Source organism: Caballeronia sp. LZ065 (genome assembly GCF_031450975.1).
Lineage (GTDB): Bacteria > Pseudomonadota > Gammaproteobacteria > Burkholderiales > Burkholderiaceae > Caballeronia.
The window spans coordinates 1932975-1974187 of the sequence record NZ_JARUXV010000001.1 but is presented as its reverse complement, the minus strand read 5'-3'; the positions used below and the strand labels follow the sequence as shown (position 1 = coordinate 1974187).

Sequence of the window (41213 nt, the reverse complement as noted above, 5' to 3'; positions counted from 1 at the left end):
GCTGGCGGTGCATCAGCAGATGGGCTGGGATCAGTCGAAGATCAATGTGAACGGCGGGGCGATCGCGATCGGGCATCCGATCGGCGCATCGGGCTGCCGGATTCTGGTCACGCTGTTGCACGAGATGCAGAAGCGCGATGCGAAGAAGGGTCTGGCGTCGCTGTGCATCGGCGGCGGCATGGGCGTGGCGCTGGCGCTGGAGCGTCCGTAAGCGGGACGCGCAGCAACGCGGCACGCAGGGCAGGACTGGGAAGGATTGGCGGGCGGCATGGAGATCGTCGTCCGCATAACGAAAATGGAGTGAGGAATGACGAAGCGCATAGCGTATGTAACCGGCGGCATGGGCGGCATCGGCACCAGCATCTGCCAGCGTCTGCTCAAGGATGGCTTCACGGTGGTTGCGGGCTGCGGCCCGAACTCGCCGCGCCGGGTGAAATGGCTGGAAGACCAGAAGGCGCTCGGCTTCGACTTCATTGCCTCGGAAGGCAACGTCGGCGACTGGGAATCGACCAAGAACGCGTTCGACAAGGTCAAGTCCGAAGTCGGCGAAGTCGACGTGCTGGTCAACAATGCGGGCATCACGCGCGACGTCGTGTTCCGCAAGATGACCCACGAAGACTGGACGGCGGTCATCGACACCAACCTGACGAGCCTGTTCAACGTGACCAAGCAGGTCATCGACGGGATGGTGGAGCGGGGTTTCGGCCGCATCATCAACATTTCGTCGGTGAACGGGCAGAAGGGGCAGTTCGGCCAGACCAACTACTCGACCGCCAAGGCCGGCATTCACGGCTTCACGATGGCGCTGGCGCAGGAAGTGGCGACCAAGGGCGTGACGGTCAACACGGTGTCGCCGGGTTACATCGGCACGGACATGGTGAAGTCCATCCGGCCGGAAGTGCTGGAGAAGATCGTCGCGACCATTCCGGTCCGGCGTCTCGGCACGCCCGACGAGATCGGCTCGATCTGCGCGTGGCTGGCCTCCGATGAATCGGGCTTCTCGACCGGCGCGGACTTCTCGCTGAACGGCGGCTTGCATATGGGCTGACGGGCGGAGGCTCGTCCGGGTGCCGCGTGTGTTGCGTGTACCCGGGCGAGTTGCCACTCGCCGGATTTTTCAACGATGCGGCGAAACATGCAGCAGCGCTTTTTTGCGACGACGCAAGACCTGCTTGCTGCCATCGCAGTAAAGTTTTGCGTTTAAAGGCGTTCAATGACCACTACTACTACTACAAAGAAATCCGCCGAGCGACTGATCAAGAAGTATCCGAACCGTCGGCTGTATGACACGGAGACGAGCACCTACATCACGTTGTCGGATGTGAAGCAACTCGTGCTCGATCAGGAAGAATTCAAGGTGCTCGACGCGAAGTCCAACGACGACCTCACGCGCAGCATCCTGCTGCAGATCATCCTGGAGGAAGAGAGCGGCGGCCTGCCGATGTTCTCCTCGGTGATGCTGTCGCAGATCATCCGTTTCTACGGCCATGCGATGCAGGGCATGATGGGCACGTACCTGGAGAAGAACATCCAGGCGTTCATCGACATCCAGCAGAAGCTGTCCGAGCAGAGCAAGGGCATCTACGACGGCAATGCGCTGAATCCGGAGGTCTGGTCGCAATTCATGAACATGCAGGCGCCGATGATGCAGGGCATGATGACGAGCTACATCGAGCAGTCGAAGAACATGTTCGTGCAGATGCAGGAGCAGATGCAGTCGCAGGCGAAGACGATGTTCAATACATTTCCGTTTCCGACGCCCACAGGGCCGACGCCGGAGAAGAAGTAGGGGGTGTTTCCGGCAGGCTTTGCGGATCGTGTGCATCGCCGGCCTGGGATCAGATTCGGCGGCGGAAAATCGGGCAAGAATTTCACAGAAATGCGGTCGCGCTTTCGTTGACGTTCGATGTGGCGCTCCCTAAGCTATACCTACGTTTCAGGCAATGCCTGAAACGCTCGTCGAACGGGGAAACCTGGCGACAAATACGGCCACAGGCCGCCAAACAGCCGCTTCGAGCGGCTGTTTTCATATCCGCGGACGCAAGACTGTGACGTGCATCTGCTATATCGACGAGGCTGGAAACAGCGCATCGTTGCTTTCCTGAAGGACCGACAAGCAGCCGCTGTTCGGCATTGCAACGAGGATATGGAGCAAGCCGATGGACATTCATCCGATCCGCACCGAAGCGGACTATATTCGCGCGCTCGTCGCCGCTGCGGCGCTGGTCGATGCAGACCCCGCTTGCGGAACACCTGAAGCCGAAACCCTCGACATTCTGTCGATCCTGATCGAGCGCTACGAGGCGGATCACTTTCCACTCCCGGCGCCAAGTCCGATCGAAGCAATCAAATTTCGCATGGAGCAGGCCGGGCTGACGGTGCCGGATATGCACCCTTACATCGGCAATGCGAATCGCGTGTACGAGGTGCTGGCGGGCAAGCGTGCGCTGCGTCTCGCCATGATCCGCCGGCTCCATGAAGGTCTTCGGATCCCCGCCGAAGTGCTGATCGGCGCCGCCTGACCCCGAACCCGCACAACCCACCACGCCTCCAAACCGCCTTCCCACCGCTCCGGGGTAAAATAGTGGATTCGCCCGACGCCTTCGGCCGAGCCCCACAATATCGTATCTCCCCGTGAAAAACTCTTTGGAATCAACTGCCCAGAACCCAGCTCCCAAGATCGGCATGGTCTCCCTCGGCTGCCCGAAAGCCCTCGTCGACTCCGAGCAGATCATCACCCAGCTGCGCGCCGAGGGTTACCAGATCTCCGGCACCTATGACGGCGCGGACCTCGTCGTGGTCAACACCTGCGGCTTCATCGACGAAGCCGTTCAGGAAAGCCTCGACGCCATCGGCGAGGCGCTGTCGGAGAACGGCAAGGTCATCGTGACCGGCTGCCTCGGCGCGAAAAAGAGCGCGAGCGGCGGCGGCCTGATCGAGGAAGTGCATCCGAAGGTGCTCGCGGTCACCGGCCCTCACGCCACCAACGAAGTGATGAACGCGGTGCACACGTATCTGCCCAGGCCGCACGATCCGTTCACCGATCTCGTTCCGCCCGCCGGCATCAAGCTCACGCCGCGCCACTACGCCTACCTGAAAATTTCCGAAGGCTGCAATCATCGCTGCACCTTCTGCATCATCCCGTCGATGCGCGGCGATCTCGTCTCGCGTCCCGTCGCCGAAGTCATGCTCGAAGCCGAGAATCTGTTCAAGTCCGGCGTGAAGGAGCTGCTCGTGATTTCGCAGGACACGAGCGCGTACGGCGTCGACGTCAAGTACCGCACCGGCTTCTGGAACGGCAAGCCGCTCAAGACGCGCATGACCGACCTGGTCGGCGCGCTCGGCGAACTCGCCGCCCAATACGGCGCGTGGGTGCGCCTGCACTATGTCTACCCGTATCCGAGCGTCGACGACGTCATCCCGATGATGGCCGAAGGCCCGTTCAAGGGCCACGTGCTGCCGTATCTCGACGTGCCGTTCCAGCACGCGCATCCCGAGGTGCTCAAGCGCATGAAGCGCCCGGCCAACGCCGAGAAAGTGCTCGAGCGCGTCAGGACGTGGCGCGAAATCTGTCCCGACCTGACCATTCGCAGCACCTTCATCGCAGGCTTTCCGGGCGAAACGGAAGAGCAGTTCCAGACCCTGCTCGACTTCATCACGGAAGCGGACCTGGACCGCGTCGGCTGCTTTGCGTATTCGCCGGTCGAAGGCGCGAGCGCCAACGAACTCGACGGCGCCTTGCCCGACGAAGTCCGCGAAGAACGCCGCGCGCGCTTCATGGAACTTGCCGAGGAACTGTCGGCGAAGCGCATGAAGAAGAAGGTGGGCAAGACGCTCAAGGTGCTCGTCGATGAAATCGGCACGGACGGCGGCATCGGGCGCACCGCGGCGGATGCGCCGGAAATCGACGGCGTCGTGTACATCGCGCCGGCCACCAAGGCATCGAAGCGCTACAAGGCCGGCGATTTCGTCTCCGTGAAAATCACCGGCGCCGACGGCCACGATCTCTGGGGCGAGGTCTGACATCATGCCGCACGCTCCGCAGGTACTCGCCCTTGGCGAGGCGATGATCGAGTTCAACCAGTCGCAGCGCGGCCAGCCGGGCTATCTGCAAGGCTTCGGCGGCGACGTGTCGAACTTCCTGATCGCGGCGTCGCGGCAGGGCGCCTCGACCGGCTTCGTCTCCGCCGTCGGCAACGATCACTTCGGCCAGTTGCTGCTTGACCTGTGGCGTGCGGAGAACGTCGATACCGCCACGGTGCGCGTCGATCAGGACGCGCCCACGGGCGTGTATTTCGTGTCGCACGGCGAGCAGGGGCATCGCTTCGACTATTTGCGCGCGGGCTCGGCGGCGAGCCGCTACGCGCCTTCCCACCTGCCGCTCGACGCCATCGCGGCCGCCCGCGTCGTGCATCTGTCGGGCATCAGCCTGGCGATCGGCGTGTCCGCGTGCGATGCCGCGCTCGCCGCTATCGACCACGCGCGCACGCACGGCGTCACGGTCAGTTTCGACACCAATCTGCGTCTCAAGCTGTGGCCGCTCGCGCGCGCCCGCGCGGTGATGCTCGACGCCATCCGCTCGGCCGACATCTGCCTGCCGAGCTGGGACGACGTCACGCTGCTCACGGGCCACGAAGACAAGGACGCGATCGTCGACGCCTTGCTCGCGCTCGGTCCGAAGGTCGTCGCGCTGAAGCTCGGCCGCGAGGGCGCGTACATTGCCACGCCCGCCGAGCGGCGCGTGGTGCCCGGCCGCGTGGTGCAGGCGGTCGATGCCACCGGCGCCGGCGACTGCTTCGGTGGCGCGTTCATTGCGCGCATCGTCGCCGGCGACGATCCTTTCGCGGCGGCGCGCTATGCGAACGCCGCGGCGGCCTTGTCGACGCAAGGCTTTGGCGCGGTCGCGCCGATTCCTGATCAGGCAGCGGTGGAGCGCGCGCTGAAAGCCTGAGCGTCAGTCCAGCAACAACAACCCGACAGCGGAGACGACATGCAACGTGAAGTGGTGGTGGTGAGCGGTGTGCGCACGGCAATCGGCGATTTCGGCGGCGCGCTGAAGGATTTCACGCCGACCGATCTCGGCGCGCGCGTCGTGCGCGAGGCCTTGTCGCGTGCGAACGTGCAGGGCGATGAGGTCGGCCACGTGGTGTTCGGCAACGTGATCCAGACCGAGCCGCGCGACATGTATCTCGCCCGCGTCGCCGCGCTCGACGGCGGCGTCACGCAGCACGCGCCCGCGCTCACGGTGAATCGCCTGTGCGGTTCGGGCCTGCAGGCGATCGTATCGGCGTCGCAGAGCATCCTGCTGGGCGATGCGGATGTCGCCGTCGGCGGCGGCGCAGAAAGCATGAGCCGCGCGCCCTACATCATGCCGGCCGCGCGGTTCGGCCAGCGCATGGGCGACGCGCGCATCGTCGACATGATGGTCGGTGCGCTGAACGATCCGTTCAACAAGATCCACATGGGCGTGACCGCCGAGAACGTCGCGCGGCAGTTCGGCATCACGCGCGAGATGCAGGACGCGCTCGCGCTCGAATCACACCAGCGCGCGGCGCGTGCCATCGAGGCCGGCTTCTTCAAGGAGCAGATCCTGCCGATCACGCTCGCGTCGAAGAAAGGCGACATCGTATTCGAGCGTGACGAACACGTGCGCATGCAGGCCACCGCCGAGGACTTCGCGAAGCTGAAGCCGGTGTTCGCGAAAGAAAACGGCACGGTGACGGCGGGCAATGCATCGGGCATCAACGACGCCGCGGCGGCCGTCGTGCTGATGGAGCGCAGCGTCGCCGAAAAGCGCGGCGCGAAGCCGCTGGCAAGGCTGGTCGCCTCGCGCATGCGGGCGTCGATCCGAAGATCATGGGCATCGGCCCGGTGCCCGCCACGCAGAAGGTGCTGGAGCGCGCGGGCTTGTCCGTCGCGGATCTCGACGTGATCGAGGCCAACGAGGCGTTCGCCGCGCAGGCCTGCGCCGTGTCGCAGGAACTGAAGCTGGATCCCGCCAAGGTCAATCCGAACGGCTCGGGCATTTCGCTCGGCCATCCGATCGGCGCAACCGGCGCGCTGATCACCGTGAAGGCGCTCTACGAGTTGCAGCGCATCGGCGGCCGCTATGCGCTCGTGACGATGTGCATCGGCGGCGGACAGGGCATCGCGGCGATCTTCGAGCGCATCTGAGTCAGCCGATGCCCGATCGAATCACGGACACCATGAAGGACTCGAGGATGACCCACAGCATGCACGCTTCGCGCCTCGTTGCGGCGCTGGCCATCACGGTGGCGCTGGCCGCCTGCAACTCGCCGATGCCCGCAGGCGGCTCCGGCGTCTTGCCGCCGGACCAGCGCGCGCCGGCCGGCGCGGATGCGCATGGCGCGCAAGCGGCCATCGCCGAACTGGCGCTGCCGCCGCAGAAACCGCTGACGCCCAATCCGGAGTACGCGCGCTTTCCGCGCTATGTCGGCACGCTGGGCACGCGGCAGATCGAGATGAAGCTCGGCGCGAAGACCGACGATCCCTCCGGCGTCCACGGCGAATACCGTTTTGCCGGCAGCCCGAACGTGATTCTCGTCGCGGGCGATCGCGACAGCGACACGCTCGAGATCGAGGAATCGAACGACGGCACGCACATCACCGGCAACTGGGTCGGCAAGTTCGCGCCGGACGGCAGCGTGTCCGGCGAACGCATGAATCCCGACGATTCCAACGGCCAGCCCTTCGAGCTTCGGCCCGCCGTTGCGGGCGCGGGTCTGCCGCCGCTGCCGGATGGAAATGCCGGAAATGCCGCGAAAGCGCCGGCCGCGCCGTCGCTGGAACCCGCACCGCCCGCGCCGCCGAAGAACAGCGTCGGCGGCACGAGCAACGTCATCATCGGCGAATAGCCTGCCTTGTTTTTCTCATGCCGCCGGCGCGCGCCGGCGGCATCTTCCTTGACCCGTTTCAACGCCACGCCATGACCGATTCCCACGACAACGCCCCCGACCGCGATCTGCAAACCCGCATCGTGCAGCCGGAGGACCGCATCACGCCCGGTTTCGAGTCGTTCTCGGTGCCGGTGGCGCGGGCGTCGACGGTCGTGTTTCCCGATCTCGCGACGATGCGCTCGCTCGTCTGGAGCGACGATTCCAAATGGCGCTACGGCCTGCACGGGACGCCGACGACCATCGCGCTCGCGCAACGCATCGCGGCGATCGAGGGCGGCGACTACGCGCTGTTGCAGCCTTCGGGACTCGCGGCGATTTCGAATGTCTATTTCGGTCTGGTCCGGACAGGCGACCACGTGCTCGTGCCCGACAACGCCTACGGCCCGAACCGCGATCACGCGGACTGGCTCGCCGAGGATTTCGGCATCGAGGTGACGTACTACGACCCGATGATCGGCGCGGGCATCGACACCTTGCTGCGCGCCAATACGAAGCTGGTCTGGCTCGAAGCGCCCGGTTCCGTGACGATGGAAGTGCAGGACGTGCCCGCCATCGCCGCCGCCGCGCGGGCGAAGGGCGTCGTGACGGCCATCGACAATACGTTCTCGGCGGGCCTTGCTTTCAAGCCGTTCGAGCATGGCGTCGATATTTCGGTGCAGGCGCTGACGAAGTACCAATCCGGCGGCAGCGACGTGCTGATGGGCGCGACCATCACGCGCAATGCCGACTTGCACAGCAAGCTGAAGCGTGCGCGCATGCGGCTGGGTGTCGGGGTATCGGCGGACGATGCCTCGCTCGTACTGCGCAGTCTGCCTTCGATGAAGACGCGTTACGAGGCCCACGACCGCACGGCTTTAGCGCTTGCCGCCTGGCTGAAGACGCGCCCCGAAGTGGCCGCCGTGCTGCATCCAGCGCTGTCGGACTGTCCGGGTCACGCGTTCTTCGAGCGCGATTTCAAGGGCGGCGCGGGCGGCCTGTTCTCCATCGTCTTCGACAAGCAGTACAGCGCGGCCCAAGTCGATGCGTTCGTCGAGGCGCTCGAACTGTTTTCGATCGGCTGGAGTTGGGGCGGCTCGCACAGCCTCGCGATGCCTTACACGGTCCGCACGATGCGCACGGCATCAGAATGGCCGCATGAAGGCGTGCTGGTGCGCTTTTACATCGGACTGGAGGCGGAAGCGGACTTGCGCGCCGATCTCGAAGCGGCGCTCGTCAAAGCATTCGGCTAAAGCAGAACGGCGCCTTGTTCACTCAAGCGCCGTTCTTCAAAAAGCACACAAGCCGCAGCGTTCAGAACAACCGCAGCAAGCCGTCGAGGCCGACGAAGTTGAACGCGAGGCTCGCCGACTCGCGCACGACCGGCTTCGCGCGAAACGCCACCGACAAGCCCGCTTCGGCCATCATCTTCAGATCGTTCGAACCGTCGCCCATGGCGATCGCGCGCTTCGGATCGATGCCCAGTTGCGCGCAGGTGTCGAGCAGCGTGCGCGCCTTCACGTCCGCGTTGACGATTTCGCCGACCACCTTGCCCGTCAGCTTGCCATCGACGATTTCGAGCGTGTTCGCCCGCGTGTAATCGAGGCCGAGACGCGCCTTCAGCCGCTCGGTGAAGAACGTAAAACCGCCCGACACGAGCAGCGTCTTCAGACCCGCCGCGCGCGCGCCGGCGAGCATGCGCTCCGCGCCCGGCGACAGCTTCAGGCGTTCCTCATAAACCCGTTCGAGCGCGCTTGCGTCGAGTCCCTTCAGCAGCGCGACGCGGCGCGTGAGGCTTTCGTTGAAGTCCTTGATCTCGCCGCGCATCGACGCTTCGGTGATCGCCGCGACCTCCGCCTTCAGCCCGCAGAAATCCGCGATTTCATCGATGCATTCGATCGTGATGAGCGTCGAGTCCATGTCCATCGCGACGAGGCCGAAGCCGGCGAGCGTCGCATCCGGCGCGATAAAGGCGTAGTCGAGGCCGTGCGTGCCGCAATAGGCGTCGATGTCGGGACGTTGCAGCGGATCGGCGCCGGCAAGACGCAGCAACGTGTCATCGACGCGCTGCGGAACCTGCGAGCGGGCCAGCGCCGCGAGCGGGCGCAGATGCGAATCGGAGATCGGGGCGAGGCTTTGAATGACGAGGTTCATCGAAGGCGAGGGCGAAGGAACAGTGGACGCGCGAAAGCGCCATTGTACCGGCCGGCCCGGACGCGCTAACGCTGCACGCTCGCGGGATCGACGTCCCAGTAGGGCGGCTCGCCGAACTGCCCGGCGAGGAAGTCGATGAAGGCCAGCGTCTTCGGCGGCACGAACGCACGGCTCGGATACACGGCCCAGATCGCCACGGTCTGCGCGGGCGGGTAGTCGTCGAGCAGCGTGACGAGTTCGCCGCTCGCGATCAGCGGCGCGACGCTCCACGTCGATTTCAGCCCGATGCCGATGCCCGCCGCCAGTGCATCGCGGATCACCTCGCCGTTGTCGGTCACGAGCCGTCCGGACACGCGGACATCGATCACGCCGGTCGGCGTCACGAACCCCCAGTCGCGCTGATCGGCGAGGATCACGCACTCGTGGCGCACGAGATCGGCGGGATGACGCGGCGTGCCGTGCCGCGCGAGATAAGCGGGCGACGCGCACAGTACGCGCCGGTTGCTTGCGAGCTTCTTCGCCACCAGCGTCGAGTCCTTCAGCGCGCCGATGCGGATCGCGAGGTCGATGCCCTCGTCCACGAGATCGACGATCTGGTCGGTCATGCGCAGGTCGACGCTCACACCCGGGTACTGGCGCAGGAACGCGGGCATCAGCGGCGAGATGTGCTGACGGCCCAGCGACGAGGGCATGGTCACGCGCAAGCGCCCGTGCGGATGTTCGCGCGCCTGTCCGACCGACGCACGCGCCGCGTCGGCGGCGTCGAGCAGGCCGCGCGCGTGATCGGCGAAAATCTCGCCTTCCTGGGTGAGCGAGACGCGCCGGGTCGTGCGATGCAACAGCCGTGCGCCGAGCATGCGCTCCAGCGCCGCGATGCGCGCGCTCGCCACTGCGGGCGAGAGCCCAAACTCGCGCGCGGCCGCGGACAGATTCGCCAACGCCGCCGCACGCACGAAGAGTCCGATATCGAGGAGATCGAGACGCTCGCGCGGCGCGGCGTCCGCGAGGAGATCGCTCGTCATTTGATGGATTTCACGAAAAATGTTTCAGTGATTATGACGGTTTTCCGGATGCTGCATGCGCCTTACCATGGCTGGCAGTTCACTTATTTAAACGGAGCACCCCATGAAAGCCATCGGCCTGACGCGCTACCTTCCGATTTCCGACCCGCAAGCGCTGATCGACATCGAACTCGATCAACCCACGCCCACCGGGCGCGACCTGCTTGTAAAGATCGAGGCGATCGCCGTCAATCCCGTCGATACCAAGGTACGCGCGCCCAAGGACAAGGTCGAATCAGCTCCGCGCGTGCTGGGCTGGGACGCGGCGGGCGTGGTGGCCGCCGTCGGACCGGAGGCGACGCTGTTCAAGGTCGGCGATCCGGTCTACTACGCCGGCGACATCACCCGGCCCGGCGCGAACAGCGAATTCCATCTGATCGACGAACGCATCGTCGGCACGAAGCCGGCCTCGCTCGATTTCAGCAGCGCCGCCGCGCTGCCGCTGACCACCATCACCGCGTGGGAAGCGCTGTTCGACCGCCTGGGCGTGTCGGCGGAGGGCAAGGATGCGGGCAAGTCGGTGCTGATCGTCGGCGGGGCGGGCGGCGTCGGGTCGATCGGCATCCAGCTTGCCAGCCGCGTTGCCAAGCTCAAGGTGATCGCCACGGCGTCGCGGCCCGAATCGGCCAAGTGGGCGCAGGAGCTTGGCGCGGATCACATCGTCGATCACTTCGGTGACATCCCGGCACAGATGAAGCAGATCGGGTTTCCGCAGGTCGACTACGTGCTGATCTTCAACGACACCGACAAGCACTTCACGGCCGCCGCCGAAGTCATCAAGCCGCAAGGCGGCATCTGCACGATCGTCGAGAACGCGCGGCCGTTGCCGATCGAACTGCTGAAGCCGAAGAGCGCGGCGTTCCACTGGGAGCTCATGTTCACGCGCGCGATGTTCAACACGCCCGACATGATCGAGCAGCACAAGCTGCTGTCGGAAGTGGCGCGGCTGATCGACGCAGGCACGCTGCGCACGACCATCGGCCGCGACCTCGGACCGATCAATGCAACGAACCTGCGCGAGGCGCATCGGCTGCTGGAAGAAGGGCGCACGGTCGGCAAGCTGGTGCTGACGGGCTTTTGAGGCGTCTCTGACAGCTTTTTGACCAGGCGCAAGCCGCCCTCCACGCACTCGGGTTATCCATGACGATGACCCGTCAAGCGTGGCGCTAGACTGAATCCGGTCCGCTGCACGCACACCGCGTCCCGGTGCGCCAGCCGCGCCGGATTCACTCACAGCGCCTGTTACGGAGGTGGCGGCATGAATCGTACTTCGATCGTTCGTCGCATGGTTTCCGTCGCCGCGCTCACGATGGTCGCTGCGACCGCCCAGGCCACGCCGGGCATCAAGGTGCTTTCCGAGGCGGCCAATGACGGCCCCATCAAGTACACGGTCAAGATGACCTCGAAATCCTTCGGCAACGAGCAGGAAACCCGCACGATCCGCTCCGGACAGACCGACGACTTCACCTGGCAAGGCAACGCGGCCGGCGGCGCGCAGGCCGTGCCGGACGGCTGCCCGCAGGCGGCCTCGGTGCCGAAGAGCGCGGACGGCGCGGCGGTGCGGCAGGTGCAGATCCGCTTCGCGCCGATGGTCGGCGACAACGGCACGGCCAACGTGCAGATCAGTTTCCGGGCGTATGCGCCGAAGGGCACCTCGCGCGTCACGGTGGGCGGCAAGAGCCTGCAGTGTCCGGTGGACAACCGCTTTAGTCAGATCGTGCGCTTCTCCATGCCGACCTCCACGGGGTCCAGGAAGACCGTCACGCTCGACGACGGCACGCAACTCAGCGTGACCGCCAACCGCAAGTAGCTTTTTAGGCGGCGAGAGCAGTAAGGCTTACAGATCGCCTGCCCGGTGCAGGCACGCACCGCCGGCCGCCGCGTGCCCCGGCGCGCCCGGCCGCCTTGGCATGTTTCCTGCGATTCCCTCCGATACCGTGCCGCGCCCGCGCACGGAGAACGCCTCGACGCCCGCCCGGCGCGAGGCGCGCTCATCGACTCTTCCCGACCGCCAAGGTGCCGCGATGCCGCACATGATCTGGAAAGGCGCGATCAGCTTCGGACTGGTCCACGTGCCCGTGCAACTCTATCCCGCGACGCAGTCGGAGAAGGTCGGCTTCAACCTGCTCGACAAACGCTCGATGGACCCGATCGGCTACAAGCAGATCAACAAGAACACGGGCAAGGAAGTCACGCGGGACAACATCGTGCGCGGCTTCGAGTATGAGAAGGGCAAGTATGTCGTGATGACCGACGCCGAGATTCGCGCGGCCAATCCGGAGTCGACGCAGACGGTCGACATTCTCGCCTTCGTCGATGCCCCCGAGATCTCGTTCCTGTCGCTCGATACGCCTTACTATCTCGCGCCCGACCGCAAGGGCGAGAAGGTCTATGCGCTGCTGCGCGATGCGTTGAAGGACACGGGCAAGGTCGGCATTGCGAGCGTCGTGCTGCACAACAAGCAGCATCTCGCGGCGCTGATTCCGGTGGGCCCGGCGCTGGCGCTCAACACACTGCGCTGGGGCGACGAAGTCCGCGACTTCGGCGAGTTCAAGTTTCCCGACGAAGATACCAAGAAGGCCGGCGTGACGCCGAAGGAACTGGAGATGGCCAAGCGGCTCATCGACGACATGAGCGACAGCTGGGATCCGACGAAGTATCACGACACCTTCAAGGACGACATCCTGGCGCTCGTCGACAAGAAGGTGAAGCAAGGCAAGGTGGCCGAGGTGATGAAGGTGGAGGAGGGCGGCGAGACGAAGTCGTCGGCCGACATCCTCGATTTGTCCGAACTGCTCAAGCGCAGTCTCAAGAAAGGCGGCGCGCCGGCGAAACGCGGCAAGGCAGCGGCCACGGACAAGGCTGACGAAGAGGACGACTCGGGCGAGGAAGCCGCGCGTCCGGCGCGCAAGACCGCGCGGCGCAAGCGTGCTTGAAGCGCGTCTGTATCGCACCTGACACTGCGGACCCACGACGATGGCCGGCAAACTCGATACCTATCAACGCATGCGCGCGTTCGACAAGACGCCGGAGCCATCCGGCGCCGCGAAGCGCGCCGCGCGGGCCCGCAAGACGGCCAAACCACCCGCAAAGTCCAGCCTGTCCTTCGTCATCCAGGAACACGACGCACGCCGTCTGCACTATGACTTTCGCCTCGAGCTCGACGGCACGCTCAAGTCCTGGGCCGTGCCGAAGGGACCGAGCCTCGATCCTTCGGTGAAGCGGCTGGCGGTGCATGTCGAGGATCATCCGCTCGACTATGGTTCGTTCGAAGGCGAGATTCCCGAGGGCAATTACGGCGCGGGCAGCGTGATTGTGTGGGATCGCGGTACGTGGGCGCCGCAGTCGGGCAGCGTCGCGGATGCGCAGCGCGAATACGAAAAGGGCAAGCTCAAGTTCACGCTCGACGGCGAGAAGCTGCAGGGCGGCTGGACGCTCGTAAAGAGCCACATGCGCGGCAGCGGCGACAAGGAGCAATGGCTGCTGATCAAGGAGCGCGACGACACGGCGCGCCCGGAGAGCGAGTACGACGTGCTTCTGAAAAGGCCGGGCAGCGTGATGTCGGATGCGCCCGGCGCGCGCGGCAAGAATGGTGCAGTGCTCGAACGCTCGGAGCGCAAGACGGCGGCGAAAGCAGCCGCAAAGACGCCCGCGCGCAAGAAACCTTCCGCTGCGAAGGCGAACGGCCACGACCATCCCGACATCGTCGCGACCCGCAGCGCGGCATCGTTGCGTACCTTGTCGCATGAACCCGCCATCGAGGGCGCGGTCAAGGCGAAGCTGCCCGCCACGTTCAAGCCGCAGCTCGCGACGCTCGTCGATGCCGCGCCGTCCGGCGACGACTGGGCCTACGAGATCAAGTTCGACGGCTATCGGGTGCTGGCGCGCATCGACACGGTGAAGGGCAAACGCCGCATCGCGATCTTCACGCGCAACGGCAATGACTGGACCGCGAAATTCCCGAAGCAGGTTCAGGCGCTGGAACAGCTGGAGATCGAAAGCGGCTGGCTCGATGGCGAAGCCGTGGTGCTCGACGCGCGCGGTCTGCCCGACTTCCAGGCCCTGCAGAACGCGTTCGATGCGGGCCGGCCGCAGGACATCGTCGTGTACTTCTTCGACGTGCCCTGGCTCAACGGCTATGACCTGTGCAACGTGCCGCTCGTGCAGCGCCGCGCGCTGCTGAAGGCGCTCGTGGAACCGGCGGACGACCCGGTATTGCGCTATTCGGAGGACTTCGCGTTCCAGGCCGACGATCTGCTGAAGAGCGCATGCGACATGGCGCTCGAAGGCATCATCGGCAAGCGTATGGACAGCGGCTATGTGTCGGGCCGCGGCAACGCGTGGATCAAGCTCAAGTGCCGGCGGCGGCAGGAGTTCGTGATCGGCGGTTATTCGGAACCGGCGGGCAGCCGCGGCCAGTTCGGCGCGCTGCTGCTCGGCGTGTACGACGCGCACGGCAAGCTGCAGTACGCGGGCCGCGTGGGCACCGGTTTCGATCACGCGATGCTCGTCGCGGTGAAGAAGGAGCTCGATAAGCGCGAGACTAAGCGCATGCCTTTCGCGAGCGAGCCGCAGGAGCGCAGCCGGACGCCCGTGCACTGGGTGAAGCCCGAACTCGTGGCCGAATGCAATTTCGCGGAATGGACCAAGGAGCGCATCGTGCGACAAGCATCGTTCGTCAGTCTGCGTGACGACAAACCCGCGCGGCAGATCGTCAAGGAAGAGCCGGCGGCGGCCAGGACCGCAACGAAGAAGACCGCAGCGACCAAAAAGACCACCGCCGCGAAGAAGACCAAATCCGCTTCGGCCGAAGTCGAAGGCGTGAAGATCAGCCATCCGGATCGCGTGATCGACAAGTCCGGCGGCTCGCGCAAGATCGACGTGGTCGAGTACTACGCCAGTGTCGCGCAATGGATGCTGCCGCATCTGAAGGACCGTCCGGTGTCACTCGTGCGCGCGCCCGAGGACATCGGCGGCGAGCTGTTCTTCCAGAAGCACAGCGCAAAGCTCGCCATTCCCCATATCAAGCAACATCCCGACATCGATCCCGGTCATCCGCCGCTGCTCACCATCGAGTCGGCGGGCGCGCTCGCCGGCTGTGCGCAGATGGGCACCATCGAATTGCATACCTGGAACGCGCTTGCATCGAACCTCGAAAAGCCGGACCGCATGGTGTTCGATCTCGACCCGGGCGAAGGCGTCGGCTGGGAACGGATGATCGAGGCCGCGCGCCTCACCAGGGAGCTGCTTGCCGAGCTGGGCCTCGAATCGTTCTGCAAGACGAGCGGCGGCAAGGGCTTCCATGTGATCGTGCCGCTCGTGAAGCAGGCCGGCTGGGACGACGTCAAGGACTTCTCGCAAGGCGTCGCGCAGCACATGGCGAGCACGCTCCCCAAGCTCTTCTCCGCGAAGATGGGCATGCAGAACCGCAAGGGCAAGATCTTCATCGACTATCTGCGCAACAACCGCGGCTCGAGCACGGTGGCAGCGTTCTCGCTGCGCGCGCGGCCGGGGCTCGGGGCATCGATGCCGATTGCCTGGGACGAACTGGACGACGTGACGAGCGGCGATCAATGGAACATCGGCAATGCGCACGAACGGCTCGACGCGTTGAAACACGATCCGTGGACCGGCTACGACAAGGCGCGCAAGCGCCTGAGCGCAGGCATGAAGAAGCGCCTCGGGCTGAAGTGAAGCAATCGACAGGAGACGATCATGAAGCAGTCGAACAAGGAACCCGCCAGCGCGCCCGAACGCGGCCGCGAGGTGTCGAGCAGCGAGCGCGAGACCCAGGCGCGCGACGATGCCGCGAACGCGCCGTTGCCGCATGAAGCGGATCAGAACGTCGAATCGCAGCATGAGCACGATCCGCGCGAGGTCGGCAAGCAGGCGCACGAGGACCTTGAACGCGGGCTCGTCGATACCGACCGGCGCGGCGGCGACGACTATCAGCGCGACACGCAGCAGGACGAGCACGCCAACGTCAACAGAGGCGATCGCCCGCCGCGCAAGCCGTGAAAAAAATTTGAACCGGACGGTGAATCGTTCCGGCAACGGCGCTGCGGATTGGGCGTGCGCGCTGGCTTTGCATGGCAGCGGCGAAGCCGGATGCGTAGAATGACTCTTTTTTAAATGGGCGCTTTCGCATCAAGCGCGTGACGGCGTGTGCGGTGCGATTTCTACCGACACCCACGCCGAACGATGCGCCCGAACCGGTAAGCCCTGCCGATACCCGCAGCATTCGTCCGCCTCGCGGTCCTTAAGCCCACTCATCGCAACATGCAATCCGACCTTCTGTCCCGCTTGAAGAACGAAACCGCCGCGTGTCACGCGCGGCTCGAGAATGCGCTTGACCTGATGCGGGACGATCTGCAACGCGACGAGTACATCGCGCTGCTCGAACGATTCTATGGCTATGTTGCGCCGTGGGAGGACGCCGCGGCCGCGTGTCTGCCGGCCACGCTGTCGGTGTTTTTCGACGAACGCCGCAAGGCGCCGCTGCTGGCCGCCGATCTCGCCGCGCTGACCGGCGAGCGCCGGCCGGTCGGTTCCGTGCCGCAAGCCGACATGCGCTACGACCTGCCGCGCCTGCACAATCTCGGCGATGCGTTCGGCTCCATGTACGTGATGGAAGGCAGCACGCTTGGCGGGCGCTTTATCGCGCCGCACGTCGCGCAGCGCCTGGATCTGGGGCAGGGTCTGGGCAACGCGTATTTCGAAGGCTACGGCGCGCGCACCGGCAGCATGTGGAACGCGTTTCGCGAAACGGCCGCGGCTTCCGTGCCCGCGGCCCAGCATGACGACGCGGTGAAGGCCGCCATCGCCACATTCGAGGGCCTGCAGTCCTGGCTGTGCCCCGAAGCGGCCGGTGTCGATGCCATGCCACCAGTGCCAGGAGCCGTCACATGAGCGTGGCGGACAGCGGATCCGGCGGATCACCGGCACCGGCGCCGGCTAGTGGCACGGATGGCCCACCGGACGCCGAGGCACGCCGGCTCACGCTCAGTTCGGGCGTCGCGAGCAAGGATTGCGACGCCGAGCCGATCCACGTACCCGGTGGCATCCAGCCGCACGGTTATCTGCTGGCGCTCGCCGACGATTTACGCATCGTGCAGGCCAGCGACAATCTGCCCGCGCTGACGGGCGCGCCCCTCGATACCCTGCTCGGCCAGCCGCTCGCCGTGGCGCTCGGCGAGGCCGCCGCGCAACGCATCGCGGAGGTGGCCAGCATGGCGGCGCTGGAGGATTCGCCGCTATACGTCGGACCGGTCGAGCTGACGTCCACGCCGGCCGGCCCCGCATGTCTCGATGTCACGCTGCATCGGCACGACGGCACCCTGATCGTCGAGATGGAAGCGGCGGCAAGCGGCGACACGTTCGCCTCCATGTATCCGCTCGTGCGCACCTTCGCGCGCGGCCTGCAGGACGCGGCGAGCGTCGAGGAACTGGCCGGGCTCGCGGTGCGCGAGGTGCGTCAGATCACGGGCTTCGGCCGCGTGATGCTCTACAGCTTCGACGAGGAAGGGCGCAGCCACGTGCTCGCGGAAGATCGCGACGAGGGCTACGCGTCGTTTCTGCATCAGTTCTTTCCGGCCTCCGACATTCCGCGCCAGGCGCGCGCGCTGTATCTGAAAAACCGCATCCGGCTGGTCGCCGACGTCAACTACACGCCCGCGCGCCTTGTCCCGGACGTGAACCCGCTGACGGGCCGTCCAACCGACCTCACCTATTCCACGCTGCGCAGCTTTTCGCCGGTGCACCTCGAATACATGCGCAACATGAACACGCATGCGTCGATGTCGGTGTCGATCATCGTGCGGGGCCGCCTGTGGGGACTCGTCTCGTGCCACGACCACGCGCCGCGCAGGGTGCCTTTCAACACGCGCTTCGCGGTCGAGCATCTCGGCAACATGTTGTCCTTGCAGATCGAGGCGAAGGAAGAGCGCGCGGAAGGCGAATATCTCACCGGCCTGCGCCGGACCATGAGCCGTCTGATCGCCTCGATGGGCGAGCGCGAGCGCTTCGTGACCGGACTCCAGTCGGTGCCGGCCGACGTGCTGAACTTCGTGCGTTCAGCCGGCGCGGCCATCGTGTTCGATGACCAGGTGACGCTGCTCGGCGTCACGCCCGACGAGGACACGGTGCGCGCGCTCACGCACTGGCTCGCGGAACATACGAGCGGCGTCTGGGCCACCGATTCCCTGGCGCGCCAGTGGCCGCCCGCGAAGGCGCTCGAGGACCGTGCGTGCGGCGTGCTGGCGGTGCCGGTGTCGCAGATTTTCCGCAACTATCTGCTATGGTTCAGGCCCGAGGTGATGCAGACCATCAAGTGGGCGGGCGAGCCGGTGAAGATCGAGGACGCGGCCGGCGTGAGTGCGCCACGCACCAGCTTCTCGCCGTGGCTCGAAACCGTGCGCGGTCATTCGAAGGCATGGCGTGCGAGCGAAATCGAGATCGCGAGCGAGCTGCGCGGCGCGTTGTTGAACATCGTGCTGCGGCGCGCGGAAGAGCGTGCGGCGCTCGCGACCGAGCTCACGCGCGCCAACAAGGAACTGGAAGCGTTTTCTTATTCGGTGTCGCACGACTTGCGCGCGCCGCTGCGGCATATCGCCGGATACGGCGACCTGCTGCGCGAGCAGGAAGGCGAGCGCATGTCGGAGAAAAGCCGGCGCTTTCTCAACAACATGCTGGATTCGGCGCGCTTCGCGGGTACGCTCGTCGACGATCTCCTGACCTTTTCGCAGATGGGACGCGCCGCACTGCGCCCCGCGCCGGTGGACCTCGGCATGCTGGTGCGCTCGATCGTGCAGGAGTTCGAGCAGGAGGTGTCGGGACGCGATATTGAATGGGTGATCGGCGAGTTGCCGCGCGTCACCGGCGACGCGGCATTCCTGCAACTGGCGGTGCGCAACCTGCTGTCGAACGCGGTGAAATATACGAGAACGCGGGAATCGGCGAAAATCGAGCTATTCGCCAGCCGCAGCGGCGAGGAATACATCATCGGTGTCCGGGATAACGGTGTCGGTTTCGACATGAAGTACGGTGCCAAGCTGTTCGGCGTGTTCCAGCGCCTGCATCGCGCGGAAGAGTTCGAAGGCACGGGCATCGGACTCGCGAACGTGCGGCGCATCATCGAGCGGCACGAAGGGCGGACCTGGGCCGAAGGGCGTCCGGGGCAGGGCGCGGTTTTCTATTTCTCGCTGCCGGTCGTGTTTCGCAGCGTCGGCGCCGAGCAAGGCGCGAAGGGCACCCGCAACACCCACGGCACGTTAGCAACGAAGTCACGAAGAGACCATGCTTAAACCGATATTACTTGTCGAAGACAACCCGAACGACCTCGAGCTCACACTCGTCGCGCTCGACAAGAGCCAGCTTGCCAACGAGGTGATCGTGGCGCGCGACGGCCAGGAAGCCGTCGACTATCTCACGTCCGAAGGCGAGTGGAAGTCGCGTACGCCGGGCAGTCCCGCCGTCATTCTGCTGGACCTCAAGCTGCCGAAGATCGACGGTCTGGAAGTGCTCGACATGATCCGCTCGAACGCGGCGCTCAAGAGCATTCCGGTCGTGATGCTGACCTCGTCGCGCGAGGAGCAGGATCTGATTCGCAGCTACGAACTGGGCGTGAACGCGTATGTGGTGAAACCGGTCGAGTTCGGGGAATTCGTCGAGGCGATCAGCGACCTCGGCGTGTTCTGGGCCGTGCTCAACGAGCCGCCGCCGGGGTCGACGCGCCTGCGCCGCCCGCCCAACGCGCAATGAGCGCAGCGACCCTGTCCGCGGTGTTCCGCCGCTTCGCGCACCCGTCCCCGCACCCGACTTCCGGCGAGGACGTCTAGATCATGCAGCCCTTGCATCTGCTGCTCGTCGAAGACAACGCACTCGATGCGGAGTTAACGATCGCCCAGCTCGAGCGCGCGGACTACGCGGTCGAGGCGTCGATCGTCTATGACTCCGCGGCCTTTGTCGCCGAACTCGAGAAGAAGCGTTTCGACGTGATCCTCGCCGATTTCGTGATGCCCACGTTCTCGGGCATCGAGGCGCTGACGATCGCGAGCGAGCGCACGCCGGACACGCCGTTCATCTTCGTGTCGGGGCTGCTCGGCGAGGAGCATGCGGTTGACATGCTGAAGCGCGGCGCGACTGACTACGTGCTGAAGCAGCGCCTCCAGCGCCTGCCCGCCGTCGTGCGCCGCGCAATGCGCGAGAGCGCCGAGCGGGCGCAGCGGATCGCCGTGGAACGCGCGCTGCGCGAGACCGAAACCCATTTCCGCCTGCTGATCGACGCGCTCAAGGATTACGCCGTCATCACGCTCGACCCGGAAGGGCGCATCCGCACCTGGAACGCGGCCTCGGAGCGCATTCTCGGTTTTCCGGCGCAGGACGTGCTCGGCCAGTCGGCGGATATCTTCTATAGCCAGGAAGACCGCGAGACCGGCGTGTTCGACACGGAACTGAACACCGCGCGCCGCGAAGGCAGCGCCAGCGACGACCGCTGGCTGTGGCGCAAGGACGGACATTCGTTCTTCGCCTCGGGCGTGACCACCGCGATCCGCAGCGAGCATGACGAACTGATCGGCTTCTCGAAGATCGTGCGCGACGCCACCGATGCCCACATGGCCGCCGACGCGCTGCGTCTCGCGAAGGATCAGGCCGAATCGGCCAACCGCGCCAAGGACCATTTTCTGGCGGTGCTGTCGCACGAACTGCGCACGCCGCTCACGCCGATTCTCGCGGCCGTGCGCCTGCTCGAAATGAAGCATGCGCTGCCGCGCGAGGCGCATCCGACGCTCGACCTGATCCGCCGCAATGTCGAACTGGAAGCGCGCCTGATCGACGATCTGCTCGACCTCACGAGCATCGCGCGCGGCAAGCTCTCGCTGAATTTCGCGAACGTCGCGCTGGACACGCTGCTGACGAGCGCGCTCGACATGTCCGAAGCCGACCTGCGCGCCAAGGGCCTCACCCTCAAAACATGCTTCGACGCCAGCCGCTTCGTCGTGCTGGGCGACGCCGCGCGCTTGCAGCAGATCGTCTGGAACCTGATGAAGAACGCGGTGAAGTTCACTCCGGCGAATGGCCGCATCGAGGTGCGCACCTGGAACCCGGATCCCGCGACCATTTCGGTTTCGGTCATGGACAGCGGCATCGGTATCAGCGCCGAGGCGCTGCCGCGCATTTTCTCGGCGTTCGAACAGGCCGACGACTCCATCACCCGTTCGTTCGGCGGCTTGGGACTGGGCCTGGCCATCGCCAGTACGCTCGCGCAGAAGCACGGCGGCACGTTGTCGGCCTACAGCGAAGGCCGCGACAAGGGCGCACGCTTCACGCTCACGCTATCGCTCGCGCGCGTGCAGCCCGAGCATGAGGACGCGCCGCGCGTCGAGGCGGCGCAGCAGGAACACAGCCGCGCGCTGAGAGTTCTGCTGGTGGAGGACAACGAGCAGACGTCCTCCGCCATGGCCGAAGTGCTGGAAATGCTGGGCCATCAGGTGACCGTGGCCATCACGGTGGCGGAGGCGATCGGACATGCGAAGCGCGCGTCATTCGATCTGCTGGTCAGCGATATCGGCCTGCCGGACGGCAGTGGACTCGACATCGCGCGGGCCTGGACGAGCCTGCAACCCGACAAGCCTTCCGTCGCCATCACGGGCTATGGCATGGACGAGGATATTCGCCGTTGCCGCGAAGCGGGCTTCCTCGATCACCTGACCAAGCCGGTCAATTTCTCGCGGCTCGAAGGCCTGATTCAATCGCTGGCCGAGCAGTCTTCGAAATAGGCTATTGAGGCGCTCCGGCGCGGCGTGAAATTTCTGCGCCGCGTCTGCGCGTTCATGTCGATTGACGCCTGCGCCGATCGTTGTAGGGTGTGAGAGCGCCGCCACTGCCTGGCGCGCCTCGTCCACTTTCACGGAGCCGACATGTCCTCTTCTGCCGTTGAACCCATCCCTCCGGGCATGCATTCGCTGACCCCGCACCTGTGCTGCGCGGGCGCCGCCGACGCCATCGACTTCTACAAGCGCGCGTTCGGCGCCGTCGAAATGGGCCGCATGCCCGGCCCGGACGGACGGCTCATGCACGCGATGGTCAAGATCGGCGATTCGATGCTGATGCTGGTCGACGAACATCCCGAGTTCGGCATGCTCGGGCCGAAGGCGATCAAGGGTTCGCCGGTCACGGTGCATCTCTACGTCACGGATGTCGACGCCACGGTCAGGCAGGCGGCCGAGGCCGGCGCGAAGGTGACGATGCCGGTCGCCGACATGTTCTGGGGCGACCGCTATGGCCGTCTCGAGGATCCGTTCGGGCATCAGTGGTCGGTCGCGACGCACAAGCGCGACATGAACCCGGAAGAGATGAAGGCCGCGATGGAAAAGGGCTGCGCGCCCGGCCAATGACCCCATTCGAGAACGGAGACCCGCAGATGGACAAGATCTCGCCGTGCCTGTGGTTCAAGGGTAACGCGGAAGAAGCCGCAAACTTTTACGTCGCGACTTTCAAGGGTGCGCGCATCACCGACGTCATGCGCCATACCGAGGCCAGTCCCGGCCCTGCCGGCAGCGTGCTCGCCGTGCTGTTCGAACTGGAGGGCGAGGCATTCATGGCCTTGAACGGCAATTCGAACTTCGACTTCACGCCGGCCGTTTCGATGTTCATCAAATGCGATACCCAGGACGAGATCGACTATTACTGGGACAAGCTGATGGACGGCGGCAAGTCGATGGCCTGCGGCTGGCTCACCGACCGCTACGGCGTCGTGTGGCAGGTGGCGCCGAGGCGTCTGCTCAAGATGCTGCAGGATCCGGATGCGGAGAAGGCGAACCGCACGATGCGCGCGATGATGGACATGATCAAGCTGGATTTCGTCGAGCTGGAGCGGGTGTACAACGGCGCGTGACCGGCCATTAAGCGGTGCGCTTGCGCGGGCGGCGCTCCACGAGTTTCGCCGCCATGAAGCGGTGGTCCGCCGCAAAGAGCCGCCGGTAAGTCATCACGATCGCGGCGACCACGCCGAGCCCCGAGGCCGCCGCGATCAGGAACATGATGACGATCTGATAGCGCACCGCCTGCAACGGCGACTGTCCGGCGAGCACCTGGCCGGTCATCATGCCAGGCAGGCTGACGAGGCCGACCACCGCCATCTGGTTCAGGGTGGGAATCATGCCCGCGCGCACGGCCTGGCGCGCGGGTCCTTGCGCCGCTTCCCAGCGGGTTGCGCCGAGCGCGAGCGACATCTCCACGGCAGCGCGCCCGGCGGTCAGCTCCTCGGTCATCCGCTCGATGCCCAGCGATACGCCCGTCAGCGTATTGCCGAGAATCATGCCGAGGATCGGAATCGCGTATTGCGGCTCGTACCACGGATGAATGCGGATCACGACGAACAGCCCGAACGCGCCGATCAGCCACGAACTGCCCCAGATCGACAGGATGCTGTCGACGCGCTGTCCGGCATAAGTGCGCCGTCCGCGCCCGGACGCCGCGAAACCGGCGATGACGGTCATCAGCGCCATCAGCGGCAGGACGACATACCAGCGGTTGAAGGCAAAGACCCAGCCGAGCACGTAGCCGATCAGCAGCAATTGCACGACGGTGCGCACGGCCGCGATGGCGAGCTTGCGTTCGAGCCCGAGCTTCAGCGCGACGGACAACGCGCCATTCACCACGATCAGCAAGGCCGCGAGGCCAATGTCGATGATCCCGAGATTCTGATAGCCGTTCATCGCAGGTCGCCTCCGAGCACGCCGGCATTCATGGTCAGGTGACGCGTGGCGACGCGCCGCGCCTGTTCGGGATCGTGCGATACCCAGATGCAGGCGCGGGCGGCGTCGGCATCGAACCAGGCGGTCACGAGCGCTTCAATCGAACGCGCCGAGGCCGGGTCGAGCGAGGCTGTCGGTTCGTCGAGCAGGAGCACATCGGGCGCGAGTTGCAAGGTGCGCACGAGCGCGGCGATCTGCGCCTCGCCGCCCGACAGCTCGCTGGCGGACTTGTCGAGGAAATCCGCGGCGCGTCCGGCCGCTCGCGCAAGCCTCTCGGCGACGTCACGATCGAAACGCACATCTCGATAGGCCTTGAGCATGAACGGGTAGCGCAGGTTGTCCTCGACGGTGCCGTCGAGCGTCGCGGGACGTTGCGCGATGTAGGCGACGCGCCGCCGGTACGCCGGAATGCGCGACCGCGCGATGCGCTCGCCGCGCCAGGTCACGTAGCCCTCGTCGGACGCGTCGAGCAGCGCGAGCGTGCGCAGAAAGACGCTCTTGCCGGAGCCGGACGGCCCGGTGATCGCCGCGCGCTCGCCGCCGTACAGCGTGAAAGCGGTGGGCTGAAGAAGCGTCGTGCCTCTCGCGGCGTCGCGCCGCGTGACGCCGTGTGCAGTGACGAGTTCGGTGGGCGATGTCGCTTCGGGCATCGGATGCATGTGGGAAGGGTGGGTGGAGATCGACATCTTACGGATAATCAGCGTGCCTTCAGCAGGCCTGTGCATGCGCGCCGGGCACATTATGTGCTGCCAAACCGGATAACGATAAAACGCATGGAGAGGTCATGGTGCAGGCTGGAGCGACCCGCAAAATCGGCAAGATTGCCGCTTGGTTCTTTGGCATTCTGGCGGTGCTGATTGCGATCCTGGTGGTCATTTTCCTGACCTTCGACTGGAACCGGCTGCGACCGTGGGTGGACGACAAGGTGTCCGAGGCCATCGGCCGGCGCTTCGAGATCACCGGCGACCTGAGGGTCGGCTGGCACCGCCCGCCGAACGAGACCGGATGGAAACGTTGGGTGCCATGGCCGCGCTTTTCGGCCGAGAAGATCACCATCGCGAATCCGGACTGGACGCGCCAGAAATTCTTCGCGACGCTCGATGAAATCGACTTCCAGGTCGCCGTGCTGCCGCTGCTCGCGCATGACATTGTGATTCCGTCGATCAACCTCGTGAATCCGTCCATCGACGTCGAGCGGCTCAAGGACAAGCGCAACAACTGGACCTTCAAGTTCAAGCAGTCGAACGAACCGTCCACCTGGAATCTCAAGCTCGGCGACATCTCGCTCGCGAAGGGCGCCGTGAGCCTGCGTGACGAAGTGACCAAGGCCGACATGCAGGCTGTCATCGATACGCTCGGCCAGCCGGTGCCTATCGGTGACGTCATGAAGCAGCAGGAAGCAGCGTCTGCGAAGTCTTCTGCGGAGATGGTCGGCAAGAGCGGCGCGGCCAAGCTCAACAAGCAGGCGGATGCGGCGGCGGCTTCCGAGGCGTCGGCGGCATCGGCGGCGTCTGCTGCTGCGGCGGCGAACGCATCCGCGCCCAATCCGGCAAGTACGTCGGCCAACACCAGCATCACCACCAAGGAAGGCCCGAAGCCGCCCGTGCCGCCCTATGCGTTCGGCTGGACCGTGAAAGGGACCTACAACGGCGGCAAGGTGTCCGGCGACGGCAAACTCGGCGGCGTACTCGCGGTGCAGGACGCGCAGCGGCCGTTCCCCGTGCAAGCCGACGTGCGTCTGGGCGACACGCATATCGCTTTTGTCGGCACGGTGACCGATCCCGCGCATCTCGCGGCGCTCGACCTGCGGCTGTGGATCCAGGCCGTCAGCATGGCGCATCTGTATCCGTTCACCGGCGTGACGCTGCCCGAGACGCCGCCGTTCGCGACCGAAGGGCGCCTCACCGGACAATTCCGCGAAGACGGCAACGGGTTCCATTATGAGAACTTCACGGGACGCGTGGGCGGCAGCGACATCAACGGTTCGCTGGTCTATGCCGGCAAAAAGCCGCGTCCGCTGCTGCAGGGCGAACTGGTGTCGCACCTGTTGCAGTTCAAGGATCTGGCGCCGATCATCGGGGCGGATTCCAACGCCAGCAAGGCCAAGCGCGGCGAGACGGAGAAGCAGCCGTCGTCGAAGGCGCTGCCGACCGAGGAGTTCAAGACCGACCGCTGGAAGTCCATCGACGCCGATGTGAAATTCACCGGCGAGCGCATCGTCAAGGACCCGGATCTGCCGATCACGAACCTCTACACGCATGTGGTGATGAACGACGGCGTGCTCTCGTTCGAGCCGCTGAAGTTCGGCGTGGCGGGCGGATCGCTGGCATCGAACATTCACCTCGACGGCAGCGCCGCGCCGCTCAAGGGACGTGTGTCGGCGCAGGCGCGGCATCTGAAGCTCAAGCAGCTGTTCCCGACCAACAAGACGATGCAGTCGGCGCTGGGTGAAATCAACGGCGACGCGGCGTTGTCCGCTACAGGCAATTCGCCGGCGGCGCTCGCGGCGACGTCGAACGGCGAGGTGAAGGCATTGATCACCGAAGGCACGGTTAGCCGGCTTTACATGGAGGCGGCCGGGTTGAATGTGGCGAACGTCGTGTACGAGAAGTTGTTTGGCAAGCGCGATGTGAGCATCAACTGCGCGGCGGCGGATTTTGTGGTGACGGATGGAGTGCTCGATTCGCGCGTTTTCGCGCTCGATACCGACGATGCCGTGATCAACGTCGATGGCACGATCAACCTCAAGACCGAAGCCATGGATCTCGGGATTCATCCGCACACGAAGGGCGTGCGGATCTTCTCGCTGCGCTCGCCGCTGTATGTGAAGGGCACCTTCAAGGATCCGCATATCGGCGTGAGTCCGGTGCTGGCGATACGCGGGGCGGCGGCGGTTGGATTGGGGCTGATCAATCCGTTTGCTGCGCTGATCCCGCTGATCGCGCCGAGCAACAACAAGCCGCTGCCGTGCCAGCAGATGCTTGCGGACATCGGCAAGGCGCCGACCGCGCCGCCCGCGGGGCAGAAGGAGAAGGCGAAGGCGGCGCCGGCTTATATGTCGTCAGGGGCGGCGGCGAGTGATCAAGGCTCGAAGAAGAAGCCGGCGGCGCCGGTGGGGGCGAGTGCGGCGCAGTATAAGGGGAGTTGAGGGGGCTTCCTGGTTTATTCGGAGCGTGGTGGAAGCCGCTGGGAGCGCGGCTGTGCGGTGGTATGTTCCAGAAATTTATGCCTCGGGCCATACGCGGTGATTTCGATATATTCCGCTACGCGCGGCTCGGCGGGTTGTCCGTTCTTGTCGGCGGAGACGGTCTCGATTTCAACGACGGGAACACACCACGCAGCTGCGCTTCGGTCGGCACGCTTGCCTTCACTGTCGAAACAAAAGAAGTTGAATGAATCTTGATGGTCTGCGGCGCGCAACTCTTTGCTGGTTCCATTCCATTCGTACTTCATGATGATAGTGCCGGGATGAGGTTGGGAAGCGTCTTGAGCGCCGGGGAAGTCGGATCGTTTCATATGTCGTGAGTTCGGTTTGGCAGTGCTCGCGCAACCGCCGAGTATGAAAGTGGCAATGGCGAAAATTGCGAAGCGCTTCATCTTGTCTGTTCGTCCAGATAGCGGTAACGAGCCGGATAATTCTCGCGGCCTCGCGCCTCGCAGGGCGAACCCAGACTGGAGAAATACATATTCACGGACTCCGCAAAGTCCTCCTTTTCGTTTCGGCGAGCATAGTCGGAAGGGGCTTTTCCATCCTGTGCCATTGCTTCGACCCATTCTTCTTTCTTCGTCACATCCTCCCACAGCGTTTGGCTCCATAGATGGCCGGTTTCATGACTCATGGTGCTATCGACGTAAGCTTGCGGGTTCTCGCGCCAGTCCTTCCAAGGAAAGAAGGCAACCCCTTGTGCGACATTGGCGGTGGCAGCCGATGAGAAATTCGCATCTCTGCATTCCTCGCGCCAATCAGCATCTTTTGGATTCGGCTTCGGATTCACAGAAACCTTGCTCAAGTGCTCGTATTGCTTCGGTGCAAGCGTTTCGAGTGCTTTGACTACCTTTGTCCCGCTTGGAAGGGCATAGCCGGCGGGAGCGTTGCTAACGGTTTCAAAGATATCTACGGCGCGCCCGTTTACCGTGGTGCGTTGCAGGAACGCAGGACTGGGTCCTCCGCCCGGAAAATCGAATCTGGCCCATTCCGTCGATACCACCTCGACCCGATTGGTATGCCTGTATAACTCCGCGGGTGCGTCTATGCGACCGCGCGACCCGTCCAGGTACGAGCAATCTAGACGCGTGCCCATCCCGGTTCGGAGCTTCGAGGCATCCAGCGGCGGCGCGATGCCGCGCTCGGCGCGCTTCCATAGCTGCGAAGGGGTGTACGTCCTGGAGCGCGGCGGTGGCAAGCTTTCGCCACGAGCGAAGGCCTGTGTGGGTGGGTTCCGTTCGACCTGTAACTCGCCGGACAGAATCGCGCGCTCGATGTCTTCGTATGCGTCAAAGCGTTCCATCCCATATACATCGATAAGCGCGCATAACTCGGTCATGACGGCGAGGTCCGTCGACCACTCTGTACGCCGGTGTAGAAACACATCGGCATCGATGCTGCCAGCGCGGTTTCCGAATGAACGCTGATGGCAGTCAAGACGCCGGCGTATGGTGAATCCGAGGTCTCTTAAATAAACTTCGTATTTCATTCAGATTCCTAATAACATGAGCGATGCGACTTATGTCGAGCCAGAGAGAGAGTGCCTAATCCGCGGCTCCAGAAATGGCGATGATGCAGAAGGCTTGAGGATAGCTCTTGCCTCGTTTCGACAAGGCGCGAGATAACCACGTAATTCGTCTTGCAAAACGGGCTTGACGCGCTCGCTCGTTCAGCACGAGCGAGACGCGGGTTCCGCTTTGCTACAGGCTTCCAACCTGTCCCGCTGCGCATGCATCGAGACTTCGCAGAATAGGACAAACCTGTTTTTAATTGAGGGTTTCGGTTTGTGAAATTGTGTCGGGCACGCGCACGATCTCCTGCTTCATGGCAGGTAGATGAAGATCGACATGCGGGGAGTGAGTCAGCCGTTTCCGCTTCGCGCAAAGAGGCGAAGCATTAGAAGATTTCCACAGCCACCGTGGAAAGGCCTGTGGAAAACCGCTGGGTGACTGACCCAGCCTTTTGAATTCGTTAGGAAATTCAGACGTGATGCGGATCGAACCACGATCGTCACCAACTAAACCTGCAGGAGCGGCATCAACCTGCAGGAGCGGCAAGGTTCAGTGCTGTCCTTCGAGCACGTCGTACAAATCGTTCGAAGTCAAAGACTTAGACCGATCCCCCGGCTTTTTCAACAGCGCTGTCCACAGAATATGTGGATAAGTCAGGCTTCGTTTGCACCACGTGCACCCGCAATCAGATCGAAAGCCCCGGCCCGCCATTGCTGCCCAGCAACTGCTCGACCGAATCCGCGTCCGCATAATCCTGCTCGGGCAGTCCGTCGAACAGCGTGACGACATCGTTGCTGACACCGGCTTCGCGCGCGGCATCGACGATGGCCTCCTTGTTGGCGGGATACTTCACGAGGCGCAGCACTTGAGCGATCTCATCATCGATCGGCTCGTCGTTCAAGGCGTGTTTGGCGTGCGTGTCGGTCATTGCGCGGGCTTGATGAATTAACGATTAGAAAGAAAACAAGCGTCAGGTCTGCACCTGTACCGGCTGGCTTGCCATGCCGTGATTCGGCGTCCGCGACTTCGGCAGCGGCACGTGACGCCAGCGCGCATGATCGAGATCTTGCGCGGCGACTTCAGGCGCCGGCGGCGCAACCGGGGCGACGTTGACGCGCAAGGCGGCGCGTGTCGCGGTGGCGGCGGCGGTGGATTCGTCGGTGGAACTCGTATGCAACGGCGCGGCATAGCACGAGACCGACACCAGGGCCATCGACAACAACGTTGAGGTCTTCATCGGGCAACCCCTCCTCACGTAGGCAGCGAAGAGCATTAAGCAAAGCCTGTGCCGATGCTCGCATGACCTGCCTGGCCGGCGCGTGGGCCGCCTGAGCGGAGTGCGCGCGGGCGCGACGTGCGGGCGTCGCGCGGACGTACTTCGAGTGAAATGTGAAGTGGACCCGGCCCGCGCGCAGGACGCATGCAAGGGGAGCGCCGCGCCACAAAATTGCATGGCTGCGCAGTTTCAGCGCGACGTCGGGTTCAGACGGAAGTATGCGTCCAGCAGCGAGGTTTTGTACACGACCCCCAGCAAGAGCGGCTGGCTCTTGTTCTCGACCACCGGCAGCCGTTCGCCCTGGAACGCGAGGAAGTGCTGCAGCGCCTCGCCGAGCGACATGTCGGGCATGAGCACGTCGAATTGCGGCTGAAGATAGTCGGCGGCGGTCTTGGCTTCCGTGTCGTGCTCGTCGAGCAGGTCGGAGGTGATGTCCTTCAGCGCGACCACGCCCCGAAAGCGCCCGGCTTCATCGACGACATACAGGTACTTCACCGGATACTCGAGGAACACCCGCGTCATGTCCTTGATGTTCGCCGTGAGCGGCACGACGGTATCGGCGGGCTTGACCAGCTCGCGCATCTGCGTGGCGGCCAGCCGCACGCGTTCCTTCTCCTCGCGATTGCGGCGCAGCGTGACTTCGTACATCGAGGTCTGTTCCGACGTGCGCGCAATGAAGTACGCAATCACGCACGACAGCATCAGCGGCAGCATCACCTGATACGAGAGCGTCATCTCGAAGATCATCAGGATGGCCATCAGCGGGGCGTGCGTGGCGGCGGCGAGGAACGCGCCCATGCCGACCATCGCGTAGGCGAAGGGCGCCGAAGTGGCATGCGGCCAGATGGCGTGCGCGCCGATGCCGAACAGGCAGCCCACCACCGCGCCGAAGAACAGCGTCGGCGTGAAGATCCCGCCGACCGCGCCCGAACCGGCCGTGGCGGCGGTCGCGATGATCTTGAAGAGCAGCAGCGTGAGCAGCGTGGTCCAGGTCCACTGCTCGTGCAGCAGTGAATTCACGACCTCATAGCCGTTGCCCCAGACCTCGGGCCACCAGATCGAGATCACGCCGACGATCAAACCGCCCGCCGCAAGCCGCACGGGCAAGGGCCACGGCAACATGGCGAAGCGCTTCTTCGAGGCGCTGAGCAGCCGCAGGAATTGCGGCGCGAGCACACCGCAAAACAGGCCGAGCACGACGAAGAGCAGCACTTCGACGCCGGTGACGGCGGGGAAGACCGGCATCTCATACGGCGGTCGATAACCCGCGAACTCGCGCATCGTGATGTTGGCGACCACCGATGAGACGACGATGGGCCCGAAGCTTTCCATCGCCATGGAGCCGAGCACGAGTTCGGTGACGAAGAAGGCGCCGGCGATCGGCGCGTTATAGGCCGAGGTGATCCCGGCGGCCGCGCCGCACGCGACCAGCAAGCGCAGGCGCGGTGGATCGAAGTGAACCCAGCGGCCGATCAGCGATGACACGAGCGCGGCGAGCTGGACCATGGAGCCTTCGCGGCCGATCGAGCCGCCGCTCGAAATGGTGATGAGCGAGGACAGGCTGCGCCAGAAGCTCTGCCAGACCGGCACGACGCCATCGCCGATGGTCACCGCTTCCATATAGTCGGTGCTGGCGTTCTTGTTGACGCGCCGGCGGGCGATCAGCAGGCAGAAGCCCGCGATGAGACCGCCCGCGGCAGGCAGCAGCACGCGCACGGGCCAGGGCAGACCGAGTGCGAGCGCCACGAGTCCTTCCGAACGATTGCCCAGCAGATGTTGCAGGATCTCGATGCCTTCGCGAAACAGCGCAGTGGCGAACGCACCGGCCACGCCGACCACGACTGCCCAGACGAGCATCGTATGCGAGTCCGACAGACGAAAGAGCCGTTGGGCGCGGGTACGGAGCCTGAGCAGGAACGAAAGCACTTTTACGAAATCGTGGAAAGCTTAGAAGGAAATGGAATAAGGACGCCCGCAAGGATAGCATCGCGACGGAGGTCTGCGGGCTTCGGAACGTGTGAAGAGGCGTCGCGACGAATAAAAACGCCCGGCGAACGAGTCAGCCGGGCGCTTGTGCACGGGTGCTACGCGTGGCGGCGTGTGCCGCGCATCGCTGTCACCACTTCGGCGCGAACGAAGGATTGGCGTTGCGCCGGCCTTCGTCGAGGGCATCGATCTGGGCGATGTCGTCGGCGTCGAGCTTGAGCTTCTGCGCGTCCCAGTTGCTTTGCTGATGCGCCGGATTCGTCGATGCCGACAACACCACGATATCGCGCGCCAGCAGCCACGCAAACGTGACCTGCGCGGGCGTGACGCCGTGTTTCGCGGCGATCGCCTTGAGGGTCATGTCCTTGTGCGCGCGGCCTTCGCCGAGCGGCATGTAGGCCGTTACCTTGACGCCGGACTTCTGCGTCGCATCGACGAGCGAGCGGTTCGCGAGGAACGGGCTCACTTCGATCTGATTCGTGACGATGTCTTTGCCGCCCGGCGCCGCGAGCGCTTCTTCGAGCAGCGGCGCGGTGAAGTTGGACACGCCGTAATGGCGGATCAAACCCAGTTGCTGCGCTTCCTGCAGCGCCGCGAGCGTTTCCGCGATCGGCACCGCGCCCTTGGGCGACGGCCAGTGGACCAGCGCGAGATCGATCGTGCCGATGTCGAGTTTGGTATGACTGTCCTTCAGACTGGCGATCAGCGCGTCGCGCGACAGCCGTTCCCACCAGACTTTGGTCGTGACCCAGACCTCGTCGCGCGCGATGCCCGAGTCGCGCACGCCCTGGCCCACGGCGGCCTCATTGTTGTAGTACTGCGCGGTGTCGATATGGCGGTAGCCGATATTGAGCGCGCTCTTCACGGCTTCGGTGGTTTTGGCGGCATCGACGCGAAACGTGCCGAGACCGAAGGAAGGAATCGTTTCGATCATGCTGGCTCCTTGCTGAGTCGAGAGTGAATGGGCGACAGGCGCGCGTGGGTCGTCGTGGCTTACGCGTCCTGATCGAGTTCGGGATAGTGCCTGAAGATGCCGGATTCGTTGAACGGAAGACGCCGGTCCGAATCGACGTAAGCGGCAATGTTGGGCCGCTGCAGCACGGCATCGTGCAGCGCCGCGACACGCGGATAGTGCTCGCCGAAGCGCTTCATCGCGCGCGGAAACGCGTAATGCAGACCATCGACGATCTGGAACATGGACAGATCCACATAGGTGGTCTGCTCGCCGATCATCTGCGTGTCGCCTGCGGGATTCTGCCTCAGCACGCGTTCGAAATAGCCCATGAACTTCGGTACGCGCTTGTCGAGGAAATTCTGCGTGCGGATCTTCGCGGCGTCCTTCTGATCTTCATAGTAGAGGTCGGTGGCCAGCGGATGATGCGTGTCGTGCACTTCGGCAACGAAATCCGCGATGGTCAGCTGCAGGCCATGCGCCGCGTAGCGCAGGCCTTCGTCCGGCGGCGCCAGGTCCAGCTTCGGACCGAGATAGAGCAGGATGTTCGCGACGTGCGGCACGATCAGATCGCCGTTTTTCAGGAACGGCGGTGCGAAAGGGATATGCGGCTCGGTCTTGCTGTCGAGGATCTTCATCATCGCGTTCATGCCGTAGCCGCTTTTCTTCGATTCGCGCGCGACCTCGATGTAGGGCACGCCGGCGTCTTCCAGCGCCAGCCGGACGAATTCGCCGCGGCCCTGCAATCCGTCCCAGTAGTGGAGTTCGTAAGGCATGAGTGTGGGCTCCTTGTCGGGGAATGCCGCGCCGGTGTTGACGAGCGAAGCAGCGTTGGTCTGCCTGATCAGAAAAAGCGCGCGAATGGCGCGGACGGAGGAACAGGCGAGCAACATGCGTACCCGTAAGCCGTGTATGCCATGAGCGGCTGAAGATCAGGCAAAATCGATGGTTTCGGATCGACTCGCGAGCGGAGAAGTAATGGACAAGCAAGGTTTCACCACAGGCATCGTTCACGGCGACAGACAGCCCGGCGCGGAACACGGCGGCGTGCGCCAGCCGATCCATACGTCGGTGCAGTATGGATTCGAGCGCGTGGAAGATCTGATCGGCGTGTTCCAGGGCACGAAGAAGGGCGGCTTCAACTATGCCCGCCAAGGTACGCCGACCACGGCCGCGCTGGAGCGCAAGATCACGAGCCTGGAGCAGGGTGTCGGGTCCATCTGTTTCGGCACGGGCATGGCCGCGATCTCCGCAGTGTTCCTGACGCTGCTGCGCGCGGGCGATCATCTCGTCTCCAGCCGCTACGTATTCGGCAACACAAACAGCGTGTTCGGCACGCTCAGGACGCTCGGCATCGAAGTGACCACGGTCGATGCCACCTCCGCTGAAAACGTCGCGAACGCGATCAAGCCGAATACGCGCATGGTGTTCGTCGAAACCATCGCGAATCCGGGCACGCAGATTCCGGATCTCGAAGGCATCGGCGCGCTGTGCCGCGAGCGCGGTCTCGCCTATGTCGTCGACAACACCATCACGTCGCCCGCGCTGTTCGTGCCGAAGGCCGTGGGCGCGAGCCTCGTCGTCAATTCGCTGACGAAGACCATCGCGGGGCACGGCGCCGCGCTCGGCGGCGCGGTGACCGATACCGGCCTGTTTGACTGGAGCACGTATCCGAACATCGCCGACGATTACCGCGGTTCGGCGCCGAAAGAACAAGGGCTGTTGCAGGTTCGCAAGAAGGGTTTGCGCGACATGGGCGGCTCGCTTTCGTCGGAGCAGGCGCATTCCATCGCGATGGGCGCGGAGACGCTGGCGCTGCGCGTCGCCCGGTGCAGCGACAATGCGCTCGCGCTGGCGCGCTTCCTCGAAGGGCACGAGGCGATCGGACGCGTGTTCTATCCGGGGCTCGAGAGTCATCCGCAGTATGCGATCGCGCAGAAGCTGTTCAAGGGCGCGTCCTGGCTGCTGTCGTTCGAACTGCGCCGCGCGGACCGCATGATCGACTTCGTCAATGCGCTGAAGCTGCCGATCAAGGCGACCGGACTCGGCGACACGCGCACGCTGATCATCCCGGTTGCGCCGACCATCTTCCACGAAGCCGGCCCCGAAGTACGCAAGTCGATGGGCATCTCGGACGGCATGCTGCGGCTCTCGGCGGGCATCGAGGATACCGAGGACCTGATCGCCGACTTCGATCAGGCGCTCAAGCTGGCCTTGTAAGCCGATAACGCGTGCCTTCCCGGGCACGCGTTATTTCTGCCGCGGATCAGCCGGTCACGAAGCCCGCGCGTAATAGATGTTCTGCGGATGGCGCGCTTCGGCGAAGAAGAACCACCGTTCGGCCACGAGCCCCAGGTACTGCGTGACGAAGGCCACGCAGAACAGCGCGGCTGACTGCGAGCCGATGCCCGCGAGCATCAGCACGAAGGGCACGCCGAACGCGCCGATCAGAAAGGTCCACTTGATACGGCGGATCGCCTGTACGGTCTGTCCATGGAAGAACTCGCGCAGGTTGAAGGCGCCCGCCGTGAAACCGCGCGATTTCTGCACCACGTTCGGCCCCTTGATGCCTGTCGCGCTCTGCACGGTGGACTTGGGTCGCAGACGCGCATTGCGTTGCAAGGACGCCACCCGCGCCACACACCCCGCGAGCGTCAGCGTGCACGCGCAGGCCGCGAGTCCCGCCGCGAGCGACGGTGCGAGCCACGCGGCGCAGGCGCTGGCGAGCGTGAAACCGGACGCGCAACCGAGCAGCACGAAGTTGACCAGGGTGAGCGGCGTTGCCCATTCCTGGAGGAACCGCAGGCACGCGTAGATCATCGCGGTGCAGACGAACAGCGCGGCCGCCGCGAGCACGCCGATCAAGCCGATGGCCAGCGACCACGTCGCGCCGAGCCAGTGTGCGACACCGTAAAGCGCGGCGCAGCCGAGAAAGGCCGGCAGGCACAGGCATTCGCGCGAGAGCCACGAGGTGCGCCACATCGCGATGGCGCGCCACGCGCGTTCCGGATGGCCGAGATGAAAGAACGACGCGATCAGCCCGAGGCCGCCGAGCGCCACGGCAACGGCCGCGCCGGTGATGAAGAAAGTCTGCGACGGCCCGGCGAATAAGCCGATGCGCGCCAGCAGTTCCACGCCGACGAGCGCGATCAAGAGGCCTTGCGCGGCGCCGCTCAGGGTCGTGAGGAACACGACAGAAAACGCGGGTTTCATGAGGATGCTCCGTGAGGGATCAGACGCGGGCGGCCATGGCGGCCAGATTCAAATCGCCGTGTGCTTCGAACGCGTCTTCGTCGGCGGCATTCGACTTGCCATCCGACTTGCACCCGCACGAACCACTGCCGCATGCATTCACCGGATTGCGCGGCAAGTAATGATTCGCGGGCTTCGTGTCCCATTCGGGCATCAGCTGATAACCGCCGCGTTCCTCGATCGCCTTCGACACCACCGACTCCGGATCATGAATGTCGCCGAATAGCCGCGCCGAGGTCGGGCACGCGAGCACGCAGGCAGGCTTGCGGTCGCGCTCGGGCAGCGCCTCGTTGTAGATGCGGTCGGCGCACAGCGTGCACTTGGTCATCTCCTTGCGTTCTTCGTCGAGTTCGCGCGCACCATAGGGGCACGCCCACGCGCAGTACTTGCAGCCGATGCACTTGTCGAAATCCACCAGCACGAGCCCGTCTTCCTTGCGCTTGTAGCTCGCGCCGGTCGGACAGACGGGTACGCACGGCGGGTCCTCGCAGTGCAGACACGATTTCGGGAAGTGGATCGTGTCGGCGAGCGGAAATTCGCCTGATTCATAGGTCTGCACGCGGTTGAAGAAGGTGCCGGAGGGATCGGCGTCATAGGGGCGCTGATCCGCGAGGCTGCCCGCTTCGCCGGAGGTGTTCCATTCCTTGCAGCTCGTCACGCAGGCGTGGCAGCCGACGCAGACGTTCAGATCGATCACGAGGGCCATCTGGGTCATCGGAGTCTCCTTCAGTTGCCCGGGTTGCGCTTCAACGCGTTGCGCAGGCGCGCCGCGAACTCGCCGCGTCCCGCGAAGTAGGTCTGCACGACGCGCTGCACCGGCCCGGCCATGCCCGGCGCGGGACGCATCGGCGGGAATTGCGGCAAGGTGTTCTGCGCGTCGGCTTCAGCGGGATAGACCCGCACGCGCACGTCGTACCACGCCGCCTGTCCCGTGATCGGGTCCGAATTGGAATAGCGGGCGCCGTCGCGCTGCGGGTCGGGGATTTCATCGGTGATGAGGTGATTGAGCAGGAAGCCGCGCTGCGATTCGTTGGCGTCGGCGCTGAGACTCCACGCACCCGAGGCCTTGCCGATCGCGTTCCAGGTCCACACGGTGCCCGGCTCGACCGCCTCGCTGTAGCGCGCCATGCAGCGCACCTTGCCCCATGGCGATTCGACATAGATCCAGCCGCCGTCCTCGATGCCGTTCGCCTGCGCCATGCGCGGATTCATGTACAGCAGATTCTCGCCATGAATCTGCCGCAGCCACGCATTCTGCGAATCCCACGAGTGATACATCGCCATCGGGCGTTGCGTGACGGCGGCGAGCGGGTAACGCTCGAGGTCGGTCGTGTCGCGTTCGAGCGGGGCATACCAGAAAGGCAGCGGATCGAAGTACTGCTCGATGCGCGCGCGCAGATGGTCCGGCGGCTGCCGGCCCTTCGTGCGTCCCTGGGCGGCAAGGCGGAATTTCTGCATTACGTCGGAATAGAGCTGGATCAGGATCGGCGTATCGAACTTGCGGAAGCCCTTTTCAACCGACCACTTCAGATACGGCCCGTTCTGGCCGCGCATGTACTGGAATTCCTCGGGCATCGTGTAATGGAAGACGCAGTCGTGCTTCGCATACTCTTCCCACTGGTTCGGATTCGGCTCGCCGACCAGCGCGTCCTGGCCGTCCTTGCCGCGCCAGCCCATCAGGAAGCCCACGCCCGAGCCCGGCGCGGTCTGGTGATTGACGATGAAGTCGGGATAGTCGCGATACTTGCGCGTGCCCTCGGGCGTCGTGAAGGCGGGCAGCTTCAGCCGGCTGCCCAGTTCGACGAGCACTTCCTGGAACGGCCGGCACTCGCCGGTGCGCGGCACGACCGGCACGCGCACGGAATCGCACGGACCGTCGAACTCGGAGATCGGGCGATCGAGCATCGACATCGCGTCGTGGCGTTCGAGATAGGTCGTGTCGGGCAGCACGAGATCGGCGAACGCGGTCATCTCGGACTGAAACGCATCGCAGACCACGATGAAAGGAATCTTGTATTCGCCGCTCGCGTCCTTGTCGGCGAGCATCTTGCGCACTTCCATCGTGTTCATCGACGAATTCCAGGCCATGTTGGCCATGAAGATCATCAGCGTGTCGATGGGATACGGATCACCGCGCCAGGCGTTCGTGATGACGCTGTGCATGACGCCATGCACCGCGAGCGGATATTCCCACGAGAAGGCCTTGTCGATGCGCACCGGCGTGCCGTCGTCGTGAATGAACAGGTCCTCGGGCGCGGCGGGCCAGCCGAGCGGGCCGCTGGCGAGCGGCGTGTTGGGCTGGACCTGGTCGGGATGATTCGGCGGTTTCGCGGACGGCGGCACCGCGCGCGGAAACGGCGACTTGTGGCGAAAGCCGCCCGGCCGGTCGATGGTGCCGAGCAAGGACATCAGCACCGCGAGGCCGCGAATCGACTGGAAGCCGTTCGAGTGCGCAGCGAGTCCGCGCATCGCATGGAACGCGATGGGATTGCCCGTCACCTGTTCATGCGTCTTGCCCCAGGCATCGGTCCAGCGGATCGGCAGGCTGATCTTGTGATCGCGGCTCACCTGGATCATTTCGGCGGCGAGACGCCGGATGGTCGCCACGGGAATGCCGGTGATCTCCGCCGCCCACTCCGGCGTGCAGGACGCCACCTGCTCGCGCAACAGCGCAAAGGACGGGGCGACAGGCGTGCCGTCTTCGAGCGTATAGCGGCCGTCGAGCGCGGGCTCGGCGTCCGGCGCGTGATGCGCGACCGCGCGGTTCGTCTTCGTGTCCCACCACAGATGATTCTGCGGAAACAGCTTATTGCCCTCGGGCGCGTTCGCATCCTCGACGAACAGGCCGAAGCGTTCGCTTGCCTCGTTCATGTCGAGCAATTCGGCCGCGTTGGTGTAGCGCGTGACGAACGCGTGGTCGTAGGCGTCGGCGGCGATCAGTTCGTGGATCAGCGCCATGAAGAGGGCGCCGTCGGTGCCCGGGCGGATCGGCACCCATTCGTCGGCGATGGCCGCATAACCCGTGCGCACCGGATTGATGGCGATGAAGCGTCCACCCGCACGCTTGAACTTCGAGATGGCGATCTTGAGCGGGTTCGAGTGATGATCCTCCGCCGTGCCGATCATGAAGAACAGCTTCGACTGGTCGAGATCGGGCCCGCCGAACTCCCAGAACGAGCCGCCCATCGTGTAGATCATGCCGGCCGCCATGTTGGCCGAACAGAAGCCGCCGTGCGCGGCGTAATTGGGCGTGCCGAAGTTCTTCGCGAACAGGCCGGTGAGCGCCTGCATCTGGTCGCGTCCGGTGAAGAGGGCGAACTGTTTGGGATCGGTGGCGCGCAGATGCGCGAGACGTTTCTCGAGCGTGTCGAGAGCCACGTCCCACGATACCGGCTCGAACTGCGCCTCGCCGCGCAACGCGCCGGGCTTGCGCATCAGCGGCTGGGTGAGACGCGCGGGCGAGTACTGCTTCATGATGCCCGACGCGCCTTTTGCGCAGATCACGCCCTGGTTGAGCGGATGGTTCGGATTGCCGTCGATGTAACGAACCTCGCCGTCGCGCAAATGCACGCGGATGCCGCAGCGGCATGCGCACATGTAGCACGTCGTGGTCTTGACATCGAGCGTCTCGTTCTGGGTGCGAGCGCCGTGTTCCATGACTGCTCCTTCAAAAAGCGATATCGCGCGATGGGGAGTTCGCGCGATGGGTGCTGCAACAGCCCGGTCAGCCGAACAGATGCTCGACGCCGAGGGTGATCGCGAGACCGCCGAAAACGAGCCATGCGTACAGGATCGCGCCGGTAGCGAGCGCACGCGGGCCGGCCGCGCGAATCTGTGCGAAGCGGGTTTCCATGCCGAGCGCGGTCATGGCCATCGTGAGCGCGAAGGTATCGAGCATGTTGATGGTGCTGGTGGCGGCATCGGGCAGGACGTGCAGCGAGTTCACGACGACCAGCGCGAGAAAGCCGAGCGCGAACCATGGCACCGCGATCTTGCGCTTGCCTTCGCTCTGGCCTTGATCCGTGCCGGCGTTGCGCGAGCGGCTGATCCAGAAGCCGATGGCCAGCAGCACCGGCACCAGCAACATCACGCGCGTCATCTTCACGATGGTGGCGATGTGGGTCGCTTCCGGGCTGACATTGCTCGCCGCGCCGACCACTTGTGCGACTTCATGGATCGTGCCGCCGAAGAACAGGCCTGCGCCGAGTGTGTCGAGATGCAGCCAGCCGGCATTGAGCGCGAGCGGATAGAGGAACATCGAGAGCGTGCCGAACAGCACGACGCTGCCGACCGCCATCGCGCTCTTGTGCGGCTTGGACTGCAACGTCGATTCGAAGGCGAGCACGGCGGCCGCGCCGCAGATGGCGCTGCCGGCGGCGGTGAGCAGGGCGGTGTCGCGGTCGAGCTTCATCAGCTTCATGCCGGCCCAGGTGCCCACGACGAGCGTGCTGACGACCACCAGCACCGACACCGTGAAACCCGCAGCGCCGACCTGCGCGATCTCCTGCAGGCTCACGCGCAGGCCGAAGAACGCGACGGCGATGCGCAACAGCTTGCGCGCCGAGAAGTTGACGCCGGCGGCCCAGCTGTCGGGCATGCCGTGGCGGAGCGCATTGCCGTAGAGCGCGCCCGCGATGATGCCGACGATCAGCGGACTGATCCCGAGTCCCGCGATGGCAGGCACGGCGGCGAGACGCGTGACGGCGGCGGCAAACAGCGCGACGAAGAGAATGCCGTTGAGCTGTCCGCGGGTGGAAGACGCGGCGGGTGCCAGAGGCGAGGCGGACGGGACCGTGGACATGGAGGGTCTCAAGGATAAGTAGGAGTCGATGGGCTAATCCTATTCTCGATATATCAATATGAAAAATCGTGATTTAGAATGTCAACTATCGAATAAACGGATAGTTTGGAGCGATGACCCCGGAACAACTGATAACGTTCGCGACCGTGGCGGAGCACGGCAACATCAGCCGCGCGGCGGTGGCGCTTCATCTCTCGCAGCCGGCGGTGTCAGGGCAACTGCGGCTGTTGCAGGACGAGTTCGGTGAGCCGCTTTATCAGCGCGACGGCCGCGGCATCCGCTTGACGGCGGCCGGCGAACAGCTGCTTGGGCACGCGGAACGGCTGCGTGAAACGTTCGCCCAGGCCCATGCGCTGCGCGACGCG

At 64.6% G+C, this 41213-nt stretch carries 37 protein-coding genes and 2 pseudogenes (1 of these 39 only partly in view); 23 read left to right on the top strand and 16 right to left on the bottom strand.

What is annotated here, in order from left to right; translation table 11 throughout:
- The 9 genes and pseudogenes from QCE63_RS09080 to QCE63_RS09040 form a co-directional block, all read left to right on the top strand.
- Window positions 1-211 (top strand): annotated as a pseudogene (locus QCE63_RS09080) (acetyl-CoA C-acetyltransferase); the annotation flags it as partial.
- Between the two features lie 96 nt (window positions 212-307).
- The gene (locus tag QCE63_RS09075; protein ID WP_309832409.1) at window positions 308-1048 is read left to right on the top strand and encodes a 3-ketoacyl-ACP reductase; all 741 of its coding nucleotides are present in this window, start codon (window positions 308-310) and stop codon (window positions 1046-1048) included.
- A 165-nt stretch (window positions 1049-1213) separates the two neighbouring features.
- Window positions 1214-1789 (top strand): polyhydroxyalkanoate synthesis repressor PhaR, encoded by a 576-nt coding sequence (gene phaR / locus QCE63_RS09070; RefSeq protein ID WP_309832408.1) that lies wholly within the window; start codon window positions 1214-1216, stop codon window positions 1787-1789.
- Window positions 1790-2159: 370 nt separating this feature from the next.
- A complete protein-coding gene (locus tag QCE63_RS09065; RefSeq protein WP_309832407.1) occupies window positions 2160-2522 on the top strand; it encodes a transcriptional regulator in 363 nt (120 codons plus the stop codon).
- 163 nt (window positions 2523-2685) lie between these two features.
- The gene (gene rimO / locus QCE63_RS09060; RefSeq protein WP_309832406.1) at window positions 2686-4023 is read left to right on the top strand and encodes a 30S ribosomal protein S12 methylthiotransferase RimO; all 1338 of its coding nucleotides are present in this window, start codon (window positions 2686-2688) and stop codon (window positions 4021-4023) included.
- A gap of 4 nt (window positions 4024-4027) precedes the next feature.
- Complete coding sequence (locus QCE63_RS09055; protein WP_309832405.1) at window positions 4028-4951, top strand: sugar kinase; 924 nt, start codon at window positions 4028-4030, stop codon at window positions 4949-4951.
- A 39-nt stretch (window positions 4952-4990) separates the two neighbouring features.
- Window positions 4991-6174, top strand: a pseudogene (bktB, locus tag QCE63_RS09050) (beta-ketothiolase BktB).
- A 47-nt stretch (window positions 6175-6221) separates the two neighbouring features.
- Window positions 6222-6875, top strand: coding sequence for a hypothetical protein (locus QCE63_RS09045; protein WP_309832404.1), 654 nt, complete (start codon window positions 6222-6224; stop codon window positions 6873-6875).
- A gap of 71 nt (window positions 6876-6946) precedes the next feature.
- Window positions 6947-8146 (top strand): cystathionine beta-lyase, encoded by a 1200-nt coding sequence (locus QCE63_RS09040; protein WP_309832403.1) that lies wholly within the window; start codon window positions 6947-6949, stop codon window positions 8144-8146.
- 61 nt (window positions 8147-8207) lie between these two features.
- On the opposite strand, the gene serB is transcribed toward QCE63_RS09040, so the two are convergent.
- Entirely contained in the window at window positions 8208-9047 is an 840-nt protein-coding gene (serB, locus tag QCE63_RS09035) for a phosphoserine phosphatase SerB (protein ID WP_309832402.1), read from the bottom strand.
- Between the two features lie 65 nt (window positions 9048-9112).
- Window positions 9113-10069 (bottom strand): LysR substrate-binding domain-containing protein, encoded by a 957-nt coding sequence (locus tag QCE63_RS09030; protein WP_309832401.1) that lies wholly within the window; start codon window positions 10067-10069, stop codon window positions 9113-9115.
- Window positions 10070-10172: 103 nt separating this feature from the next.
- On the opposite strand from QCE63_RS09030, the gene QCE63_RS09025 reads away from it, so the two are divergent.
- The 11 genes from QCE63_RS09025 to QCE63_RS08975 all read left to right on the top strand — a co-directional run bounded on the left by QCE63_RS09025 (window position 10173) and on the right by QCE63_RS08975 (window position 23003).
- A complete protein-coding gene (locus QCE63_RS09025; protein ID WP_309832400.1) occupies window positions 10173-11189 on the top strand; it encodes a zinc-binding alcohol dehydrogenase family protein in 1017 nt (338 codons plus the stop codon).
- Window positions 11190-11366: 177 nt separating this feature from the next.
- Window positions 11367-11918 carry a DUF6013 family protein gene (locus tag QCE63_RS09020; protein ID WP_309832399.1) on the top strand — a complete coding sequence of 184 codons (552 nt, stop codon included), beginning with the start codon at window positions 11367-11369 and terminating at the stop codon, window positions 11916-11918.
- A gap of 214 nt (window positions 11919-12132) precedes the next feature.
- Window positions 12133-13044, top strand: a complete 912-nt coding sequence (locus QCE63_RS09015) for a Ku protein (RefSeq protein WP_309833745.1) — start codon at window positions 12133-12135, stop codon at window positions 13042-13044.
- A 40-nt stretch (window positions 13045-13084) separates the two neighbouring features.
- Entirely contained in the window at window positions 13085-15802 is a 2718-nt protein-coding gene (gene ligD / locus QCE63_RS09010; RefSeq protein ID WP_309832398.1) for a DNA ligase D, read from the top strand.
- Window positions 15803-15823: 21 nt separating this feature from the next.
- On the top strand, window positions 15824-16126 hold the full coding sequence (locus QCE63_RS09005) for a hypothetical protein (protein WP_309832397.1): 303 nt from the start codon (window positions 15824-15826) through the stop codon (window positions 16124-16126).
- Between the two features lie 261 nt (window positions 16127-16387).
- Window positions 16388-17017 carry a biliverdin-producing heme oxygenase gene (locus tag QCE63_RS09000; RefSeq protein ID WP_309832396.1) on the top strand — a complete coding sequence of 210 codons (630 nt, stop codon included), beginning with the start codon at window positions 16388-16390 and terminating at the stop codon, window positions 17015-17017.
- Window positions 17014-19410: an ATP-binding protein gene (locus QCE63_RS08995; protein ID WP_309832395.1), complete on the top strand. Its 2397-nt coding sequence runs from the start codon at window positions 17014-17016 to the stop codon at window positions 19408-19410. The genes QCE63_RS09000 and QCE63_RS08995 overlap by 4 nt, the downstream gene beginning before the upstream one ends.
- Window positions 19403-19867, top strand: a complete 465-nt coding sequence (locus QCE63_RS08990) for a response regulator (protein WP_309832394.1) — start codon at window positions 19403-19405, stop codon at window positions 19865-19867. The genes QCE63_RS08995 and QCE63_RS08990 overlap by 8 nt, the downstream gene beginning before the upstream one ends.
- 80 nt (window positions 19868-19947) lie before the next feature.
- The gene (locus tag QCE63_RS08985; RefSeq protein WP_309832393.1) at window positions 19948-21885 is read left to right on the top strand and encodes a response regulator; all 1938 of its coding nucleotides are present in this window, start codon (window positions 19948-19950) and stop codon (window positions 21883-21885) included.
- Between the two features lie 141 nt (window positions 21886-22026).
- The gene (locus tag QCE63_RS08980) at window positions 22027-22503 is read left to right on the top strand and encodes a VOC family protein (protein ID WP_309832392.1); all 477 of its coding nucleotides are present in this window, start codon (window positions 22027-22029) and stop codon (window positions 22501-22503) included.
- A gap of 26 nt (window positions 22504-22529) precedes the next feature.
- Window positions 22530-23003 (top strand): VOC family protein, encoded by a 474-nt coding sequence (locus QCE63_RS08975; protein WP_309832391.1) that lies wholly within the window; start codon window positions 22530-22532, stop codon window positions 23001-23003.
- 7 nt (window positions 23004-23010) lie between these two features.
- On the opposite strand, the gene QCE63_RS08970 is transcribed toward QCE63_RS08975, so the two are convergent.
- Both QCE63_RS08970 and QCE63_RS08965 read right to left on the bottom strand, forming a co-directional pair.
- Complete coding sequence (locus QCE63_RS08970; protein ID WP_309832390.1) at window positions 23011-23826, bottom strand: ABC transporter permease; 816 nt, start codon at window positions 23824-23826, stop codon at window positions 23011-23013.
- Window positions 23823-24515 carry an ATP-binding cassette domain-containing protein gene (locus QCE63_RS08965; RefSeq protein ID WP_309833744.1) on the bottom strand — a complete coding sequence of 231 codons (693 nt, stop codon included), beginning with the start codon at window positions 24513-24515 and terminating at the stop codon, window positions 23823-23825. Before QCE63_RS08965 ends, QCE63_RS08970 begins: the two co-directional genes overlap by 4 nt.
- A gap of 134 nt (window positions 24516-24649) precedes the next feature.
- Between QCE63_RS08965 and QCE63_RS08960 the strand changes: the two genes are divergently transcribed.
- A complete protein-coding gene (locus QCE63_RS08960) occupies window positions 24650-27013 on the top strand; it encodes an AsmA family protein (protein ID WP_309832389.1) in 2364 nt (787 codons plus the stop codon).
- Between the two features lie 14 nt (window positions 27014-27027).
- On the opposite strand, the gene QCE63_RS08955 is transcribed toward QCE63_RS08960, so the two are convergent.
- From QCE63_RS08955 to QCE63_RS08920, 8 genes are all read right to left on the bottom strand, one after another.
- Window positions 27028-27462 carry a hypothetical protein gene (locus QCE63_RS08955; protein ID WP_309832388.1) on the bottom strand — a complete coding sequence of 145 codons (435 nt, stop codon included), beginning with the start codon at window positions 27460-27462 and terminating at the stop codon, window positions 27028-27030.
- Window positions 27459-28559, bottom strand: coding sequence for a hypothetical protein (locus QCE63_RS08950; RefSeq protein WP_309832387.1), 1101 nt, complete (start codon window positions 28557-28559; stop codon window positions 27459-27461). Before QCE63_RS08950 ends, QCE63_RS08955 begins: the two co-directional genes overlap by 4 nt.
- Before the next feature lie 277 nt (window positions 28560-28836).
- Window positions 28837-29127 carry a hypothetical protein gene (locus QCE63_RS08945; RefSeq protein WP_309832386.1) on the bottom strand — a complete coding sequence of 97 codons (291 nt, stop codon included), beginning with the start codon at window positions 29125-29127 and terminating at the stop codon, window positions 28837-28839.
- A 139-nt stretch (window positions 29128-29266) separates the two neighbouring features.
- Window positions 29267-29509 (bottom strand): DUF2795 domain-containing protein, encoded by a 243-nt coding sequence (locus tag QCE63_RS08940; protein ID WP_309832385.1) that lies wholly within the window; start codon window positions 29507-29509, stop codon window positions 29267-29269.
- 42 nt (window positions 29510-29551) lie between these two features.
- A complete protein-coding gene (locus tag QCE63_RS08935; protein WP_309808442.1) occupies window positions 29552-29818 on the bottom strand; it encodes a hypothetical protein in 267 nt (88 codons plus the stop codon).
- Window positions 29819-30046: 228 nt separating this feature from the next.
- Window positions 30047-31783, bottom strand: a complete 1737-nt coding sequence (locus QCE63_RS08930) for a ClcB-like voltage-gated chloride channel protein (protein WP_309832384.1) — start codon at window positions 31781-31783, stop codon at window positions 30047-30049.
- Window positions 31784-31973: 190 nt separating this feature from the next.
- The gene (locus tag QCE63_RS08925) at window positions 31974-32777 is read right to left on the bottom strand and encodes an aldo/keto reductase (RefSeq protein ID WP_309832383.1); all 804 of its coding nucleotides are present in this window, start codon (window positions 32775-32777) and stop codon (window positions 31974-31976) included.
- 59 nt (window positions 32778-32836) lie between these two features.
- Complete coding sequence (locus tag QCE63_RS08920) at window positions 32837-33571, bottom strand: glutathione S-transferase family protein (RefSeq protein ID WP_309832382.1); 735 nt, start codon at window positions 33569-33571, stop codon at window positions 32837-32839.
- 202 nt (window positions 33572-33773) lie between these two features.
- On the opposite strand from QCE63_RS08920, the gene QCE63_RS08915 reads away from it, so the two are divergent.
- Entirely contained in the window at window positions 33774-35015 is a 1242-nt protein-coding gene (locus QCE63_RS08915) for a cystathionine gamma-synthase family protein (RefSeq protein WP_309832381.1), read from the top strand.
- Window positions 35016-35069: 54 nt separating this feature from the next.
- Here the strand turns inward: QCE63_RS08915 and QCE63_RS08910 are convergent, their stop codons facing one another.
- The 4 genes from QCE63_RS08910 to QCE63_RS08895 form a co-directional block, all read right to left on the bottom strand.
- Complete coding sequence (locus QCE63_RS08910; RefSeq protein ID WP_309832380.1) at window positions 35070-36008, bottom strand: DmsC/YnfH family molybdoenzyme membrane anchor subunit; 939 nt, start codon at window positions 36006-36008, stop codon at window positions 35070-35072.
- A 19-nt stretch (window positions 36009-36027) separates the two neighbouring features.
- A complete protein-coding gene (locus QCE63_RS08905; protein WP_309832379.1) occupies window positions 36028-36762 on the bottom strand; it encodes a 4Fe-4S dicluster domain-containing protein in 735 nt (244 codons plus the stop codon).
- Between the two features lie 11 nt (window positions 36763-36773).
- A complete protein-coding gene (locus QCE63_RS08900; protein ID WP_309832378.1) occupies window positions 36774-39704 on the bottom strand; it encodes a molybdopterin oxidoreductase family protein in 2931 nt (976 codons plus the stop codon).
- 67 nt (window positions 39705-39771) lie between these two features.
- On the bottom strand, window positions 39772-40848 hold the full coding sequence (locus QCE63_RS08895; protein WP_309832377.1) for a YeiH family protein: 1077 nt from the start codon (window positions 40846-40848) through the stop codon (window positions 39772-39774).
- A gap of 113 nt (window positions 40849-40961) precedes the next feature.
- On the opposite strand from QCE63_RS08895, the gene QCE63_RS08890 reads away from it, so the two are divergent.
- A protein-coding gene (locus QCE63_RS08890; protein ID WP_309832376.1) for a LysR family transcriptional regulator crosses the window boundary here: on the top strand, window positions 40962-41213 show its beginning. The gene runs 639 nt beyond the window's last position; the window shows 252 of its 891 coding nt (coding positions 1-252); its start codon is at window positions 40962-40964; the stop codon falls past the right edge of the window.

What these genes read in the sequence shown, in the direction of transcription:
- QCE63_RS09075 (WP_309832409.1), top strand. Translation starts at nt 308, where the DNA reads ATGACGAAGCGCATAGCGTATGTAACCGGCGGCATGGGCGGCATCGGC.
- phaR (WP_309832408.1), top strand. Translation starts at nt 1,214, where the DNA reads ATGACCACTACTACTACTACAAAGAAATCCGCCGAGCGACTGATCAAG.
- QCE63_RS09065 (WP_309832407.1), top strand. Translation starts at nt 2,160, where the DNA reads ATGGACATTCATCCGATCCGCACCGAAGCGGACTATATTCGCGCGCTC.
- rimO (WP_309832406.1), top strand. Translation starts at nt 2,686, where the DNA reads ATGGTCTCCCTCGGCTGCCCGAAAGCCCTCGTCGACTCCGAGCAGATC.
- QCE63_RS09055 (WP_309832405.1), top strand. Translation starts at nt 4,028, where the DNA reads ATGCCGCACGCTCCGCAGGTACTCGCCCTTGGCGAGGCGATGATCGAG.
- QCE63_RS09045 (WP_309832404.1), top strand. Translation starts at nt 6,222, where the DNA reads ATGACCCACAGCATGCACGCTTCGCGCCTCGTTGCGGCGCTGGCCATC.
- QCE63_RS09040 (WP_309832403.1), top strand. Translation starts at nt 6,947, where the DNA reads ATGACCGATTCCCACGACAACGCCCCCGACCGCGATCTGCAAACCCGC.
- serB (WP_309832402.1), bottom strand. Translation starts at nt 9,047, where the DNA reads ATGAACCTCGTCATTCAAAGCCTCGCCCCGATCTCCGATTCGCATCTG.
- QCE63_RS09030 (WP_309832401.1), bottom strand. Translation starts at nt 10,069, where the DNA reads ATGACGAGCGATCTCCTCGCGGACGCCGCGCCGCGCGAGCGTCTCGAT.
- QCE63_RS09025 (WP_309832400.1), top strand. Translation starts at nt 10,173, where the DNA reads ATGAAAGCCATCGGCCTGACGCGCTACCTTCCGATTTCCGACCCGCAA.
- QCE63_RS09020 (WP_309832399.1), top strand. Translation starts at nt 11,367, where the DNA reads ATGAATCGTACTTCGATCGTTCGTCGCATGGTTTCCGTCGCCGCGCTC.
- QCE63_RS09015 (WP_309833745.1), top strand. Translation starts at nt 12,133, where the DNA reads ATGCCGCACATGATCTGGAAAGGCGCGATCAGCTTCGGACTGGTCCAC.
- ligD (WP_309832398.1), top strand. Translation starts at nt 13,085, where the DNA reads ATGGCCGGCAAACTCGATACCTATCAACGCATGCGCGCGTTCGACAAG.
- QCE63_RS09005 (WP_309832397.1), top strand. Translation starts at nt 15,824, where the DNA reads ATGAAGCAGTCGAACAAGGAACCCGCCAGCGCGCCCGAACGCGGCCGC.
- QCE63_RS09000 (WP_309832396.1), top strand. Translation starts at nt 16,388, where the DNA reads ATGCAATCCGACCTTCTGTCCCGCTTGAAGAACGAAACCGCCGCGTGT.
- QCE63_RS08995 (WP_309832395.1), top strand. Translation starts at nt 17,014, where the DNA reads ATGAGCGTGGCGGACAGCGGATCCGGCGGATCACCGGCACCGGCGCCG.
- QCE63_RS08990 (WP_309832394.1), top strand. Translation starts at nt 19,403, where the DNA reads ATGCTTAAACCGATATTACTTGTCGAAGACAACCCGAACGACCTCGAG.
- QCE63_RS08985 (WP_309832393.1), top strand. Translation starts at nt 19,948, where the DNA reads ATGCAGCCCTTGCATCTGCTGCTCGTCGAAGACAACGCACTCGATGCG.
- QCE63_RS08980 (WP_309832392.1), top strand. Translation starts at nt 22,027, where the DNA reads ATGTCCTCTTCTGCCGTTGAACCCATCCCTCCGGGCATGCATTCGCTG.
- QCE63_RS08975 (WP_309832391.1), top strand. Translation starts at nt 22,530, where the DNA reads ATGGACAAGATCTCGCCGTGCCTGTGGTTCAAGGGTAACGCGGAAGAA.
- QCE63_RS08970 (WP_309832390.1), bottom strand. Translation starts at nt 23,826, where the DNA reads ATGAACGGCTATCAGAATCTCGGGATCATCGACATTGGCCTCGCGGCC.
- QCE63_RS08965 (WP_309833744.1), bottom strand. Translation starts at nt 24,515, where the DNA reads ATGCCCGAAGCGACATCGCCCACCGAACTCGTCACTGCACACGGCGTC.
- QCE63_RS08960 (WP_309832389.1), top strand. Translation starts at nt 24,650, where the DNA reads ATGGTGCAGGCTGGAGCGACCCGCAAAATCGGCAAGATTGCCGCTTGG.
- QCE63_RS08955 (WP_309832388.1), bottom strand. Translation starts at nt 27,462, where the DNA reads ATGAAGCGCTTCGCAATTTTCGCCATTGCCACTTTCATACTCGGCGGT.
- QCE63_RS08950 (WP_309832387.1), bottom strand. Translation starts at nt 28,559, where the DNA reads ATGAAATACGAAGTTTATTTAAGAGACCTCGGATTCACCATACGCCGG.
- QCE63_RS08940 (WP_309832385.1), bottom strand. Translation starts at nt 29,509, where the DNA reads ATGACCGACACGCACGCCAAACACGCCTTGAACGACGAGCCGATCGAT.
- QCE63_RS08935 (WP_309808442.1), bottom strand. Translation starts at nt 29,818, where the DNA reads ATGAAGACCTCAACGTTGTTGTCGATGGCCCTGGTGTCGGTCTCGTGC.
- QCE63_RS08925 (WP_309832383.1), bottom strand. Translation starts at nt 32,777, where the DNA reads ATGATCGAAACGATTCCTTCCTTCGGTCTCGGCACGTTTCGCGTCGAT.
- QCE63_RS08920 (WP_309832382.1), bottom strand. Translation starts at nt 33,571, where the DNA reads ATGCCTTACGAACTCCACTACTGGGACGGATTGCAGGGCCGCGGCGAA.
- QCE63_RS08915 (WP_309832381.1), top strand. Translation starts at nt 33,774, where the DNA reads ATGGACAAGCAAGGTTTCACCACAGGCATCGTTCACGGCGACAGACAG.
- QCE63_RS08910 (WP_309832380.1), bottom strand. Translation starts at nt 36,008, where the DNA reads ATGAAACCCGCGTTTTCTGTCGTGTTCCTCACGACCCTGAGCGGCGCC.
- QCE63_RS08905 (WP_309832379.1), bottom strand. Translation starts at nt 36,762, where the DNA reads ATGACCCAGATGGCCCTCGTGATCGATCTGAACGTCTGCGTCGGCTGC.
- QCE63_RS08900 (WP_309832378.1), bottom strand. Translation starts at nt 39,704, where the DNA reads ATGGAACACGGCGCTCGCACCCAGAACGAGACGCTCGATGTCAAGACC.
- QCE63_RS08895 (WP_309832377.1), bottom strand. Translation starts at nt 40,848, where the DNA reads ATGTCCACGGTCCCGTCCGCCTCGCCTCTGGCACCCGCCGCGTCTTCC.